The 57,671-nt window shown below is 46.3% G+C and carries 52 protein-coding genes and 2 tRNA genes (1 of these 54 running past the window's edge); 23 read left to right on the forward strand and 31 right to left on the reverse strand.

The annotated features are described in order from the left end of the window. Positions 1-517: 517 nt before the first annotated feature. The 3 genes from truA to V7S65_RS25545 all read right to left on the reverse strand — a co-directional run bounded on the left by truA (position 518) and on the right by V7S65_RS25545 (position 3,442). Positions 518-1,282, reverse strand: coding sequence for a tRNA pseudouridine(38-40) synthase TruA (truA, locus tag V7S65_RS25535; protein WP_079473640.1), 765 nt, complete (start codon positions 1,280-1,282; stop codon positions 518-520). A 108-nt stretch (positions 1,283-1,390) separates the two neighbouring features. Beyond that, positions 1,391-2,908, reverse strand: coding sequence for a DUF4476 domain-containing protein (locus tag V7S65_RS25540; protein ID WP_336389072.1), 1,518 nt, complete (start codon positions 2,906-2,908; stop codon positions 1,391-1,393). Positions 2,909-2,944: 36 nt separating this feature from the next. Continuing rightward, positions 2,945-3,442, reverse strand: coding sequence for a biotin/lipoyl-containing protein (locus V7S65_RS25545; RefSeq protein ID WP_111579976.1), 498 nt, complete (start codon positions 3,440-3,442; stop codon positions 2,945-2,947). Positions 3,443-3,577: 135 nt separating this feature from the next. Between V7S65_RS25545 and V7S65_RS25550 the strand changes: the two genes are divergently transcribed. Next, positions 3,578-6,124, forward strand: a complete 2,547-nt coding sequence (locus V7S65_RS25550) for a M1 family aminopeptidase (protein ID WP_111579975.1) — start codon at positions 3,578-3,580, stop codon at positions 6,122-6,124. Between the two features lie 198 nt (positions 6,125-6,322). Here V7S65_RS25550 and V7S65_RS25555 read toward each other — a convergent pair whose 3' ends face one another. From V7S65_RS25555 to V7S65_RS25570, 4 genes are all read right to left on the reverse strand, one after another. After that, on the reverse strand, positions 6,323-7,243 hold the full coding sequence (locus V7S65_RS25555; protein WP_336389071.1) for a hypothetical protein: 921 nt from the start codon (positions 7,241-7,243) through the stop codon (positions 6,323-6,325). A gap of 18 nt (positions 7,244-7,261) precedes the next feature. Then, on the reverse strand, positions 7,262-8,041 hold the full coding sequence (locus tag V7S65_RS25560; protein WP_079473635.1) for a TPM domain-containing protein: 780 nt from the start codon (positions 8,039-8,041) through the stop codon (positions 7,262-7,264). A gap of 36 nt (positions 8,042-8,077) precedes the next feature. Continuing rightward, on the reverse strand, positions 8,078-8,536 hold the full coding sequence (locus V7S65_RS25565; RefSeq protein WP_079473634.1) for a TPM domain-containing protein: 459 nt from the start codon (positions 8,534-8,536) through the stop codon (positions 8,078-8,080). A gap of 86 nt (positions 8,537-8,622) precedes the next feature. Next, positions 8,623-9,201: a LemA family protein gene (locus tag V7S65_RS25570; protein ID WP_079473633.1), complete on the reverse strand. Its 579-nt coding sequence runs from the start codon at positions 9,199-9,201 to the stop codon at positions 8,623-8,625. Positions 9,202-9,589: 388 nt separating this feature from the next. Between V7S65_RS25570 and V7S65_RS25575 the strand changes: the two genes are divergently transcribed. Then, entirely contained in the window at positions 9,590-10,054 is a 465-nt protein-coding gene (locus V7S65_RS25575) for a response regulator (RefSeq protein WP_111579972.1), read from the forward strand. A gap of 113 nt (positions 10,055-10,167) precedes the next feature. Here the strand turns inward: V7S65_RS25575 and V7S65_RS25580 are convergent, their stop codons facing one another. After that, on the reverse strand, positions 10,168-10,941 hold the full coding sequence (locus V7S65_RS25580) for a hypothetical protein (protein ID WP_336389070.1): 774 nt from the start codon (positions 10,939-10,941) through the stop codon (positions 10,168-10,170). A gap of 231 nt (positions 10,942-11,172) precedes the next feature. On the opposite strand from V7S65_RS25580, the gene V7S65_RS25585 reads away from it, so the two are divergent. Both V7S65_RS25585 and V7S65_RS25590 read left to right on the forward strand, forming a co-directional pair. Continuing rightward, positions 11,173-12,543 (forward strand): dipeptidase, encoded by a 1,371-nt coding sequence (locus V7S65_RS25585; protein WP_079473631.1) that lies wholly within the window; start codon positions 11,173-11,175, stop codon positions 12,541-12,543. Positions 12,544-12,589: 46 nt separating this feature from the next. After that, entirely contained in the window at positions 12,590-12,988 is a 399-nt protein-coding gene (locus V7S65_RS25590; RefSeq protein ID WP_079473630.1) for an RNA-binding S4 domain-containing protein, read from the forward strand. Positions 12,989-13,052: 64 nt separating this feature from the next. Here the strand turns inward: V7S65_RS25590 and V7S65_RS25595 are convergent, their stop codons facing one another. Beyond that, positions 13,053-13,289, reverse strand: a complete 237-nt coding sequence (locus V7S65_RS25595) for a hypothetical protein (protein WP_336389069.1) — start codon at positions 13,287-13,289, stop codon at positions 13,053-13,055. Between the two features lie 155 nt (positions 13,290-13,444). Between V7S65_RS25595 and V7S65_RS25600 the strand changes: the two genes are divergently transcribed. Then, on the forward strand, positions 13,445-13,666 hold the full coding sequence (locus tag V7S65_RS25600) for a helix-turn-helix domain-containing protein (RefSeq protein WP_336389068.1): 222 nt from the start codon (positions 13,445-13,447) through the stop codon (positions 13,664-13,666). Between the two features lie 87 nt (positions 13,667-13,753). Here the strand turns inward: V7S65_RS25600 and V7S65_RS25605 are convergent, their stop codons facing one another. Both V7S65_RS25605 and V7S65_RS25610 read right to left on the reverse strand, forming a co-directional pair. Beyond that, a complete protein-coding gene (locus tag V7S65_RS25605; RefSeq protein WP_336389067.1) occupies positions 13,754-14,215 on the reverse strand; it encodes a hypothetical protein in 462 nt (153 codons plus the stop codon). 2 nt (positions 14,216-14,217) lie between these two features. Further along, complete coding sequence (locus V7S65_RS25610; protein WP_336389066.1) at positions 14,218-14,418, reverse strand: hypothetical protein; 201 nt, start codon at positions 14,416-14,418, stop codon at positions 14,218-14,220. A gap of 125 nt (positions 14,419-14,543) precedes the next feature. Here V7S65_RS25610 and lysA point away from each other — a divergent pair, with 125 nt between their 5' ends. After that, the gene (gene lysA, locus V7S65_RS25615) at positions 14,544-15,767 is read left to right on the forward strand and encodes a diaminopimelate decarboxylase (protein ID WP_079473623.1); all 1,224 of its coding nucleotides are present in this window, start codon (positions 14,544-14,546) and stop codon (positions 15,765-15,767) included. Between the two features lie 222 nt (positions 15,768-15,989). Further along, entirely contained in the window at positions 15,990-18,323 is a 2,334-nt protein-coding gene (locus V7S65_RS25620; protein WP_336389065.1) for a GAF domain-containing protein, read from the forward strand. A 36-nt stretch (positions 18,324-18,359) separates the two neighbouring features. Here the strand turns inward: V7S65_RS25620 and V7S65_RS25625 are convergent, their stop codons facing one another. Beyond that, a complete protein-coding gene (locus V7S65_RS25625) occupies positions 18,360-22,013 on the reverse strand; it encodes a BamA/TamA family outer membrane protein (RefSeq protein WP_336389064.1) in 3,654 nt (1,217 codons plus the stop codon). Then, positions 22,010-22,858, reverse strand: a complete 849-nt coding sequence (locus V7S65_RS25630; protein ID WP_336389063.1) for a hypothetical protein — start codon at positions 22,856-22,858, stop codon at positions 22,010-22,012. Before V7S65_RS25630 ends, V7S65_RS25625 begins: the two co-directional genes overlap by 4 nt. Before the next feature lie 162 nt (positions 22,859-23,020). Between V7S65_RS25630 and V7S65_RS25635 the strand changes: the two genes are divergently transcribed. Genes V7S65_RS25635 through V7S65_RS25655 form a run of 5 tightly spaced genes read left to right on the forward strand, consistent with a single transcriptional unit; the run spans position 23,021 to position 28,767 of the window. Beyond that, positions 23,021-24,283 (forward strand): Pycsar system effector family protein, encoded by a 1,263-nt coding sequence (locus V7S65_RS25635; protein ID WP_079473619.1) that lies wholly within the window; start codon positions 23,021-23,023, stop codon positions 24,281-24,283. Between the two features lie 6 nt (positions 24,284-24,289). After that, positions 24,290-26,281 (forward strand): polyphosphate kinase 1, encoded by a 1,992-nt coding sequence (gene ppk1 / locus V7S65_RS25640; RefSeq protein ID WP_336389062.1) that lies wholly within the window; start codon positions 24,290-24,292, stop codon positions 26,279-26,281. A 28-nt stretch (positions 26,282-26,309) separates the two neighbouring features. Beyond that, positions 26,310-26,813, forward strand: a complete 504-nt coding sequence (locus V7S65_RS25645) for a thioredoxin family protein (RefSeq protein WP_336389061.1) — start codon at positions 26,310-26,312, stop codon at positions 26,811-26,813. Positions 26,814-26,820: 7 nt separating this feature from the next. Beyond that, on the forward strand, positions 26,821-27,330 hold the full coding sequence (locus V7S65_RS25650; RefSeq protein WP_079473616.1) for a DUF4442 domain-containing protein: 510 nt from the start codon (positions 26,821-26,823) through the stop codon (positions 27,328-27,330). A gap of 33 nt (positions 27,331-27,363) precedes the next feature. After that, complete coding sequence (locus V7S65_RS25655; RefSeq protein ID WP_336389060.1) at positions 27,364-28,767, forward strand: MBL fold metallo-hydrolase; 1,404 nt, start codon at positions 27,364-27,366, stop codon at positions 28,765-28,767. A 41-nt stretch (positions 28,768-28,808) separates the two neighbouring features. Here V7S65_RS25655 and V7S65_RS25660 read toward each other — a convergent pair whose 3' ends face one another. The 7 genes from V7S65_RS25660 to V7S65_RS25690 form a co-directional block, all read right to left on the reverse strand. Beyond that, a complete protein-coding gene (locus V7S65_RS25660; protein WP_336389059.1) occupies positions 28,809-32,006 on the reverse strand; it encodes a ligand-binding sensor domain-containing protein in 3,198 nt (1,065 codons plus the stop codon). Between the two features lie 157 nt (positions 32,007-32,163). Beyond that, positions 32,164-32,235 (reverse strand) — tRNA-Glu (locus tag V7S65_RS25665). A gap of 101 nt (positions 32,236-32,336) precedes the next feature. Then, a complete protein-coding gene (locus V7S65_RS25670) occupies positions 32,337-33,023 on the reverse strand; it encodes a DUF1345 domain-containing protein (protein WP_079473649.1) in 687 nt (228 codons plus the stop codon). A gap of 54 nt (positions 33,024-33,077) precedes the next feature. Further along, on the reverse strand, positions 33,078-34,070 hold the full coding sequence (locus V7S65_RS25675; RefSeq protein ID WP_336389058.1) for a PorP/SprF family type IX secretion system membrane protein: 993 nt from the start codon (positions 34,068-34,070) through the stop codon (positions 33,078-33,080). Positions 34,071-34,085: 15 nt separating this feature from the next. Further along, the gene (locus V7S65_RS25680) at positions 34,086-35,021 is read right to left on the reverse strand and encodes a T9SS type B sorting domain-containing protein (RefSeq protein WP_336389057.1); all 936 of its coding nucleotides are present in this window, start codon (positions 35,019-35,021) and stop codon (positions 34,086-34,088) included. A 5-nt stretch (positions 35,022-35,026) separates the two neighbouring features. After that, positions 35,027-35,944 (reverse strand): hypothetical protein, encoded by a 918-nt coding sequence (locus V7S65_RS25685; protein ID WP_336389056.1) that lies wholly within the window; start codon positions 35,942-35,944, stop codon positions 35,027-35,029. Between the two features lie 3 nt (positions 35,945-35,947). Further along, positions 35,948-37,375, reverse strand: a complete 1,428-nt coding sequence (locus tag V7S65_RS25690; RefSeq protein ID WP_336389055.1) for an immunoglobulin domain-containing protein — start codon at positions 37,373-37,375, stop codon at positions 35,948-35,950. Between the two features lie 341 nt (positions 37,376-37,716). Here V7S65_RS25690 and V7S65_RS25695 point away from each other — a divergent pair, with 341 nt between their 5' ends. The 4 genes from V7S65_RS25695 (at position 37,717) to V7S65_RS25710 (ending at position 40,392) form a co-directional block, all read left to right on the forward strand. After that, positions 37,717-38,280, forward strand: coding sequence for an RNA polymerase sigma factor (locus tag V7S65_RS25695; RefSeq protein WP_339546620.1), 564 nt, complete (start codon positions 37,717-37,719; stop codon positions 38,278-38,280). After that, a complete protein-coding gene (locus V7S65_RS25700) occupies positions 38,277-38,723 on the forward strand; it encodes a hypothetical protein (protein ID WP_336389053.1) in 447 nt (148 codons plus the stop codon). Before V7S65_RS25695 ends, V7S65_RS25700 begins: the two co-directional genes overlap by 4 nt. A gap of 77 nt (positions 38,724-38,800) precedes the next feature. Beyond that, positions 38,801-39,244 carry a hypothetical protein gene (locus tag V7S65_RS25705; RefSeq protein WP_336389052.1) on the forward strand — a complete coding sequence of 148 codons (444 nt, stop codon included), beginning with the start codon at positions 38,801-38,803 and terminating at the stop codon, positions 39,242-39,244. Further along, positions 39,241-40,392 carry a C1 family peptidase gene (locus V7S65_RS25710; protein WP_336389051.1) on the forward strand — a complete coding sequence of 384 codons (1,152 nt, stop codon included), beginning with the start codon at positions 39,241-39,243 and terminating at the stop codon, positions 40,390-40,392. Before V7S65_RS25705 ends, V7S65_RS25710 begins: the two co-directional genes overlap by 4 nt. Before the next feature lie 51 nt (positions 40,393-40,443). Here the strand turns inward: V7S65_RS25710 and V7S65_RS25715 are convergent. Continuing rightward, a tRNA-Glu gene (locus tag V7S65_RS25715) sits at positions 40,444-40,515 on the reverse strand. 140 nt (positions 40,516-40,655) lie between these two features. Between V7S65_RS25715 and gap the strand changes: the two genes are divergently transcribed. From gap to V7S65_RS25730, 3 genes are all read left to right on the forward strand, one after another. Then, positions 40,656-41,672: a type I glyceraldehyde-3-phosphate dehydrogenase gene (gene gap, locus V7S65_RS25720; RefSeq protein ID WP_079473609.1), complete on the forward strand. Its 1,017-nt coding sequence runs from the start codon at positions 40,656-40,658 to the stop codon at positions 41,670-41,672. A gap of 164 nt (positions 41,673-41,836) precedes the next feature. Then, positions 41,837-43,030, forward strand: coding sequence for a phosphoglycerate kinase (locus V7S65_RS25725; RefSeq protein WP_111579954.1), 1,194 nt, complete (start codon positions 41,837-41,839; stop codon positions 43,028-43,030). Between the two features lie 138 nt (positions 43,031-43,168). After that, positions 43,169-44,581, forward strand: coding sequence for a cation:proton antiporter domain-containing protein (locus V7S65_RS25730; protein ID WP_111579953.1), 1,413 nt, complete (start codon positions 43,169-43,171; stop codon positions 44,579-44,581). Between the two features lie 79 nt (positions 44,582-44,660). Here the strand turns inward: V7S65_RS25730 and V7S65_RS25735 are convergent, their stop codons facing one another. From V7S65_RS25735 to V7S65_RS25775, 9 genes are all read right to left on the reverse strand, one after another. Continuing rightward, entirely contained in the window at positions 44,661-45,941 is a 1,281-nt protein-coding gene (locus V7S65_RS25735; protein WP_079473606.1) for a lytic transglycosylase domain-containing protein, read from the reverse strand. Positions 45,942-45,955: 14 nt separating this feature from the next. Next, positions 45,956-47,401, reverse strand: coding sequence for an Asp-tRNA(Asn)/Glu-tRNA(Gln) amidotransferase subunit GatA (gatA, locus tag V7S65_RS25740; RefSeq protein WP_336389050.1), 1,446 nt, complete (start codon positions 47,399-47,401; stop codon positions 45,956-45,958). Positions 47,402-47,465: 64 nt separating this feature from the next. Beyond that, a complete protein-coding gene (locus V7S65_RS25745; protein WP_079473604.1) occupies positions 47,466-47,750 on the reverse strand; it encodes a Sec-independent protein translocase subunit TatA/TatB in 285 nt (94 codons plus the stop codon). 160 nt (positions 47,751-47,910) lie between these two features. Further along, on the reverse strand, positions 47,911-48,258 hold the full coding sequence (gene rplS, locus V7S65_RS25750; protein ID WP_079473603.1) for a 50S ribosomal protein L19: 348 nt from the start codon (positions 48,256-48,258) through the stop codon (positions 47,911-47,913). Between the two features lie 119 nt (positions 48,259-48,377). Continuing rightward, a complete protein-coding gene (gene trmD, locus V7S65_RS25755; protein ID WP_079473602.1) occupies positions 48,378-49,049 on the reverse strand; it encodes a tRNA (guanosine(37)-N1)-methyltransferase TrmD in 672 nt (223 codons plus the stop codon). Positions 49,050-49,085: 36 nt separating this feature from the next. Then, a complete protein-coding gene (gene rimM, locus V7S65_RS25760; RefSeq protein ID WP_079473601.1) occupies positions 49,086-49,607 on the reverse strand; it encodes a ribosome maturation factor RimM in 522 nt (173 codons plus the stop codon). Between the two features lie 129 nt (positions 49,608-49,736). Beyond that, positions 49,737-50,201, reverse strand: coding sequence for a 30S ribosomal protein S16 (gene rpsP, locus V7S65_RS25765; RefSeq protein ID WP_079473600.1), 465 nt, complete (start codon positions 50,199-50,201; stop codon positions 49,737-49,739). Between the two features lie 109 nt (positions 50,202-50,310). Then, complete coding sequence (ffh, locus tag V7S65_RS25770) at positions 50,311-51,636, reverse strand: signal recognition particle protein (RefSeq protein WP_079473599.1); 1,326 nt, start codon at positions 51,634-51,636, stop codon at positions 50,311-50,313. Between the two features lie 222 nt (positions 51,637-51,858). Beyond that, positions 51,859-52,725, reverse strand: coding sequence for a sigma-70 family RNA polymerase sigma factor (locus tag V7S65_RS25775; RefSeq protein ID WP_079473598.1), 867 nt, complete (start codon positions 52,723-52,725; stop codon positions 51,859-51,861). A gap of 363 nt (positions 52,726-53,088) precedes the next feature. On the opposite strand from V7S65_RS25775, the gene V7S65_RS25780 reads away from it, so the two are divergent. Continuing rightward, entirely contained in the window at positions 53,089-53,469 is a 381-nt protein-coding gene (locus V7S65_RS25780; RefSeq protein WP_079473597.1) for an START-like domain-containing protein, read from the forward strand. Here the strand turns inward: V7S65_RS25780 and V7S65_RS25785 are convergent. Then, positions 53,466-54,080, reverse strand: a complete 615-nt coding sequence (locus V7S65_RS25785) for a hypothetical protein (RefSeq protein ID WP_079473596.1) — start codon at positions 54,078-54,080, stop codon at positions 53,466-53,468. The genes V7S65_RS25780 and V7S65_RS25785 overlap by 4 nt on opposite strands. Positions 54,081-54,212: 132 nt before the next feature. On the opposite strand from V7S65_RS25785, the gene V7S65_RS25790 reads away from it, so the two are divergent. From V7S65_RS25790 to V7S65_RS25800, 3 genes are all read left to right on the forward strand, one after another. Next, entirely contained in the window at positions 54,213-55,658 is a 1,446-nt protein-coding gene (locus V7S65_RS25790; RefSeq protein WP_079473595.1) for an LptF/LptG family permease, read from the forward strand. 28 nt (positions 55,659-55,686) lie between these two features. Continuing rightward, positions 55,687-56,361: a phosphatase PAP2 family protein gene (locus V7S65_RS25795; protein WP_079473594.1), complete on the forward strand. Its 675-nt coding sequence runs from the start codon at positions 55,687-55,689 to the stop codon at positions 56,359-56,361. 63 nt (positions 56,362-56,424) lie between these two features. Further along, positions 56,425-57,671: the 5' portion of an ArnT family glycosyltransferase gene (locus tag V7S65_RS25800; RefSeq protein WP_079473593.1), read on the forward strand. It continues 376 nt past the right edge of the window; only the first 1,247 of its 1,623 coding nucleotides appear in the window; the start codon lies at positions 56,425-56,427; the stop codon falls past the right edge of the window.

Consider the following 57,671-nt stretch of genomic DNA (forward strand, 5'->3'; position numbering starts at 1 on the left):
TCAATCGGATCTTTATTAATTATGTTTAGCTGTACATTACCTGTTTGAACCTAAGCATCACTACTTAGATTCGTGCTATTGTTTCCAATCTTTCAAAGAACTTTTGATCATTTACATGATCGTTGATGATGTGTGAGATCCGATCTCCGTGGCACTCCTGCCAAACATCTTTTTCAATTTATCCTGCAACTTTCGCTTTCCGTTTGTTGCCCCGTTGTTGTTGGGGTTGCAAAGGTAATCAACTTTTATTTTCTACCAAATCTTTTTAAAGATTTTTTTAAATTTTATTTTTTCATGGTAGCTGATCGCAGAAGCACTGATACCAGCTATTAGCAGCTGTACCGCCATGATAAAATAAGTGTAGAAATGTAGTGTCGGAAAGAGCTTTTGTATACGTGCTTTCTATCAAAGCGGAGCGCAAAGGTAGGCGGAATTTTTACACTTCCAACTTTTTCACCCGACTATTTTTTAGATTTCTCTGTAATCCTTTGTGGCAAAGGATTACAGAGATCAAGAATTATTGACGATCAAAGCGTATTGGCTGCAGCAACCCATCAGGATATCTTACTTTCATTAAAAACAAACCCTGCGGAGGAACTGCAAAATCAGCATTTGTACAATCAAGGCTTTCTATCGCTGCCTTAAACTGATCCATAGAAAGCTTACCACGCCCCACTCTCAGCATGGTTCCTACCAGTCCACGCACCATACCACGCAGGAAACGGTTGGCTGTAACGTTATAGACTATACGCTCTCCGTCTACCGTCCAGTAGGACTCGGTAATGTTGCAGATATAAGTCTTCACCTGCGTATTGCGCTTGGAAAACGTGGTAAAATCGCTGTAACCCTTAATCACTTCCGCGGCTTCCTGCAGTGCAGTGATATCCATCTTATAAGGGAAAAAGTATCCGCGGTCTTTCAGAAAAGGATCTTTGCGGGTATATAAAGTATACTCATAGGATCGGGCCAGCGCTGCAAACCGGCTGTTGGCATCCGGTGGCACCTGGTAAATAGCCCGCAGCACGATATCATCAGGGAGAATGGCATTGATCTTATACAGGAACTGCGGATGCAGGGGCAATTCCGTATCAAAGTGCAGGAAATTCTGTTGTGCGTTTACACCGGCGTCGGTTCTGCTGGAGCCGGTGCTTTCCGTCTTTTCCCGGAATAATATGCTCAGCGCCCGGTCTATTTCCGCCTGCACGGTATGTGCATTTTCCTGTACCTGGAAACCGCTGTACTGCGCCCCCTTATATCCTACTTCAATAAAGTACCTGTTCATATGAGGGCGAAAATAAAGAATTACGGACTATCCGGAATGAATTACGGAGTTATAGTCAGATGATCCCGTGATCTATCTTCCCATAACTCCGTAATAATGAAGGTTATATTACTTATGCAACATGGCTTTGAACCGGCCCCTGTAATAGTCATCTATTAACAGGGTTTCCAGCGAACCGTATTTTTCGGTATCCACTGTTTTGGAATAGGCTGCATCCAGCAGGCGATAGCGTGTATCATCCGCAGTGAGCAACTGTACCAGGGTTTTCACCTGCACTGTTTCCAGGCAATAGTTGCGGGTTTGTTTCTTAAATACTTCAATCATACTGTTATCCGTTCTGGCAGCTACAAATTTGCGTAACACCTTGCGGAAAGTATCATCGTCCATTACATTGGTGCAATCCGTATTGATCAGGCGCGCATCGGCTTTCTTCTTTTCTGCAGTCGTCATTTCAGGCACCACTTCTGCTCCTACCGGCGCTCCTGCTGCATCTGCATTCACCACTTCTTCCTCACTGCGTTTCTTTTTCTTTTTGCTCTTTACCGGTTCTTCGTCCGTAACCGCAATACCATAGCCACTGGAATCCGTAATGATGTTAGCCGGATGCTCTGTATCGTCAAAGATTTTTTTCCTTTTCTTTTTGGCGCGTACCGGCGCTTCTTCTGTGGCAGTTACCGGCACTTCCACCACTACGGGCGCAGCAGCTTCTGTAGTGGCTGCAACAGCCGCAGGCGCTTTATCATCCTGGAATTCTATAAAGTCAGGATCCCCTTCTTTTGCTTTATGTTTCTTTGATTTCTTTTTCACCGGCTCTTCTGCAGGAGCAGCGGCCTTCTCAGCGTCTTCAGCAGCAGCTTCGCTGGCGGCGGTTTTACCTTCTTCAGCCAGTACGCCACTCAAAATAGCCTGTTCTTCTTCTGTTAAAGGTTCTCTTTCTCCTTTATTACGTTTCTTCCGGGGCTTCTTTACTTCTCCTTCGGCAGCCACTGGCGCCACTTCCGCGGGAGCAGCTTCTTTTTTCACTTCCGGTGCAGGTTCCGGCTCATTCCTGTCGTCGCCGCCTACCACTACTTTATCGAGTGCAGAAGCAAAAGGATTTCCTGATTTGGCGGGAGCCGCGGATTTAGCAGGACCGGTTACAATTGCTTTATCGGCAAAAGTAGTTTCCAGGTCCTTCTGCAGGTTGTTCATCATTTCCTTTTTGGCGGTATCCAGTTCCGGCACAATGGAATCTGCCGCCGGAGGCGCTGCTGCCAGGGCAGTTTCGCCTGCATCTGACCTGAGTTCCCGGAAGGTTTGCAGGTTATATAAAGAATAACCGGCTTCGCCGGATTGCTTCAGCAGAAAGCCCTGATCACCTTTTGTTATTCTAAGGTTAAACTGCGCTTCCTTAGCTTCTTTGTTTGGAAAACCCACTGTAATGGGCGCCGTACCTGTTTCCAGCCGGGGGATAATAATGTAGCCCCTTTCGGTGGAACTCAGCACTTTGCCGTTATGTTTTACATAAAACGGCTGTCCCTTCTCGCTCTGAATATACACGTAGTGGAGTTGTTCCTGCGCCCACAGCCGGCCGCATAGTAACAGACATGCCCATACGAATATTACTGTCCTGTATTTGAGATGCATACTATAAATTGGTATAAAACTGTCCTTGTGCAAATATTATTCCAGCACGATCAGCACTTCGCCTTTTTCCACTGCGGTGCGCTCTGTTACCTTGATTTCTTTTACGATAGCATCTGATCCGGCCTTGAATACGTTTTCCATTTTCATGGCTTCCAGTATCAGTACCGGGTCACCCTTTTTGATGGCTTGTCCGGGGGTTACCAGCACTTTCAGCACCAGTCCGGGCATCGGCGCCTTGATGTCATTCACCTTTTTGGTCATTGCATCCTTGATCCCCATTGATGCCAGCAGCTGGTCGATCGGCTCTTCTATCACCACTTCAAACTGCTGCTGATCTATCTGTAACACCACGGTTTTAGTATCTTTCTCTATCCTCAATACCTGCGCCTGGTAGCTGCGGCCATCCATTATAACGCTGTAATCGCCGGTAGGCAGCTTCACTGCCGACCAATCCACTTCCTGGTTATCGCAGGTAAGCTTTGTATCGTTATTAACGGCAAATGTAGATTTACCATTCACTATTGCTTTGATCATAATGCTGTTTTATTGGCCTGTAAGCTCAACAAAAATAGCATTTTTAACCACTTACCTCATATTTGGTCCATTTGTTTAAATTTGACTCTTTTTAATTGGCGCAAGCCGATACATTTGTTTAAAACAGTCTTTTACATGAATCTACATCTGAAGCAATCCCTGATGGGGATGCTGATCGGAGGAATAGCCGGACTGGGGATGAGCACTTCCCTGATGGCACAATCTGACAAAGCTGCCCAGGAAGACCCCGCACTAAAGATCTACCGCGCATCCGCCACTAAAGTGAACGATCTGGTACACACTAAGCTGGACGTACGTTTCGACTACGCCAAACGGTACCTCTATGGCAAAGCCTGGATAACCCTCAGGCCACATTTTTATGCCACCGACTCCCTCACCCTGGACGCCAAAGGCATGGACATCAAAGAAGTGGCAGTAGTAAAAGCAGGTAAAAGTACTCCGCTGAAATACAGCTACGACGATCTGCAACTGCATATTGCTTTGGATAAAAGCTACAAAGCCACTGAATCATATATCATCTATATCAGTTATACCGCAAAACCCGATGAACTCAAAGTAAAGGGAAGTGCTGCTATTTCTGACGCCAAAGGACTTTATTTCATCAATCCCGATGGTAAAGATCCCAAAAAGCCCACCCAGATATGGACACAGGGCGAAACGGAAAGCTCCTCTGCCTGGTTTCCTACTATCGATAAAACCAACCAGAAATGCACCGAGGAAATCAGCATGACCGTGGAAAAGAAATATGTAACCCTTTCCAATGGTAAGCTGGTAAGCCAGAAAAACAATGCCGACGGTACCCGTACAGATACCTGGAAGATGGATCTCCCCCACTCCCCTTACCTGTTTATGATGGCTGTAGGCGAGTATGCCATTGTAAAAGATACCTGGCGCGGCAAAGAAGTAAATTACTATGTAGAAAAGCCTTTTGAGAAATATGCCAAGAACATTTTTGGCAACACACCCGAAATGCTCACCTTCTATTCCAAAATACTGGGATACGATTATCCCTGGGTGAAATACTCCCAGATCACCGGCCGCGACTACGTTTCCGGCGCCATGGAAAATACCACCGCCACCCTTCACGGGGAGTTTATACAGAAAACAGACCGCGAACTGCTGGACAACAACAATTACAATGAAAGCGTAATTGCGCATGAACTGTTCCACCACTGGTTTGGTGACCTGGCCACTGCAGAGTCCTGGAGCAATCTTACCGTAAATGAATCCTTTGCAGACTACAGCGAATACCTGTGGCTGGAGCATAAATATGGTAAGGACGCAGCAGATGAACACAGCCTGGAAGCGGCACAATCGTACATGTCGATGGTGCAATACGCCGGCGATAAAGACCTGGTGCGCTTTCATTATCACGACAAAGAAGATATGTTTGACCAGATCACCTATCAGAAAGGCGGCCGGATCCTGCATATGCTCCGCAATGCCGTTGGTGATTCTGCCTTCTTCAAATCCCTGAACCTTTACCTGAAAACAAATGCCTTTAAAGCTACAGAAGCGCACCAGCTGCGTTTGGCGGTAGAAGAGGTAACCGGCAGGGATATGAACTGGTTCTTCAACGAGTGGTATTTTGGTAAAGGCTTCCCGCAGCTGGACATCAGCTATAAGTATAATGATGCCGCCAACACGGTGACTGTTATTTTACAGCAGATCCAGAAAGATAGTAAAGTATGGCACATCCCGATGGCCGTTGATATATATGCAGGCGGTAAAGCAAACAGGCATAACATCTTCATGGAAAACAGGGTGGACTCTTTCACTTTCTCTTATACAACTAAACCAGACCTGGTAAATGTAGATGCAGATAAGGTAGTTTTAGCCAAGATAGATGACCACCGGGCGTTTAGCACTTATGCTTATCAATACGCCCATGCGCCTAATTACATGGACCGCCATATTGCAATAGATGAAGCAGCAGATGCACAGGCTACCAATCCGGAAGCAGTGAAACTGTTGGTGCTGGCTTTGAAAGATAAATACCACGGCCTGAGAACTTATACCATCGGAAAGCTGAACCTTAGCAATGAAGCCGTGAAAACCGCTGCCCTGCCTATTTTGACGGATCTTGCCAAACAAGACCCCAGCTCCCTGGTACGTGCAGCTGCGTTACAGCAACTGGGTGAATTAAAAGATCCACAGTATGCCGCTTTATTTGAAGCAGCCACAAAAGATAAATCCTATGCTGTAGAAGCCGCCGGCCTGGAAGGCTTAGCCACCCTGGATTTAGACAAAGCGTACAACATTGCCAAACAACTGGAAGGTGATACCAAAGGTAAACTGGTGAATGCTATTGCCGGTGTATATGCCCGGAAAGGGAATGCTTCCGATGTTACTTTTGTGGCAACAAAGTTTGATGAAACCTCTGGTCAGGACAAGCTGAATGCGGCTTTCGACTACCTGGGTTTCTTATCAAAGATCAACAACACCCCGGCTGTGATAAAAGGTGTGGACCAGGTGAAAGCCATGACCGCACAATTTAACAACTCACAGGTAAGCACTTACATCAGCAACTGGATGCAGGAAATCAGCAAAAGCAAATCGCAGGAAGCTACAGCCACTACCGGCGCTAACCGCGATGAACTGTTGAAGCAGGCAGACTATATGGCTAAGGCATCAGAGGAGATCAGGAAGAGTATTAAATGATTGTGGCGTAGGTTGTCTTTCTCAGGATTAAACTGATTAAACTGATTACCTTGATTTTACTTTTTGGATTTTACAAATGATTTTAACTGATTAGGGGAGATATAAGCGGTATTCGCTTATATCTCCCCTAATCAGTTAAAATCAAAAGTGATCAAATCCCTAAATCAGTTTAATCAGTTTAATCCTGAGAAAGACAACCTACGCGACAATCTCCACGAGGGCATTGAGCTTAGGATCCCAACGCCAGGGAGTATTGGCGAGTCTTACACCTCCGAGCCAGCGATGCTCGAGTGATACATAGTCGAGATAATTTTCTTCTTCTTCCAGTATTTCCCTTCCCAGGCTGGTAATTTTCAGCATCTGGTCGTGTTCTTCAATTACGCCGGCATTAGCCATGCGATGGATGAGGATATCGAGCTGGAAGTTGGTGAAGCCGTATATTTCCAGTTCGTTCCAGAAAAGCATGTAGAGGTCGTACCAGCGGTAACTGCCCAGTACGAGGCGAAGCAGGAAATAGTTTTCGATGGTGCTCAGGCCGGTATTAACATCGGGGAAACGTTTCAGGTGTGCGTTGATGGCTGCGGGCAGGTATTTCAGATTCCCGGCAGAGAGTTTACTGATTGTTTCCAGCACTTGTGGAGTACTGAGGCACCAGGCATCCCATACATCGGCGGCCCAGGTGATATCCTCTGGTTGAAGCCGTGTGCGTTGTTCAAAGATTTGCGGGAAGTCTTCCGCATTGGGGTGATGGTGCAGATCCACCAGGCTGATGGGAGGAAGGGTGGTGAGCCGGCTGCTGAGGTAATAAAGGATGAACAGCATATTGATCTGGCAGAACAGGTCATATTCAAACCAGAGTACAATTTCATCTGTACCGGAGCCGGAGAGATCTAGTTTCTCCAGCTCCTGTACTACATTGGTATAATAAGTTTGTTTATCAATTCCGTAGTGGAATTCGAGGTGTTTGGCGCGGCTTTCAAAGAATTCTGTGAGGTCTTTTGTATATTTTACTTTGCCTTCGCACATCATTTCCCGGCAAACCACTATTTCCCCCGGCACCTTGCTTTCCCGGAACAAGGCAAGGGTAGCATCTCCATTTAACACATGCAAGTATGACATAAAATAGTTTTCCTGCTATTACCAGCTGCCACTGGCGCCGCCGCCGCCGCCGGAACCTCCTCCAAAGCCGCCGAAGCCACCACCTCCTCCACCACCGGACCATCCGCCTCCGCCGCTGCCACTGCCAAAGCCTCCCATGCCGCCTATTACCGGCCATATCCATCCGCCGCGCCTGTTATAGGTGGTGCCGCCACCTCTGCCGCCGCCACCGCCGCGGCCAATGATGGAAACGATAATCACGATGACCATGATGATCAGGAATATAGCGCCCGGGCTGATGCCGGGTTTGCTTTGCCGTGGATCTGCGCGGTATTCGCCGGCAGCTGCTTTCTGAATGGCTTCTACGGCGCCATCGAGGCCCTGATAGTAGTGCCCTTCACGGAAAGCTGGCTTTATGATCTGTGCAATGATCTGGTTGGCAACGGCATCGGGTACTACGCCTTCCATGCCATAGCCCGTTTCAATCCTGATCTTCCTGTCTTCCACTGAAACAAGAATAAGGATACCATTGTTCTTGCCTTTGGTACCTATTCCCCAATCGCGCAATATTTTTAATGATACCTGACTGATATCGTAGTCGCCGATGGACTTGAGTGTAACAATTGCTATCTGCGTGGAGGTGCTGTCGAAGTAGGCCACTACTTTTTGTTCGAGGGCATCATCTTCAGTTTTCAGCAATACGCCTGCAAAGTCATTAACTAAAGTGGGAGGATTAGGCCGGGGCGGTATATTCTGTGCATTCGCCAGCAAACCCGCCATCATTAATAATCCCGGTAAAAACCAGCGTAGTATCCTCATTGTATCAAAGCTAAAATCGTTTAAAAAGAGTGGCTTTTATTTGCCGAAGACGATATCGTCAGGCAATTCATTAGCATCGTTACCGGCTTCATGCGGGAAAAAAGTGCGGAGTGAGGCGCCTATTTCCGCTATACATGCTTCAATACCGTCGATAATACGATTGTTCTGAAAGTGGTCGATTAATAATCCTGCTTCTTTCACCCAGAATTCGTCACCTACTTTCTCATGTATGCCCTGGTCGCCCAGGATGGCAAACTGCCGGTCTTTAATGGCCACGTATACCAATACGCCGTTGCGCAATTTTGTTTTTCCCATATCGAGTGACACGAAAGCTTCTTTCGCTCTGTCCATAGGATCCACGTAGCTGCAATGGCTTTCTACAAACAACCTGATTTCTCCGGAAGTAAGCCGTTCTGCTACCCGGATAGCCTGCACGAGTCTTTCTTTCTCCGTTTCTGAAAAAATCTCTTTTCGTTTAAAAGGGAAAATGCGCATGCTGTATATAATTTTTTTGATTTCCGTTCCGGGGATGCCGGTATTGCACCAGCATCCCGGAGGCGGCTTATCTTTTAAAGGTTGTTTTAGAATTTAACCTGTGGAGCATTTTCGGAACCCGCGGCTGCTTCGAAATAACCTTTTTGTTTAAAGCCAGTGATACCGGCTACAATGTTGTTTGGGAAAGTACGAACGGAGCTGTTGTAAGCATTTACCGCTTCGTTGAAATCGTTACGGGCAACATTAATCCTGTTTTCCGTTCCTTCCAGTTGTGCCTGGAGGTTCTGGAAGTTAGCATTTGCTTTCAGGTCGGGGTAGGCTTCTGATACGGCGAGTAAGCGGCCCAGTGCCTGGCTTAACTGTCCTTGTGCAGCCTGGTATTGCTGAATTTTTTCAGGGCTGAGATCATTCACATCTACTTTGATCTGGGTAGCGCTGGCGCGTGCCTGGATCACTTTTTCGAGGGTTTCAGTTTCGAAATTGGCGGCGCCTTTCACTGTGGCCACCAGGTTAGGGATCAGATCAGCACGGCGTTGATAGCTACTTTGTACCACTCCCCATTTATTTTTCACGTTTTCGTCTTTAGTCACGAGGCCGTTGTATTTACCACAACCTAACATGACCAGCAATGCGAGTACTACGATAACAATAATTCCTGTTTTCATCTGAATTTAAATTTAAGTTTTAAGTGCCGGCAAATGTGCAAAAGGTATTCCCGATTTTACGCTTGCCGGTGTAAGTAGTTTTTTCACCGGTGAACGCTATAAAAAAAGCGGTTAACGCGCGCTTTTCATAACTACACGAAAATATGGAAACTCCCCCACTAAATCGCTATTGGATAAGGAAACGGCTATTTTTTAAAAAAGTTCATTCATCCTTGAAATATTCGTCATAAAACAGTATGTTTATATGTACCTTTGTTGGGTGTAAAATGCTGAACGTTTTACTATATGATTTAAGGTGAATGGGGCAGAATGGATACAAAATCGATATCGAAAGTTTCATTGTTTCTAACTCATTTATTATCAATAACTTGGAACTAAGTCTGCTTAAATGAGTGCACAACACATCCATATACTCTATATTGATGATGAAATACACAATCTGAATGCTTTCAAAGCTTCATTCAGGAGGTTGTACAACATAGTTACAGCCACTTCTGCAGAAGAAGCAGAAAAGCTGCTGGCAGAACAGGAATTTCACATCATTATCTCGGACCAGCGGATGCCCAAAACAACCGGGATAGAGTTTTTTGAATCAATACTGGAAAAGTACCCCGAGCCTATACGTATGCTGCTGACCGGCTATGCCGATATCAACGCAGTAGTAGATGCCATTAACAAAGGACAGGTATATAAATATTTCTCCAAACCCTGGAATGAAGAGGAGTTGAAACACAATATCGAGAAGGCATATGAAGTGTACGCCCTCCGCAAAGAGAACAAAGAGTTAACCGCCAAATTGCTTGATGTAAACCAGAAACTGGAGTTCCTGGTAAGACAGAAACTAATTTCCTGATCATTATTGGAGGCAGTGAAAATAAGGAGGAGTTCCTGTGAAGTGGGGACGGGCCTACTTATGCCTTACTGTTGCGTTGCACGCAAGGTGGACTTGATCAGGATAACAGATGCTCATTCCCGTTGGTGTAACAGCACTGTGTGAGGTGTACACAAAGTAGTATTATACTTCTTCCCGCGCGCTTCTTTGTAACGCGGCACCTTCTTTACATCCGGTATTACAGTTACCCGTTGTTTTTTCACTGCCGGCGGCACCACTGCGAGTATATCTGCCGCCACAAACCGGCGGTTTGCCGTTGCCAGCGGGCCATTAAAGCTTCTTACCTGTACTATTACCAGCAACGTTCCTTTTCCCGGCAACGCCACATCCAGCTCAATATCACTGAAGCGTGTATCCATACCGATCATAACACTGGCCGTACGACTACCTGTTATACGCCGTTCCAGGAAACTGACGCGAACAGCAATGACCTTCACCTCCAGGTGGGTGGCTGTGCCCTCCGGCCGCAATGTTTGCGCGGGTATGGTTACCACTCCGGCAGGTGACATCACCGGCTGCTGACAGAAGAAATTCTCCACGCCGGCGTGCCTGTTGAACCGGAAGCCGTTTAACATCTGCAGCTGACCTTTCCCTGCGGAGATCAACGTTTTGTTCAGGCGATTGACCAATGAGCCATCGCGGGAGATATCCAGGTGCGGCGTAACGGCCTGCCGGACCAGTTTTCCTTTCCTGCTGGCGATACCAAAATCGCGCGATGCGTGCCGGGTAGCGGCGGTTTGCCGCACCGTTTCGGGCATGGTACGGAGGTAATATTCTCCGTTCCTGCGGTAACCGATCAGGTTACCCAGCTTGCCCGTAAAACTGATTATTCCTGTTTGTTTTGCCATAAGCGTTAACTTTTTTACTGAAAATAAGATAAAACCACGGGAGGGTTTCCGGGCCGGATTTAGAGATTGACAAAAGGGAGTGTATCGTGTATTGGATGTTATTCAAACGGGAATGGACTACCCCTCCGCTTTCTCTAAAGCGTCATGAACTACCATTCGAAACTATCTAAATCTGTAAATGTTGATTTTCCTTTAACTTGCACCACATTGTGAACTTAATTTCCTAGAATCATGCAAGTTTGGAAAGATTACCAGGCAGAGAACAAAGATCGTTTCCTGGATGAATTACTGGCGCTGTTACGCATTCCTTCTGTGAGTGCGGATTCCCGTCACAATAAAGATACCCAGCAATGTGCAGAAGCGGTAAAAGTACGTTTGGAAGAAGCCGGCGCAGATAAAGTAGAAGTGTGTCAGACTGCTGGTCACCCGATCGTTTATGGCGAAAAGATCATAGATCCATCCTTACCCACCGTGCTGGTATACGGTCACTATGATGTACAGCCTGCAGATCCGCTGGAACTGTGGCATAGCGGTCCGTTTGAACCGGTGATCAAAGATGGTAATATATATGCCCGTGGCAGTGCAGACGACAAAGGCCAGTTTTACATGCATGTAAAGGCTTTTGAAACCATGAACAAAACCAACACCATTCCCTGCAACATCAAATTTATGATTGAAGGGGAAGAAGAAGTAGGTTCTGCTAACCTCGGCATCTTCCTGAAAGATAACAAAGAGCGCCTGAAAGCAGATGTAGTACTGATTTCAGATACCTCCATGATCAGCCTGGAAAACCCTTCCATTGATACCGGTCTTCGCGGACTGGCTTATATGGAAGTAGAAGTGACCGGTCCTAACCGCGACCTGCACAGTGGCGTATACGGCGGTGCAGTGGCTAACCCGGCAACCATCCTGGCAAAAATGATTGCTTCCCTGCACGATGAAAATAACCACATCACCATTCCCGGCTTCTACGATAAAGTACAGGAACTGAGCGCAGAAGAAAGAGCCGCACTCAATGCCGCTCCTTTTGATGAAGAAGAATACAAAAAAGACCTGGGTGTAGCTGATGTTTGGGGAGAGAAAGGTTTTACCACTATCGAAAGAACCGGTATCCGGCCAACACTGGAAGTAAACGGTATCTGGGGTGGTTATACCGGCGAAGGTTCCAAAACCGTATTGCCATCCAAAGCATTTGCCAAGATCTCTATGCGCCTTGTTCCCAACCAGGACTGGCACGAAATATCGGACTTGTTCACCAAACATTTTGAAGCCATTGCGCCAAAGAGTGTGAAAGTGAAAGTAACCAAGCATCATGGCGGCAGCCCGTATGTTACCCCGATCGACTCGGTAGCATTTAAGGCAGCCCACAAAGCCATCAACGCCACTTTTGGCAAAGATCCTATCCCGGTGCGCGGAGGAGGTAGTATTCCTATCGTGGCGCTGTTTGAAAAGGAACTGGGGCTGAAAACAGTACTGATGGGCTTTGGACTGGATAGCGACAACCTCCACTCTCCCAACGAGAAGTATGGTTTAGCCAATTATTACAAAGGCATTGAAACCATTCCTTATTTCCACAAATTTTTTGCGGAAATGAGTAAATAGCCAAACCGGCGGCAGCCACGGTTGCCGCCGGCTTAAAGTTTTGAATATGAGTAATACCGAAAAAGTACGCGTAGATAAATATCTCTGGTCCATCAGGGTGTTTAAAACCCGCAGCCAGGCTGCAGATGCCTGCGACGGCGGTAAAGTAAAGATGAACGGCTCTTCTGTAAAAGCCGCTAAACCCGTGAACATAGGCGATAAGTTTGAGATCAGGAGCGAAGCCCGTAAGTGGGTGATTGAAGTAACCGGCCTCATTTCCAACAGGGTGGCCTATCCTGAAGCTATTAAGTATTATATAGACAATACCCCGGATGAGGACAAACTGGCGCCAGCCTTTGTTCCATCTGTATTCCAGACCGGTAAGCGCCAGAGTAAGATTGGCCGTCCAACGAAGAAAGACCGGCGGAGTATTGAAGGGTTTATGGAGGGGGATGAGGAGGAGTGATGTATTTAATGCAGCATATCTTTAAAAGGTTCCTCTTTGTACTTCAGAGGAGCCTTTTGTTTTTTCATAGCCGGTCTTTCAGCTCCTGCTGTACTTCCCAGGCAAGGTCTTTTATTTTTCCCATTTCGGCGATGCTGAAAACCGCTGCATGATGGCGTGTTTCGCGCGCCTTTTTGTAAAAGGTGCTTTCACTCCATCCGCATTCTTCACAAACTTTTTCGCGGAATTTAACGGCGCTACCGGCAAAGCCTTCGAGGAGAGAACGGAGGGGATTGGTTTGTACAGTTTTTGTTGGTTGCATGATATGTATGGTTTTGGTTAACAAAGTTTGGAATTACAACAAGTAATTAAGACTTTTTAGCTTGTCAAGCTAATTCAAAGATAATGCTTTTTATATTATTGTGTGCTTATTCGCACACATATTTTCTATTCCTTTTGTTCATATTCGACTTGAATATGGATATCAATAAGCAAGAGGAACTAAAACAGTTTGGCAATAAATTACGCCAATTGCGGGAGCAAAAGGGATGGAGTTTGCGCCAGATGGCAACAAATTGCAGTATTGATTTTTCCAATCTTGGGCAAATGGAAAAGGGTAGAGTGGATGTGAGATTTTCTACTATTATTGAATTAGCTAAGGTATTAGAAGTTACCCCGTGTGATTTATTTGATTGTTAGATCAACATCTTTGCCCTCTGTATAAGTTTCATGTATATCGTAAACTTTATTTAAAGATGGTTAAATTTCATGTATATCGTAAACAGATCAATTTCTAGCTTCTAACTTATCAATATCATCCAAATCTTTATGGCGACCTGCGGCTTTCTTTGCCTGTATAAGATTATTTAAATGTAGGTACTTTATCTCCAAATCACCGTCAATAAATATTTGAACTAAAGCAGCAGCTTCCTTAAAATCCACTCCTTTCAACTTCGTCAGGATATCTATTCCTACAGGAGAGCGTCCAAATGAGAATACATCTGCCTTCTCTACATCTAAAAATTTGCTTTCAGTCATATCAAAGATTGGTAGCCCGAATTCAGCAAACGCCCTGGTCAATTTTAAATAATTTTCTTTGGTCCGGTTTACCCAAATATCCATATCACCTGTTACTCTTCTATAACCATGAAGAATAACTGCATAGCCCCCTACCAGAATATATTCAACCTGATTATTATTTAAAGCCCTGATGAAATCCCTAAAATCGTCATTGAATATAGATCCCATTATTATTTTTGTTTTCTACATGAAAAAACAGTCTTATCCATCCGCGGTGGGTTGCTCAGATCAAACCCATAGGCTTTTGAAATGAGATACCACGATTGGCGAACCCGTTCTGCCAATGAAAGGCTTAAATCAACATTATCAGCATCTGCCTCTGCAAATGTCTTGATTTTGAAGGCTGTTCTGTCAAATCTGTATGGCTCCATAAATATGTGAATTTACTAATAACAAAGATACTTATCCCACCACAACTGACATTCTCCCTTTTTTCTACAATTTCTCACTTTTGCGTAGTAATTTTGCATCCTCATTCTTAAACTAAGGATTTTCAATGCCTAAACAAAGCGACGTACTTACTGCCGATTTCCTGGTGAAAGTAGCAGAAGAATTTGGTACCCCGGTATATATATACCATGCAGAAAAGATTAAAACCCAGTATGAAAAGCTCCAAAAGGCATTTCAGAAGTCTGACACCCGCTTTTTCTACGCCTGTAAGGCATTGACCAACATCAATATCCTTAAGTACATCAATTCTATTGGTTGCGGACTGGACACGGTGTCGATCCAGGAAGTGCAGCTGGGCCTGAAGGCTGGCTTTGATCCTAAGAATATCATCTTTACCCCCAACTGTGTGGACCTGCAGGAAATTATTGCAGCGAAAGACCTGGGCGTAATCATTAATATAGACAACCTCTCCATCCTGGAGCAGTTTGGTAATAAGTTCGGTGGCAGCTATCCGATCTGTATCCGTTTGAACCCACATATCATGGCGGGTGGAAACTTCAAGATCTCTACCGGGCATATCGATAGCAAGTTTGGTATCTCCATTCACCAGATGCGCCATATCGAACGCATTATCAATTCTACTAAACTGAAAGTAACCGGCCTGCACATGCACACCGGCTCTGAAATCAAGGATGTAGATGTGTTCCTGCGCGGCGTGGAAGTAATGTTTGAAATGGTACAGCACTTCCCTGACCTGGAATCTATTGACCTGGGCAGCGGCTTTAAGGTAGCTTACCAGCAGGGAGATCCTGAAACAGATATTGACCTCCTCGGCAAAAAACTGAGCGAAGCGTTCAATAACTTTGCTAAATCATACGTACGTCCGCTGCAGCTGTGGTTTGAACCAGGAAAGTTCCTGGTAAGCCAGAGTGGTTACTTTGTAGTAAAGGCTAATGTGATCAAGCAAACTACTGCCAATGTATTTGTAGGGGTAAATTCCGGCTTCAATCACCTGATCCGCCCCATGTTTTATGAGGCGTTTCACCTGATCCGCAATATTTCCAACCCGAAAGGCACCGAGCGGATCTATACCGTGGTAGGTAATATCTGCGAAACAGACACCTTTGGATGGGACCGTAAGATTAACGAGGTAAGGGAAGGCGATTACCTGGTGTTTTATAACGCCGGCGCCTATGGCTTTGAAATGTCATCCAACTTTAACTCCCGCCTGAAACCGGCGGAAGTGCTGGTAAAAGATGGCAAGCCGCACCTGATCCGTAAACGTGATACATTGGAAGATCTGCTGAAAAACCAGATCGAATTGCAATAAATCTTCCGGATTTCCGCGGATTCAGGTATTTGATTATCAGGTGTATAGCACATTTGACAAATACCTGAATCCCGGAATTCAATATTGATACAATATTTCCCCTACCTTTGCGTCTACAATAGTACTCCCTCTCTGTTATTCCTGCAATGTTTTACTGTAAATTGTAATAAGAATTGTTACTGGCACTAAAAGGACAGCCTTTGGTTATAATTGTACCATAATATGAAAGTTTTAACTGCACACCCCGGTATATTTAACGATGATAAAGTAATTGAGTCTAATATATCATTCGTACCGTTCCTGAATTATCTGAAGGAAAAGGTAACTCATGAAGGAGAAGCCCGTTCGTCTTTCTATAAACTGATCATTGATAAATTTGAAAGTAACCCGGAGATACTCAAACCCATTCCTGCCACTGCTGATCTCGGTGCATACAAGGAATACCTGGATCTGCTGATAGCCGCTATTTTCCCGGTTACTACAGATTCCAGCAAAGACATCTATGGCATAGGCGTTCCGTTTAAGTTCGCCATCTTCCATTATTCTGATCTCTTTAAACAGCTATTTGCTGAAAACGGCTCCGAGTTATCGGCTGTTCCGGACGGCATTTCCATTGCACAGGTAAAAAAAGACAAGATCACCTGGTTGTACAAACTGATCCTGGAAAAGGTATTCCACTTTCCCATGAACTATAAAAACGATATCATCCATACGCTGGAAACGCCCGATGGTGGTAAACGTTATGTGAAAGTAAATATAGATCCCAGGTTTGTGGATGTAAAGGTAAACGGTGAACTGCCGCACCTGAACTATGATATGTTCTGCTCCAAGCAGATTACACCGGATGCCCTGCAACAGCTGTTGCCTACCAGTATGTTTTCACTGGAAGGCTTTGTTATCTGGACAGTGAAAGATGTGACCCAATCGGAAACGCTCAATAATATCAAGAGCCTGGTGATGAACATGCGCACCAGCAACGAAATCGAGAGCTACCGGACCCTGGAAAAAATGATCCCGGTTATTTTAGGCATCCCCGATGTAACCGCCCACATGGTGCCCTTTCCAAAAGTAAACGGCAAAAATGTATTGGAAGAACAATTCTCCAACACCGATCCGATCCTGGGAGTGGGCAACAAAAAACAACAGCAGCACTTTTTCCAGCTGCTGCTGGAACACGCGCAGCAAAACCCGGCGCCGCTGATAGTTCCTGATGTAAATGAAACGTCGATTGCACCACATGCGTTCCTGAAATATCTGCCTATCAAGAATATCCGGAGCTTCGTGATATTCCCGATCACGCATAAAAAGGAAATACTGGGCGTGCTGGAACTGGCCTCTTCCACACCCAACCGGTTATCGTCTAACCCGCTGTGGAAACTGCAAAACACTTATCCCCTGCTGGTGCTGATGCTGAACCGCAGCATGAACATCCTCGAAAGCCGGCTGAATGAAGTGATCAAAGACCAGTTTACCGCCTTACAGCCTTCCGTGGAATGGAAGTTTGTGGATGCCGCCTGGAATTACCTGCTGACACCAGAAGAAGAAAGAAAAGATATTGAAAGCATCAGCTTTGATGAAGTGTACCCGCTTTATGGCGCGGTGGATATCCGCAACTCATCTGTACAGCAGGGCACTGCTATCCGCGAGGATTTGCAGGAACAGCTGGAACTGATCCGCGATACACTCGAAACCATCGGTAAAACCATTCACCTGCCTTTACTGGAAGAACTGCAGTTTAAAACAAATGATCTGCTGGACAATCTCAGTAACAGCCTGCAGGCGGGCGAAGACCTGAAGGTGAACGAGTTCATGGACCAGGAAATACAGCCTGTACTGGAACATCTCTGTGAAGACAATGAAGAGCTGAAACCATTACTGGCCAGCTATTTTGCGAAGATGGACAAAACAGAAGGACACGTTTATCATCACCGGAGAGAGTACGAAGAAAGTTTATCCAACATCAACATGGCCATCAGCCAGTACCTGGAGAAGGAACGCCAGTATATACAGCATTCTTTCCCCTGCTACTTTGAAAAGTACCGTACCGATGGCGTGGAGTATACTATTTATATTGGCCAGTCGATTGCCCAGGAAAAGAAATTTGACCAGTTGTACCTGCGCAACCTGCGCCTGTGGCAGCTTTCTTCTATGGCGCATATCGCAAGGCTTACGCATAAACTGGGACCTAAATTAAAGGTGCCGCTGCAAACCACGCAGATGATCCTGATGCACAGCGCTCCTATCACCATCAGCTTCCGCAGCGACGAACGCCGGTTTGATGTGGAAGGCGCTTACAATGTGCGTTATGAAATCATCAAAAAACGTATTGATAAAGTACATATAAAAGATACCGGCGAACGGTTAACACAACCCGGCACCATTGCAATGGTATATTCTTATGTGAGAGAAATGGAGGAACTGAAAAAGTATATTACTTTCCTGCAAAGCAAAAAAATACTGCTGCCGGAAATTGAAATGCTGGATCTGGAAGAGCTACAGGGCGTGAGCGGATTGAAAGCGCTCCGCGTAAAAGTAAATATGGAAGCTATCGTATAATAAAAAAGGGAAGGCTATCTGCCTTCCCTTTTTTATTTAGAATTTAAACCCGAAGGTGATATAAGGTATTGTTTCTTCTTTGGAATGCCCCACCACTGCGGTAATGATCAGGGCATTGATCGGCGCAATATAAACGCCTCCGCCGTATCCATCGTGCCATACGTGCGAGGTTTCATTTTCCCTCCATATGCGGCCCACATCATTAAAGGCGATGAGCCCTACGCCTGCGGGCAGGATATAAGTTTTGAGATCAAATAACTTCACGCGTATTTCTGTATTGTTATATACGCTGGCGTCGCCGGCAAAGCGGTAGTTGCGGTAACCGCGCAGGTTTTGAACGCCGCCAACCGTGAGTGCCTGGAAGTACTCATAGTTCCCCCATAGTTTACCGCCGCCAAAACGACTTACAATTACAAAATTAGCCGGGATGCGGAAGCTCATGTATAAACTCAGATCCGATTGCAGCGAAGTAGTGTTATAACTCTTATCATTTACGCCAAAGTTACCGGCGTAAGTGGTTGTCCACAGAATGCCGCGGGTAGGAATGATCTTACTGTTACGGGTGTCAATAGTAGCCACTATTTTACCACCCGCATATGCTTTATTAGTATAGATGCCGGCAGAATCCAGTCCATTGTTTTTGAAGTCGGTGATGAAACGGTCATGGTTTTCATCTTTATCAAAGGCGTAATTATTGAATGTAGGACCGTACGCAATGGTCATATGATTTCCTATGCTGGTGCGCAACAATGCTTCTGCAGTATAAAAATTATACCGTGCACGATAGTAAGAAATGGTTTTATTACCGGACTTATCGAATATAGTTTCATTTCCATATCCGAAGAAGTTGATGGTATTGTTGGGCGCTTTTGCTCTGGCAAACAGCAGCAGGTCTGTTTTCCCGATTACATCGGTGTATTCTCCTTCATAGCGGAAGTTCCAGGCACGGGTGGCCAGTGCATGCGTAGCGGTAAACAGGTGTTTGGTGGAGAACGGCTCCCGGCGCCATGCGTGGCGGGTAACGGACAAGCCTAAACCGAGCAGCAAACCATCGTCACGATTGTAGCCGCCGGCCAGTAGCGGCATTGTTTTTTCATACTGGAAGGCGCTGCGGTTATATTTGATATTCGCCGGATCGTTGGACAGACGGCGTTGTTCATTGCCGGTGAGGGCGAAAGTATCTTTGCCGGTTCTCTGATCGTATATGCGTACCCGTTTGCCAGCCCTTGCAGTGGTGCTGTCGATATAGGAATCGGCGTCCTTGCCGCCAACGAGGCGTATGCGTATGGGAGTTGCGTTATCGCCTTTTATTACAAAGCGATCATTACCACCCATGCCATATACATTTACTTCTTTGGTTACGGAAGGATCAAAAGTGCGGGAGTAGATGTTTTGCTGAACGACTCCTTTCTTGCTGATCTTAAATATATCGAGGGCTACTTTACCACCAGGTTGTTTTTCTACCGAGATGAGTTCATTCTTTTCAGTGGCCGGCACATCAACGCCTTTGGCGAGGAAGCGGTAGTATTTGAGTGTGTTCTTCTCCAGGATGTTGCGGCGGGCAGATAATTTATCGATCATCATAGGGCCTACCAGCGACCGGATAGTATCGGGAAAAGCGTTTACAGCAGCAGTGATCACGCTGTCGGTCATCTTCTTTAAAAGCTTATCTGTTTGTTTCTTCCAATCCTCTTCATTCATTTCATTGAGGAAAGAGCGATCGAAGTAACGGGTGCTGAAGTTAAAGCCGTTGATATCGGGGATATCTTTCCGGAAGCCCTGTATGGCCGGCATAAACCAGGGGCGGGCAGCCAGGCGGGGAATAAATCCTCCGTTCAGGAAAAACGCCTGGTCGCGGTCGCGGGGAACCGGGTAATAGTATTCTTCTCCTTTATGTTTTTCCTTATACCAGCGCCACTGGTCGTCATGACGATCAAAGTCCATGATGTACATATCAAAAATACGGGCGCGGAGTACGGATTTCTGATCGATATGTTCATCATTATCTCCCCAGATCTTTGCCAGTACTTTTGGCGTATTGTAAGTTTTATTGTTGCTGCCGGTAGCGGGTTCTCTTTCTTCAAAGAGGAATACTTCGTTCCCATAGTCGTTTGCATAGATGCCGAGCGAGCTATCGGCTGGCAGGTATACAAAAGTGGGATTGGTGTGCGGCACGCCGGCGGCTTCGGCCAATACGCTTACTGCCAGCGGGGCATAAGGGTTGGCGGCGGAGATCTGGTCTTGTACTACTTCGCGGGCAATGGTTTCGCGGAGCAGTTCAGGAATAGCTGCCAGCGGGAACTTTTTCAGGGAGCGCATGGCCCATTCGGTACCGGTGCTGTCTTCCAGGCGGAGTGAGTGTGTTTGTTTTCCACCGCCGCGTTGCAGGATCTTCAGGCCGCCTTTGGCAGTTTTGAGGTCCAGTACCGGGAAGTTGAGCGGGGTGGCCCATACCTGCCGGTAATTTTCTCCCAGCAACTTTTTATGAAAATTGGAGACATGTACATACTGTGTATCCGCAGCTACCTTGATAAATGGCGGCAGTGATGCCGGCGGCGTGTAGGCGAGCGACTGTTGCGGAATGTCCTGCAGGCGGAACAGGTTATTGCTGAAAACGGGTTGTGTGCCGTTGTCTGCAACATAATACTGTACGCGTACGGTGCTGTCGGACATTAATTCGATGGCGCTAAAACCGTTATCTGTACTGGCGAACAGGGATTTCGACCCTTTCTTTACGCGGTTATTTTTTGCGCCGCTGCCACTTACCACGTAGGCATTCTGCTGATCTTTTATGAGCTGGAGGGTGTGATCGTGACCAGACACAAACACCACCGGGCCATGAGGTTTCAGGGCTGCTTCCACTCCTTTGATCATCTGCTGATACTTCGGATTGGGAATATCTTCCAGGGTACCAAAAACGCCACGGGCAATGGGATAGATAGAGCCTATCACCGGCAAAGGCACATACAGCGCCGGGCGCAGGTCTGTTAACGGGAAAATATGTTGCTTGATGGTATAATATCCTCCGTGAATACCGTAGCTACGGAAGGGGTGATGGGTAGCAAATATGATCAGCTTGTTGCGGTTGGTGGCTACTATTTCCGACAGCCTGGTAAGGATCTCGTCATTGTCTTTACAATCGCAGGAAGATTCTATTCCCGGCTTCTGATAAGGGAACACCCACCATTCGCTATCCATAATGATGAGGGTGATATTATCGGAGATCTTTACTTCTATGGGTCCGGGGCAACCTTCTTTTGGTTCAAACTGAACGTTATCGAGGTGTTGGGAATCCACATACCGTTGCTGATTGCGGATGATATCCCATCCATCGGGTTTACTTTTGTCCCAGTCGTGGTTACCGGGAATGATATATCCCTGGGCTTTGGTACCACGTACCAGGTTGATCTGGTAGTCGATGATTTCTTTGGCCACCTGGAATTTGTTACTGGAGGAATCGGGTAACCCGTGCGGATATACGTTATCGCCCAGGAAGAGGATAGTATTCCGGCTATCCTGGAGATCGAAGGTATTACGTACGGCATCCACTACGGGATTTTTGCCGTTGTCGTGCAGTTCCCCGGCATCGCCGATAAGGATCACACGTTTCACGACCTGCGGCGACTGAGCATAGGCGGCAGTACATGTAACAATTAGTAGGGCAATATAGATGATGGCTGATCTGATCATTTGGACTTGTAGGTAAATTTAAGAATATTGGCAGTACCGTCGTATCCGCCTTCATTAGAAATATACATATCGCCGTTGGGTGCAAATGCCAGTCCTTCCGGCTGAAGGAACAGGCGGTGTTTCAGGTTGTAGGCTTCCTGTACGTGGCCCTGCAGGTCGGAGATCACGAGCAATCCATTCACAGAGGCGATGATGTACAATCGCTTTTCGATGGGATGAATGGCTGCTGCGGAAGGTTTGAAGAACCGCATATCTGAACCGGCCAGGCGCGCAATTTCCTGGTTATTGAACTTATAAATGGCCGTGGTATCAAATGTCCTGGAGGCCAGATCAAAGCGGTAGGCGCTGGTAACACCGAGGCGTTTATCATCTTCACAATTCTTACAGATCATCACAATGCTGTTACGGGCAGAATCGTAGTAAGTGGTTTCAAATTCCTTCTTTCCCGTTTTTGGCATTTTGTGATGATCGCTGTAAACGCTGTCGGTGAACAGGCCGTGGACTTCAAACAGGGAGCCATTGCTTTTCAATACAAACCAGCCGCTATCTGTGTGGCAGATATCTTCATAATCTCCGTTTTTTGCAAATTTAAAGTGCGGGTAAGGTTCCTTTGCCAATACATCCAGCTGGTAGATGTGGCCTTCCTCATCATTAATGGCCATAATTTTGTGTTCATCAGGAAACAATTCCATGCCTGAAATTTCCTGCATAGACTCCCTGACCCGGTAGCGTACCGGCTCTTTTAAATCGTAACCACGTGGGGAGGCGTATACTTTTTGTTCCCTGTCGCTCATATTACATGACAAGAGGAAAAGGAGAAATATTAACCCGATCCGGACATCCATAGTGTAACTTTATAGCATAAATTTAACTCAAAAATGCAGTAACTTAGGTTCAATTTGCGATTTGTAATACGCGAAGTAACGAACATACCGTTATTAGTACAATAAAATGTATAAAGTATACAACGTATTTCGCAGTTCCTTATCTTAATTTTCGTCTTCCTTATGCAAAAGAATGCTATTATAGATGCAGCCCGGGACTATGTTATAGCCCAGTATCAGCAACACCCGCGCCCTAACCTGGTTTATCATAATCTCGTACATACGCAACAGGTAGTACAGGCTGCCGGACAAATTGCGGCCCATTACCGCCTTCAGGACGACGAATTAGCGGCAGTATACGTAGCTGCCTGGTTTCATGATGCCGGGTACCTGCTGGGCGAAGGCAGTGCCCACGAAGAAAACGGCGCCAAAGAGGCCCTGCAATTCTTACAGCAACAACAGGCGCCGGAAAATGTTCAGTCGATGGTGCAAGGCGCCATCCTGGCTACCAAAATGCCCCAGTCACCCCACAACCTGGTGGAACAGATTGTTTGTGACGCCGATCTTTCACACCTGGGATCCAAAGAGTACTCCGACCGGAACAAGCTGCTCCGGCACGAAATGGAACTTACCTACCAGAAGGATATTCCTGCCGTGAAATGGCTGAATACCAATATCACCTTTTTAACGGAGCATCACTACTGGACCGACTACGCGCAGACCCTGTTTAAACAACAGAAAGAAGAGAACCTGGAAAAGCTGAAAAAGAAGCTGGAGAAAAAAACAAAGGAAGCTGCGGAAGATAATCTTACCGCTATCACCGCCACTCCCGGCGCCGGTACTTCCGATACCCCGCCGGCTACCTTCACTGAAAAAAAGAAAAAAGACAAGGATAAAGAGAAGTCAGGCAAATCCGAACGTGGCGTGGAAACCATGTTCAGAACCACTTCCACCAATCATATCAGGCTAAGCTCTATGGCCGACAGTAAAGCGCATATCATGATTTCGGTGAATTCCATTATCATCTCCGTGATATTGAGCGTACTGGTAAGGCGACTGGAAGATTATCCCAACATGGTAATTCCTTCCATCATTTTCCTTTTCACGGCCGTACTCACCGTGATCTTCTCCGTGCTGGCCACCCGCCCGAATGTAACCAGCGGTACCTTCACCAAAGCAGATATTGAAAAGAAAGACGCCAATCTCCTGTTTTTTGGTAACTTTTATAAGATGCACCTGGAAGAATACCAGTGGGGAATCAAGCAGATGATGGATGATTCTGAATTCCTGTACAGCAGCATGACGAGAGACATTTATTACCTGGGCGTAGTACTGGGTCATAAATACAAACTGCTGCGTATTTCCTATAATATTTTCATGTTTGGTCTTATTATTTCTGTATTCGCTTTCCTGATTGCAGCAATTTTCTTCCCGGTAAAAGCATAATGATTCATGGGTGTTCCTTTATATAACCGCGATCTGAGCTGGTTATCCTTTAATTACCGGGTGTTGTTGATGGCGGCAGACCAACAGGTACCACTATACGAAAGGATTAAATTTCTTTCCATCTTCTCTTCCAACCTCGACGAGTTTTTCCGGGTGAGAATGCCGGCCATACTTACCATTAACCGGGTGCTGGAAAATGATCCGGCAGCCGGGGAAAATGAATCCATCAGCAGCGATACGTTACAACAGGTGTTGCAGGAAATAAACCGGCAGCAACAGGAATACGGACAGATTTTCACCGGCAGCGTATTGCCTGACCTGCGGACACAAGGCGTACAGTTGTATTATAACCAGCCGCTGCAGCCTGCCCATCTTGCCTTTACAAAATATTATTTCCTTACTACCGTACTGGCTTATTTACAGCCGGTATGGCTCAATGGAAAACATAAGAAATTATTTCTTGAAAACAACCAGCTGTACCTCGCAGTAACACTGGTGCCTGAAAATAATACCAGCATCCAGGAATTTGTGATTGTGAATATCCCCGCCGACCTGCCGCGTTTTCAGCAGCTGCCGTCGCTGGAGGGCGTTCATTACATTGCTTTCCTCGATGATATTATCCGCGCGCATCTCTCTTATCTTTTCCCTGGCTATACGGTGGAAAGCTGCCATAGCGTGAAGCTTACCCGTAATGCGGAAATGGATATGGATGAAGTGAAAGGCGATATCCTGGAAGAAGTAGAAACGCTGATCCGTAAACGTGAGTTGGGCGTGCCTACGCGCTTCCTGTATGATGCCGCTATTTCCCGGTCGCTGCTACATTTCCTTGCCATCCAGTTTGATGTGCAGGACGATGAGCAGGTAATGGGCGGACGTTATCATAACCTGAAAGACCTGGCTAGCCTGCCAGCACCAGCAGGGCTATTACACGTAGATTATCCCAAAGTAATACCCGCCGAAAATAAGGCCATTGTGGCTACCGACCGGTTACTGGACCTGGTGTTACAGCAGGATTTGCTGGTACATCTCCCCTATCAGCGCTATGATTATATCCTGCGCTTTTTTAATGAAGCCGCGGCAGATCCGGATGTAGCCGAAATATATGTAACGCTGTACCGCATTGCTTCCGGCTCACAGATTGCACAGGCGCTGATCAGCGCAGCAAAGAACGGGAAAAAGGTAACGGTGTTTGTGGAACTGAAAGCCCGCTTTGATGAAGCCAATAATATCCGCTGGGCAAAGAAAATGAAGGATGCCGGCGTAAAACTCATTTATAGTATTCCGGGGATGAAAGTGCATGCCAAAACTGCATTGGTAAAGCGTAACCGCGGCTACCAGTGGGATTATTGCGGCCTCATTGCTACCGGTAATTTTAATGAAAGCACTGCACGTTTTTACACCGATCATGTTTTGTTTACCGGGCATAAGGATATTACCCGGGAGATGGAACTGCTGTTCCTGTACCTTCAAAGCAGGGAACAACCAGCGGGTTACCAGTTTTTGCAGTTCCAGCATTTGCTGGTAGCACAGTTTAACATGACGGAACGTTTTACCGGGTTGATAGACCGGGAAATTGTTCACGTAAAAGAAGGAAAGCCCGGCAGAATCATCATCAAAATAAATAACCTGCAGGAAAGGGGGATGATCAGTAAACTGTATGAAGCCAGCCAGGCTGGCGTACAGATAGACCTGATTGTGCGCAGCATCAATTGCCTGGTGCCGGATATCGCGGAAAGTAAAAACATCCGCATCATACGGATTGTAGACCGGTACCTGGAACATGCGCGGGTATTCATCTTCCATAATAATAACCAGGAAGAAGTATATATGGGTTCGGCAGATTGGATGAACCGTAACCTCCATCGCAGGATAGAAGTATGTGTGCCGGTGTATGATCCTGCGTTGCAGCAACAGCTGAAAGATATTGTCCGGTTGCAGCTGCAGGACCCTGCCAAAGCCCAGCTGGCCATCCAGCAGTATGTGCAAAATATAGTGTAAATTAGATATCCTGATTAATAGTTTTTTTATGAAGAAGTTTGTTTGGACGTTGTTATTGAGTATAGCTTTTGCAATTCCTGCCACGCAGGCGCAAACACATGACCTGGAACATATTTATAACCCTGCTGCCGATGCAAAGGCGGACATTGCAGCAGCAGAACAAAAAGCAGCGAAGGAGCAGAAACATGTGTTGCTGCAAATTGGCGGCAACTGGTGTATCTGGTGTAAGCGGTTGTATAAATTTATAGAAGATGATGCCGAGCTGAAAGCAGCATTGAATGATAATTATGTAGTGTACCATCTTAATTACAGCAAGGAAAACAAGAACCTGCCTGTTCTGAAAGAGCTGGGCTATCCGCAGCGTTTTGGTTTCCCGGTGCTGGTAATACTGGATGCGAAAGGTAACCGGCTGCATACACAGAATTCCGGTTTGCTGGAATCGGCAGATTCCTATGATAAAAAGAAAGTGCAGGAGTTCCTGAAACAATGGTCACCCGCTGCGTTGCAGCCTTCCCATTATATCAACGAATAACATCGTCATGGATAACGGCATTACCACTTTCAACACGGATGCTGTGCAATCTTTTCAGAAGTTTGCACAGCATCCGTTTAAGTTTTCGGCCTACCTGTTCTGGAAGCTGCCGGCAGCGTGGCTTTCAGGAGTGCGGTTAAAATCGCTGGAAGCCGATACCTGTGTAACCACTGTTCCTTTCCGCTGGTTGTCGCAAAACCCTTTCCGGTCTACCTACTTTGCCTGTTTAGCGATGGCCGCTGAACTCAGCACCGGTTTACCGGCGATGATGTATGTACGCAGCGCTCCACGGCGTGTATCCATGCTCGTTACCGGCATGGAATCCACTTTTGTGAAAAAAGCCACCGGCGTTACCACGTTTACCTGTTCAGAACTCCCGCTGCTGAGAGCCGCTATAGAACGGGCGCTAAATGATAATTCCGCGGAAACCGTTACCCTCCGCAGTGAAGGCCGGGATAAAGACGGCATATTAATTGCCTCCTTCGCCATCACCTGGTCGTTTAAATGTAAATCGTAAAATGGTGAACGCCGTTCACTCTAAATATCTGATATGAAAATTGCATTTCATGGCGCTGCGCGCACTGTTACCGGATCAAAACACCTGATCACACTTAAGAATGGCAAAAAGATTTTATTGGATTGTGGCATGTTCCAGGGCATGGGTCATGAAACAGATTCCCTTAACAGGGACTTCGGATTTGATCCGCAGGAAATAACGTACATGGTGCTATCGCATGCACATATCGACCACTCCGGCCTTATACCGCGGCTCGTGAAGCTTGGATACCGGGGCGATATTTTCTGCACACCCGCTACCCGCGATCTGGCAGAAATACTGTTGCTCGACTCCGCCGAAATACAACGCGATGATGCGAAGTTCACCAATAAAAAAATGGCGAGAGAAGGGCTCCCTTTTGTAGAGCCGCTATATAGTGTAGATGATGCTAAACTATCCATCGACCGGTTAAAGCCGACTGGTTATAATACCTGGACGCATATTGACAAGGATATACAACTGATGTTCACCGACGCCGGACATATTGTGGGGGCGGCAGCTGTACACCTGCGTATTACAGAAAACGGTAAAACAGAGCAGATCTCTTTCAGCGGTGATATTGGCCGCTATAATGATGCTATACTGAAATCGCCGGAGGTGTTTCCACAGGCAGATTATATCCTGATAGAATCAACCTATGGCAGCACGCTGCATGCAGATGCCGCTCCTGCAGATGCTGAACTGCTACGGCATATCCGGGAAACCTGTATGGAAAAAAGAGGTAAGCTGATTATTCCTGCTTTCAGTGTAGGCCGCACGCAGGAGTTGTTGTACGCATTGAACAATGCGCAACTGGCAGGTAAGCTGCCGAGGGTTGACATTTTTGTAGACAGTCCGCTTTCCACAGAAGCTACTGCCGTTACCAAAGCGCATCCCGAAGTATTTAACAGGGAGGTAGCTAATATCCTGAAAAAGGACGATGATCCGTTTGACTTCCCCGGTCTTCATTATATCAAAACAGTAGACGAGTCCAAAGCGCTGAATTTCCGCAAGGAACCTTGCGTGATCATCTCAGCATCGGGCATGGCAGAAGCCGGGCGTGTGAAGCATCATATTGCCAATAACATCGACAATGCCCGTAATACCATTCTTATTGTTGGTTATTGCGAGCCGCAATCACTAGGTGGTAAGCTGATGCGTGGCGCTAAAGAGGTATCTATTTATGGTACCCGTTTCCATGTAAATGCGGCGGTGGGCGTGATCCGTTCTATGAGTGCGCATGGCGACTATGAAGATCTGAGCCAGTGGCTGGCCTGCCAGCATCCGAAAGATGTGAAAAAACTTTTCCTGGTACATGGGGAGTACGATGTGCAGCAAATCTTCAGGGAATGGTTGATTAAAAAAGGCTTCCTGGATATAGAGATCCCGGAGCGGCATTATGAAACCGGCCTCGCATAAAAATATTCAGCCAATGGGAAAACGGATTGTTTTCCCATTGGCTACTCTTCCACAAACGGGAACCACAGGTTTACCCTTGTTCCCAGCGCTTTCCCTTCTTCATCTGTCAGGTCTTCAATATCGAAGCTGGCATCTACATTAAAGCGGCTGTTATATAATGAAAGGCGGTCGCGCGTAATTTGCAGTCCGCGGGATTGATGGCGGGGTTTGCTGAGGCGCTTCATTGCTGCAGATTTTTCCCGCCCGATACCGTTATCTTCTATGGTACATAAAATGCGGTCATCTACCTTTTTAAAGGTGATGGTTACTTTTCCTTTTCCTTTTTCGTGCAGCAAACCGTGCCAGATGGCGTTTTCCACAAATGGCTGGATGATCATGGTAGGCACATCCACCATGTTGGCATCGAGTGCCGGATCCACAATAATCTCGTATTCAAATTCGTCGCTGAAGCGGAGTTTTTCCAGTTCCATGTAGTTTTCCAGTACGCTGATTTCCTGGGCTACCGTAGTATTGTTGAGTTGTGAATTATCGAGTACGTTACGGATTAGTTTTGCAAAGCGGCTCAGGTAGGCCAGGGCCTGTTCTGTTTCGCTTTTCATCATAAAGGTTTGGATAGAATTCAGCGCATTAAAAATAAAGTGTGGATTCATCTGGGCACGTAGCGCTTTCATTTCCAGCTGCGCAATTTGTTGTTGTATGGCTTCGCGTTGTTTTGCTTCTTTTTTGATACCTGCAATACGTAACCTGTAATAAAGATATACCAGTGAAACGGCCAGCAGCAGGCACAATAGCCGGAACCAGGAAGTTTGCCAGAAGGCAGGTTTAATAAAGATCTGCAGTGTAGTGATATGTTCAGAGAAGGTACCGGCGGTATTTACGGCCCGCACGCGGAACGTATAGTTGCCCGGAGGCAGATTGGTATATTTTGCTACCAGGATATTATCTGTAAGCACCCAGTTTTCGTCTACCCCTTCCAGCTGATAGTAATAGCGGATCTTTTCTTCGTGGTATAGCAGGCTTTTGAATTCTATGCTGATAAAGTTTTGTTTATAGCTGAGGGTAACCGGCACGCTGTCTTGCAGGGCGGCGTGGATCAGCACAATACTGTCGAGCGCTTTCAGGTTTACGATCGTTACATCCGGCGGCGGTGGCGCCACGCGCAGGCTGGCGGGATCAAAAGCCACAATATGATCTGATGCGCCTACAAGGAGATTGCCGTCGTCCAGCTTCACAATACGGCGTCTTACCTTGCGGGTGTTATCAATGATATCGTCGCCCTGGATGAATGTTTCCAGGCGGTCGGCCGCCACATGGTAGCGATAAAATCCGTATTGGGTGGTGAACCATATTTTGCCGGGGCCATCTTCTTCCATGCTCAGTACCCACTGATCAAACAGTTTAGTGTTGATGAGGAGCGGCTTATAGGTGTGCTTCCGCGTGTTATACACCCACAGGCCGTGATCAGTGCCAGCCAGTAATATAGTGTCGTTAAAACGGCGTAAGCTTGTAATGTTGCTATATCTTTTTGTTTCCAGTTCAAAGGTTTGGCGATGTACGATGCGGCGTGAGCGGGTGTTGAACTGTATGAGCCCTGCGCTGCTGGAGCCGAGCCACAGGAGGGAGTCTCCTTCCGGAACGATATCCATTACAGAAACGGGTCGTTTTAGAGAATCTACTATTTCATGATAATGTTGAAAAGTATTTTGCTGCGGGTTCCAGCTGGCGAGTCCGCGTTTATACAGGCCGATCCAAACGGTGGTGTCGTGTTGTGGTTTCAGGTTGAGTATTGTTTGTTCATAAAGTACCGGGGAAGTAAGATGTTTTGTAAATTTCCCGGTAGCGGGATTAAACAGGGAGAGGAATGCGTTTTCCTGTCCGACGATGATGGTGCCGTCTTTCAGTTCAGCGAAGGTCCATACCAGTCCGCGTTCTTCCGGCAGGGTGTATGCGGGTTCCCCGTCGTCGTGTACATAGTTGCGGATCAGTTCCAGGTTGGCGTTTAAGTGGCTAAAGCCTTTGCCCCAGTATCCTACGTATACATCTCCATTGGAAGCCTGGAAAATGCCTGTTACTTCTGTTGCCGGGAGGTGTTGGGTGGTATTTGGGAAAGTGGTTCTGTTATCGAGGATACGGAATGTTTTGTTGTGGAGGCTGAGGATATTTACGCCCAGATCGGTGCCTATCCACAGGTGGCCTTCGCGGTCGCTGAGAAAGCAATTGGCTTCGTAGGTGTAATGAAATCCTTTAGGATCTGCATTATTGGCGATGATGTTCAGATCAAAGTGTTTCAGTTCGCGGTTATAGCGGAGTATCCCGCCTTTTTCGGTGGCAATCCAGAGGTTATTATCGTTGTCGTTTACCAGGTCGAAGATGGCGTCATAATCTTCATTATCTTTTTTACCGCCGGGCGCTTCGAAGGTATAGTTCGTGAGTTGACGGGAGGCGGGATCGTAGTTGTATAAGAGTCCGTGCCGGCCGGCGAGCCATATTTGGTGATGTGGATCGGTGAATATTTTCTTGAAGGTATTATCGATATTGAGTACCGGCAGTTTCAGCGGGTTATTGGCGGAGCTGTATAAATTTTTCCGCTGGCGGTCCAGGATGTACAGGCCGTGTTTTCCGCTGATCCACAGGTTGCCGCTTTCATCTTCCATGATGGCGTCCATCATCTGGATGCGGTCTGCTTCGGGGATGATGGCTGCTTTCTGGAAGTTAAGTGCTTTTTCGTTGAAGCGTAGTAGTCCGTCGTGCGTGGTAGCCCATATTACGCCATCGTGATCTTCGAGGATCTGGCTGCATTGCAGCCCTTCCGGGCGAACGTCCCTATCGGCCACCAGCAGGGCTTTTACCTGGTCTGTAACGGGGTCGTATACACGAATATTATCGGGTGTTCCCATCCAGATGCGGCCTTTTTTATCTTCGCAGAGGCAGATATCATCGTAGTAGATGGAACCGGGCACCCGGTCGAAACTGGCTACTGTTACGAGGTTGGTACCATCGTAGCGTTGCAGTGCGGTGCTGGCAATCCATATAAAACCTTTCCGGTCCTGCATAATGGCGGATACGTGGTTGCTGGCCAGGCCGTTGCTGATATCGAGGTGGGTGAAGTTGTAGCTGGCGGTTTCCCGTTTCTGGGCATTAACGGCGGTGAAGGACAATAGCATCCATAGCAGGTAAAAGCTATACCTGACTACTTTTTGCCATTGTTGGGCGTGCGCCTTTATATGACCGTTAATCATTTCAGTTTCAGGGAAAGGAGTGCTGTTGGAATAAATGTACTAAATGTTGTTGTGAATTTGATGCAGGAGACGACCCTGCCGCAAAACTTTCACCGGGGAAAGAGAATAAAATGGCTGAAATAAAAAAAGGACCTCTTTGCAGAGGTCCTTTTTCTTGTACCACGTACGGGATTCGAACCCGTGATTCCTCCGTGAAAGGGAGGCGTCTTAACCCCTTGACCAACGCGGCATTTTTCGTTTGGGATTGCAAAGATAGGAAAATGTTTTACAAACCAAAATTTTTTTTCGATTCTTTATCAAAGGTAAGAAGATTGTGCTTTTGAAGGCAATTTATTGCTTCAATCCTGCGATTAAATTTATCGTTAATGCTACCACAAACGTGTTCAGCAAAAAGGATAACAAGCCATGTGCCAGCGCTGTACGGCGGATCAATCTGCCGGTGATATCCACATCTGATACCTGGAAGGTCATGCCTATCACGAAGGCGAAATAGGCAAAGTCGATATAGTCCGGCTTTTTCTCTTTGGGGAACTCCAGCCCTTCCGCCTGTTTCGTATTATCGTCTTCGGCATCGTCGTAATACAGATGCGCATAGTGAAAAGTGAGGGTGGTATGTACCATTGTCCAGGAAGCCAGCATACCGGAAACGGCTACCGGGAGGTACAGGATCTTTGAAAGACCCGTCAGCTCTTTTGACAACATCATTAACAACACCAGTACCAGGCTCGCTACAGATGCGAGCAACACCGTTAAAGTAACGTAAGTGCGGCTACCATCGTCGATCCTCGCCCATGTACGGATCTCCTGTATGGTCCGGTTGAAGAAAACGATCCAGCCGGTGGAGATATAGGAAATGGCAAAGATGTTCCATAAAAGTGCAGACAATACCAACGGATGTACCTCTATCTTCAGTAATAAAAAAATAATAAACACCGCGAAGGTGAACCCCAAACTCACCAGCACCCGTTGTAACGGATGCATACTCACCAGCAATGAAGCAACTTTCTTTTTTCTCATACCCGGAAACTTGTTACTTAAAGATACGAAGGTAATCCACTGCATCATCAAAGGTTAAAAATAAGAACATCTCACCTGTCGCAGAGAAGTCCGTTTGGCATTATCCATTCTCTTAAAATAATATCCAACAGATATTTCGTGTGTGCCGTTGTTGTAAGTGCGGTATTTGTTTAAAGCATAATCAAAGGCATATCCTATTCTTAATTCCGGCAGCACAAATACTTCCGCCATTGCTATTACAGCACCGGGTTTGGCAAGGCCCTGCTGCAAAGCCGGCTTGTTATACAGCTCCACCGCTGTACGGTATCCGCCTCCCAGCCAAACCAGTTCCTTCAGTAATACAAACATATTCAGATCAAGACTGGTAGGTCCTGCCCTGTCGTCTTTCAACAGGAAAGATGGTTTCAGGAATACATCGTCATTCATCCTGAGCAATGCACCGCCGGTGAAATAAAAGTGTGGTTTAGGCGCCGGGATAAAATGACCCAATGGTTTATTTTTTGCCTGGTACTGGGCCGTAAGATTATCTGCCGAAAAACCAACAAACCAGTTTTCGGTAGCATAATATGCGCCCGCCCGGATATCGAATAACAGCATGTGTTGGGTGGCTCCGCCAAGATTTGGTTCGTTGGGATTGGTAAACTCCAGCTCATTGGGATTGAGCCCCTGTTGTACGATACCTGCACCAATACCAAATGCCAGCCGGCCGGTTTCACCTCCCAGTGGAATGCGGTATGCATAATTGCCATATGCCGCTAACTGGCTCTGGGCGCCTATTTTGTCGTGCGACACCTGCAGCGCAAGCCCTACCCGGTCGTTATTCAGGCTGCCATCAATTGCCAGCGACATGGTTTCCGGCGCACCGGGAACACCCACCCACTGATTCCTGTAAAACGCATGCGCATTCAGTTCCTGCCGGTATCCCGCGTAAGCGGGATTTATATAGATGCCATTAAAGATATACTGGCTGAACTGCGCATCCTGCTGCGCCTGCAACTGATGCCAGCTGCAAAACATGCTTACCAGGAAAACAAAATATCTCTTCATACACATAGTAAATGTTTATGGCTTCAGTAAACTGATATATCCTTTAAACTCCTGCCAGTGGCCGTTTTCATCCTTCACCCGCAGCAAGTAGAAATAAGTGCCTGCATTTAATCCTTTTCCGTTCCAGTTTTGCGTATATCCTTTTTGTTCAAATACATGATTGCCCCAGCGGTTGAGAATAGTAAGTTCATTTTCCGGATAAAGTTCCAGGCCACTGATGATAAACACTTCGTTCACGCCGTCGCCGTTGGGAGTAATTGCATTGGGAATATGCAACGCCAATACTTTCAGCTGATGCGTACTGGTGTTATTCTGCAATACGTTATCATCTTCAGTGGCGGTAACAGTAGCGGTATTGCTGACCAGTCCGGGTTCCAGGACTTTTACCTTAATAGATAAAGAAGCGGTCATGCCTTTTTGCAGACTATTCATTTTCCACAGCACCGTATGATCGTTTGCTTCGTAGGTAGCGGAACCCATTGTGGGCACTGATAGCAGGTCCATTGCCAGGTAACGGGGTAGTTTATCTGTTACCACTATGCCGGTAGCATTTGCCGGACCGTTATTCACCACCGTTAAATAGTAGTTGAAAGTGCTGTTCACACGGATGTTTCCCTTATCGCCAGTTTTGGTGATCTGCAGATCTGCATCCGGTCCCCTGCCGGTTATTTCGGCGATAATAACTGCTTCAGACGGTTCCGACATACAGTCGTTACCGTTATATGCCTCTACGGTATACCTGCCCGGCGTTGCGGTAACATATTCCGCCAGCGTAGCGCCGGTGATGGACACGCCATCGCGGTACCACTGGTAGTATTGCGCATTGGTGGCAGTGGCTGTAAGCTTTACCTGCTGACCGGGCATGATATACCTGACCGGTGGTGACTGCGACCATGCGGAAGTCATCCACCAGCCGAGGATTAAAAAGATAACAGTTATTTTTTTACCCATACAGATTACTGGATAGTAATAACCGGTTGACCTGGTTTAGGCGTAACAGTGATCACGGCTGGTTGTCCGCCGGATTGCGCAGTAGCGGTATAATCGCCGCATGCTTTCACCGTGTAAACCACTTTCACGCTGTAGTTATATTTTTTCTCGGTACCGGGTGTAGACACGGCCGGTTCCACAATGGTGTAATCAGCACCTGTGCCTACATCTGTTTTAGAGGCGGGCACGCCTACTTCCTGTTTAGACCATACATATTTCAATTCGAAATCGCTTATTGTATAGTCTTTCAGGCCGGTAATTTTGCGGGGCGGAGTGGTAAACGTTACCGTGCTTTTGAGGTTGATTGCTTTCGGGCCGGTGGGCGCACCGTTGGCCGCACAATAGGTAAGGTTTGGATTATTCGCCGGATCTACTTCCGCAGCAATGGTTAGGTTTGGTAACACATACACCGTGAAAATCACCGGATCGGCCGGGCACTCAGACGCGCCCGTAGCGGCAGTTACCTGGTAGGTGTGCCAGCCGGGTGTAGCGGATGATACATTCAGTTTTTCATTGACAGGAACGGCTGTTGCAGGCAGCGCGCCGGGGTTCCCGTTTACATCAATCTCCTGCCATACCCAGCTGGTATAAGGCACAGGGGTTCCTGTAGCAGTGGGATCGGTTAAACTGGAGGTAAGTGTAAACGCAGATTGATCCGTACAAAACAAGGTAGTACCTGTGGAGGTAGAAGTACCTTTTGAAGCATCATTGTTATCCGACAGATCTGCCGGTGTTTTGATGAGTGTAGTGGTTTGTGCGCGGACTCCGATGGTACACAGCACTAAAAATACGCCCAGCAGGTACTTAATAGCAGGATGGCGTAAAACAGGGATCATTAAAACGGGATGGAAAAGCCGGTGCATTCCGGATGTAGCAATCTTCATATGTCAAGGGTTTAATTGAATGGTGAGTAACGGTTTTCCGGGACGGGGTTCCACTGTAACGTGAACGGGCACACGATTACTGACAACGCTGCTGCATCCGTTCCGTATGGCTTCCACATACCAGGTAAAATTTCCCGGGCTGGTAATTACCGGCGTATAGTCGTTACCGGTAGATAGCAATGTATTGTCTGTGCTGTACCATTTATACACTGCACAGGGGTCTGCATTGGTAATATTGAATTTCAGTTTGTCTGCGTCTTTAATACATATTGGGCCGGGGGTGAGATTACCATTGATGGTAAGCGAGTACACCGGTACCGGCGATACTACTTTTACATCATAGATGCGCAGGGAAGAGAGGGCGCCTACAACGCCGCCCATTTGTATGTCTACCCGGTCGAAGGCCGCAGGGATAGCGGCAGCCAGCACGTACTTTTGTCCCGGCCCGCTCAACAGGCGGAGACTCAGCAAACTGCTGCTATTGGTGATGGGGCTTCCTGCGGGTGTTGTTCCGAGGTAAGGTTGTATGGTGAAACCAGTGAGGAGACTAAGGTCGAGCAGCCCTCCGCCAGGGTCTTGTAATACAAGATATACCGAATCACCCGCTTTCGCGGGCGTATTAAATACAACAGTTTCAAACACCTGGCTCAGCACCTGTACGCCGGTGTTCAGTTGAGCGTAAGTGGAGAGAGAAGGATCATTGTCGATCGCGTTCCATTTATTTACTACGCCGCCGGTAGCGGAAAGCAGGTTTACGCCGCCTGCGCGGATGCCTGCCAGTACATCGATGGCCTGGTCGCAACTGATATCACCGGGCGGGTCCTGCATGATCCAGGCATCGTATACGCCCATATTCATTGCCAGTCCGGCTATGCCGGAAAGTTTTATCCATACGCCATCATAGGCCACCGGGTTACCGGCAGCGTCTTTCGGCGTGAAGGTAAGTTCCATATCACCGGCGCCGTTCAGGAGGGATAACAGGTTGCCCACCGATGAGGATACACCTGCTGCTTTTTCTGTACCATTGTCGTATACGAAAGGTTGTACAGTAGCGGACGACCCCGCACCCAGGAGGTTGGTAGGGTAAATAATTTTTACGCTGAGAGGTGTGCCGGCAGCCACCTGTGAATTGAAACGAAGGTATTGAGTGGCGAAGGTGAGTCCTAACAGCGGAATGGGTGCATTCAGTGTAGAGAAGGTAACGGGATTGGCATCGGCGGCCAGTGTTTCATTATCCACCCAACCTAAAAGGGAGGCCGTTCTTTGGCCGGAGACGTACTTTCTCACTTTAGGTACAGGGCAACCGGTTTGAGCGTGTATCTGAAGCGGGAAATAAATGAAGCATACCAGTGTAGCATACCATATCCATCCGGCAGATCCAGGTAACAGGGAATTGATAATTGCTTTCACGGCACGCAGAGGGATACGCATAAGGATACTTAGTCGCTTAATATATCGGGATATCGGTTCGGTATGGCTAAAGTATTGTAATAATCGATGTTGTAGCGGGTTGCGGGAATGAATGAATAAAATGAATAAATGAGTGAGAGGATTAAAAATGCACAAAATGAACAACGCGGGATAAATATTTTACATGAAATAATATATATATTATTATGAATTTATATTAAATATCACCGGGAGAGATGTGGGAAACTGGCATTAAAAGCCGGATGAACATATTTTGACATTTTCCTGCAACCTTTTTCTACTTCTCACGTCTGATACATACTATGTACCCGGGACGCCCTCCTATTCTTTCTGATAAGGACATGATAAAAAAGATCATGGAGGGTGACCGTCATGCTGCTACGTTATTGATCCGTAGCACCGAAAAACTGGTGGCGAATATTGTCTTTAGGATGATTAATAACTATGCAGACAGAAAGGATCTGATACAGGATATTTACCTGAAGATCTTCAGGTATCTTCCGAAATTCCGTTTTCAATCCAAACTGTCTACCTGGGTTGCGCATATCAGCTACACCACTTGCCTGGACCATTTGCAAAAATACAGACCAGAACTGATCGACATTCCTGATGATGATGAATGGCTTTTACCCGAAATTGCCTGGCAGAAGATCAACAGGGAGACGCTGGACGCCAGCCAGTTACTCTCTGTAAAAGAAAGATCGGAAATCCTGGAAAAGCTCAGTGCTACGTTGCCACCTCTCTATCGGACACTTATTACTTTATTCCATAAAGAAGAACTCAGTATCGATGAGATCATGAATATCACAGGGCTCCCTGCCGGAACAGTCAAAAATTATTTATTCCGGGCAAGAAAAATACTGAAGGAACGATTACTTGATTATTATTCAAAGGAATATTTATGAGCAAGATACACTTAAGCGAAGAACAGCTGCAGCGCTATGCGCTGGATGGGTTTGCGGACCCGGTGGCTGTGGAGCATGTGTCAGATTGTATCCATTGCCAAATGCAGATCAGTGCCTACCAAACGCTCTACAGCCATATCAGGGAAGCGGAAGCGTCTCTGCCGGATTTCAACACGGAGCTGCTCATTCCTGATTTACTATCTGAAGTGAATGCACCTGATAAAAAGGAAGCCTGGTATCTCTATAGTTTGCTGTCCGGAGCCATTGGGCTGCTCGTCGCCGGATTGATAGTATACTGGAATACGATCAGCTGGATTTTTTCGGGCATAGGTACTATTGGCCTGGTATTGAGTCTGGTGCTGCTATCCGGCATATTAGCGATGCAGTTTATAGAGCTATATGGCACTTACCGGAAAAAGATGAAGGCATTAAATCCTGAGTAAAGCTGCAACCTGATCACCGGTATTAAGGTCTAACTATTACAAGTGGATTCATCACCACTTAAAAACAATTTATGCAGATGAAAAAAATAATCTCAATCAGTTTCTTAAGTGCCTGCCCGGCTTCCGTTCGCGCTGATGACGGCGGTTTTATGCTCGCGGATGGCACCTATATTCCCGATGTGATTATCCGTACAGTCATCATCATCCTGTTATTTTATGTAGCGACGAGTTTTTTGTTAACGCTGATCCGCATGCTGCTTAATCATCGTCTTAAAAGTAAAATGATCAGCAGGGGGATTGATGCAGCTGAAGCAGAAAAGATGCTGCGGATTGGTGCAGAAAGCAAAGATTATGCAATGAAATGGTTTTTGCTCCTGCTCAGTGCGGGTATTGGCTTAACGGTGATCGGCAACTTCCCATTCGGATGGCTTTCAGTTGCCACAGTGGCCTTCAGCTTATCGCTGGGTTTCGCCGGATATTATTATTATCTGAAGAAAAGAAATACTGTAAGCCCGTTATGAAAAAAGATCTGCTATTTGCCCTGTCATTTATACTTTTGCTGGTCCCTATCCAGGCATGTAATCACAAGCCTCAAAAGGCTCCCGTATCGCAGCCACGGAAAAGCAGCTACATTTTCTCTCCGGTGACAGCAATTCCTGCATTACCGGTTATCAGCCAGAACAGCTCAGGTACCTGCTGGAGTTTTGCCACCACCTCTTTCCTGGAATCAGAGATCATCCGGTTGAAGGGAGAAAAGATTGATCTTTCGGAGATGTATTTTGTAAGATGCGCCTATTTACTGAAGGCCCGGAATTATATCCTGCGGCAAGGCACTGCGCGCTTTACTGAAGGCGGCCTTAATCATGATCCTCTCATCAGCTCAGCTGAATTCGGGTTATTGCCGCAAACAGAATATACCGGGCTGATAAACGGAAATAAGGAACACAATCATTTCAAAATGTTCAAAGAATTAGAAAGCACCGTAAAAAAATATGCAGATCCTGCCAATAAGCTGGGTGCCGGATGGAAAAAGGAGGTGCCTTCCAAACTGGATAGTTTTTTAGGGAAGGTACCGGATGAATTTATATATGAAGGAAAAACATATACTCCTGTGAGCTTCCTTGCCTACACGCAATTAAATCCCGATGATTACCTGACCATTACTTCTTTCACCCATGTTCCTTTTTATAAACCGTTCGTATTGAGTATACCGGCAAACTGGGCTAATGAACGGTTTTATAACCTTCCCCTTGATGAATTTATGGAAAACATAGACCATGCAATCGACGCCGGGTTCTCCCTGGCCCTTGACCTGGATGGCACCGAACCTACATTTACCGCCGGATTAGCTGTATTGCCCGAAAAACAGGAAGATAACGAGCTTATACTTACTGAAGCCAGGCCGGAGAAAAAAGTTTCCCAGGAAATGCGCCAATCTTCCTTTGAGGATTTCAGCACCACAGATGATCACCTCGTACATATTACCGGCAAGCTGAAAGACCAGTACGGCAACATCTATTATAAAGCAAAAAATTCATGGGGGCCCGAAGCGGGAAACCAGGGATTCATCTACCTGAGCGTTCCTTATATGAGAATGAAAGGGATCTCGGTGCTGCTGCATAAACACGGGTTGACGGATTCAACGGGGAGTAAGCTTTTCAGGGAGTGAGAAAGATTAAAATAAAAAAGGGTTCTTCAAAACAGAAGAACCCTTTTTTTGTACCACGTACGGGAATCGAACCCGTGACTCCTCCGTGAAAGGGAGGCGTCTTAACCCCTTGACCAACGCGGCGCATCATTTTCGGATTGCAAATGTAGGACGTTATTTTAAATTTCCAAAAAATATTTTCATAACCTAAAATTATATTGATTAATAAGGGTATTGATTGTAAATTCGCTCTCGATTTTTTCATACTCAAATCACGATGTAAAATGGGAACTACTCTCAAAATTGGTATTAATGGTTTCGGTCGTATCGGCCGTTTGGTATACCGCCAGATTTACAAAATGCCCGGCATTGATGTGGTAGCTATCAATGACCTCACCAGCCCCAACGTGCTGGCGCATTTGCTGAAATACGATTCAGCACAGGGTAGATTCGATGCAGACGTTAAGCATTCTGAAAGCGCAATCAATGTGAACGGTGAAGATGTGAAGATATATGCACAGAGAGATCCGTCTCAAATTCCCTGGAAAGAACATGACATCGATGTAGTGATCGAATGTACCGGTTTCTTTGCTGACAGGGATAAAGCTGCCGCTCACATTACTGCCGGCGCTAAACGTGTAGTTATTTCTGCTCCTGCTACAGGTGATCTGAAAACGATCGTTTTCAACGTAAACCACGAAATCCTGGACGGCAGCGAAACAGTTATTTCCTGCGCATCCTGCACCACCAACTGTCTCGCTCCTATGGCGAAAGTTCTGCAGGACACTTACGGTATTGCTACCGGTTTAATGACCACTGTTCACGCTTACACCAACGACCAGAACACCCTGGATGCTCCACATCCAAAAGGTGACCTGCGCCGTGCACGTGCTGCTGCTGCCAACATCGTACCTAACAGTACCGGTGCTGCAAAAGCTATCGGCCTGGTATTACCGGAACTGAAAGGCAAACTGGACGGTAGCGCACAGCGTGTTCCTACCATCACTGGTTCTTTAACTGAGCTGACTACCATCCTCAATAAAAAAGTAACTGTTGACGAAGTAAACGCCGCTATGAAAGCTGCTTCCAACGAATCTTTCGGTTATACTGAAGATGAAATTGTAAGCTCTGACATCATCGGTATTAACTTCGGTTCCCTGTTTGATGCCACACAAACTAAAGTACTCACTGTTGGCGAACACCAGATGGTTAAAACCGTTTCCTGGTACGATAACGAAATGAGCTATGTATCTCAGCTGGTTCGTACTGTAAAGTACTTCGCCGGTCTGATCAGCAAATAATAAATCATGACAGGTACTCCCGGTGCAAACCGGGAGTCTTTAAATTCCGCGGAACTACACCATAGCAGCAACTGGCCAGATTCATCTGGTTATATACCCGCTTTGCGCTGTTAGTACCGCGGTTTTTTAATTTACCCCTTCTCGTTATCTTAAATTGATACATTATGAGCAAATTTTCTGATTATAACTTCAATGGCCGCAAAGCCTTGATCCGCGTGGATTTCAACGTACCCTTGAATGATAAGTTCGAGATCACGGATGACACCCGTATGCGTGCAGCAGTTCCTACCATCCAGAAAATCCTGAAAGATGGCGGCGCCGTTATCCTGATGTCTCACCTGGGTCGCCCGAAAGATGGTCCTACCGATAAATACTCCTTAAAGCACCTGGTATACCACCTCATTTCTTTACTGGGCGGCGTAACCGTGAAATTCGCGGAAGACTGCACCGGTCCTGTGGCTGAAAAAGCTGCTGCAGATCTGCAGATGGGCGAAGTACTGCTGCTGGAAAACCTGCGTTTCCACAAGGCAGAAGAAAAAGGCGATGCCGCATTTGCTGAACAGCTGTCGAAACTGGGCGATGTTTATGTAAATGATGCATTTGGTACTGCTCACCGTGCCCACGCTTCCACCGCAGTGATCGCACAATACTTCGCACCTGAAAACCGCATGTTCGGCTTACTGATGGAAGCAGAAGTAAACAGTGCACAAAAAGTACTCAACGACGCAGCATCTCCCTTTACAGCAATACTGGGCGGCGCTAAAGTAAGCGATAAGATCCTGATCATCGAAACCCTGATGGACCGCGCCAACAACCTGATCATTGGTGGTGGTATGGCCTACACTTTCCTGAAAGCCCAGGGCAAAGAAATTGGCAGCTCCCTCTGCGAAAATGATAAACTGGACCTGGCAAATGAACTGGTGGCAAAAGCAAAGGCAAAAGGCGTACAACTGTTACTGCCGGTTGATTCCATTGCAGCAGATAAATTTGCTGCAGATGCAAATACACAGGAAGTTTCCAACGACAACATCCCTGCCGGATGGATGGGCCTTGACATAGGACCTAAGTCTGTAGCCCTTTTCAGCGAAACTATTGCTGCCTCCAACACCATTTTATGGAACGGACCAATGGGCGTATTTGAAATGGCGGCTTTCCAGGCTGGTACCAAAGGCGTGGCAGAAGCTATTGTAACCGCTACTGCCAAAGGAGCTTTCTCCCTTGTAGGCGGCGGCGACTCAGTGGCAGCCGTAAACCAGTTCGGTATTGCAGATAAAGTAAGCTATGTTTCTACCGGTGGTGGCGCATTGCTGGAGTTCTTTGAAGGAAAGGAACTGCCAGGTATTGCCGCTATCAGCTAAGCAACCGGCTAATATATTCCATAAAAAAGCTATTACAGCGATAACCGTATGCAAAGATTTAATCTACCGCAACGGGCCATCTCTGTAATAGCTTTTTGCTTTTTTATATCTTGCAGTTAACCATTAATATTTCCTGTCATGAATAAACGCTTTCTCTGGTACCCGGTGATTATTGGCATTTTTGCGGCGCTGATCTGGGTGATTCTTCAGAAGGGCCAATCTTTACCGGTGAATCCGCACACTGTTATTCCTCCTGCTCCGGCAGCGGCGGCTACAGCCTCCGGCAGCTGGTGGCGCTACCTGGAAAATCTGAAACATCCGCTGGGGTTGTTGCTGTTGCAGATCATCCTGATCATGCTGGCAGCGCGGGTATTCGGGATCATCGCCAATAAACTGAAGCAGCCTGCGGTGGTGGGCGAGATCATTGCCGGTGTATTGCTGGGTCCTTCCCTGCTGGGTTGGGTGGCTCCGTCGTTTTCCGGTTTTTTATTTCCTGCAGATTCCCTGAAAAACCTCCAGTTCCTCAGCCAGATAGGGCTTGCCTTCTTTATGTTTATTGTAGGGATGGAGCTGGACATCAGTAAAATCAGGAATAAAGCGCACGATGCGGTGATGATCAGTCATGCCAGTATTATTATTCCTTTCTTCCTCGGCGTTTGGCTGGCATATTTCCTCTTTACGCAGTTTGCTCCTGCCAATGTCAGTTTTTTGTCTTTCGCGCTGTTTATGGGCATCGCCATGAGCATTACCGCTTTCCCGGTACTGGCCCGTATCGTACAGGAACGGAAATTAACCAATACACCGTTGGGTATTATGGCGATTACCTGTGCCGCAGCAGATGATGTTACAGCCTGGTGTATCCTGGCGGTAGTAGTGGCGATTGTGAACGCCGGTGGAATTGTGAGTGCGCTGGTGACCATTCTGCTGGCGATTGTATTTGTAGCAGTGATGTTGCTGGTGGTGCGGCCCTGGCTGAACAGAACCATGCAGACGCAGATGGCGAAAGGCCATCAGAAAGCAGCGGTATCCCTGATATTTTTCATGCTGCTGATATCTGCATGGATAGCGGAAGTGATCGGGATTCATGCCTTGTTTGGCGCGTTCCTGGCGGGTGTGATCATGCCTCATGGAACCAATATCAAACAATTGCTGACAGATAAACTGGAAGATGTGAGCGTACTATTATTGCTTCCTATCTTCTTTGTATATACCGGGTTAAGAACGCATATCGGTTTATTGAACCAGGGCGATCTGTGGGTCGTATTCGGAATGATCATGCTGGTGGCCGTGACGGGAAAATTTGGCGGCAGCACTGTTACCGCGCGCTTAATGGGGCAAAGCTGGCGGCAGTCGGTTTCCATTGGCGCATTAATGAATACCCGCGGATTGATGGAGCTGGTGGTATTGAATATCGGGTTTGACCTGGGGATCCTGTCGCCGGAGATATTTGCCATGATGGTGCTGATGGCGCTGGCCACCACCTTTATGACCGGGCCGTTGCTGGACCTGGTAGCTTTCAGTGAAAAACGTAAAGGTCTGCTTACAACCTGATACCAGAGCCATTATAAATAAAAAGAGACCGCTGATGATCAGCGGTCTCTTTTTTTATTTCGTATACCCTTACGGGTGATTATTTCTTTGTGGTAGTTTTCTTTTTAGCAGTTGTCTTCTTTTTAGCGGTATAATGATGCTTTTTGGAAGAATAATGTTTTTTGCTGCTGGTAGTGGTGGTTGCTTTTTTAGCAGACGTATTCTTTTCTGCCATTCTCACCGGCGGCGGGAATTTGGATTTATCCACTCCTACTGCTTTATCGTCCAGTGTCATCTGAACAGATTCTTTCAGCATTTCATTTTTTTCTGCCATGAACAGCTTCATCTTTTCTTTCGGGATGCGCAGGTCATAGTTATTTTCGGCGCTGGCCATTGCTTTGGAGAAGCCTGGGTTGAAGCGGTCTAATTCGGCCAGGTTCATATCCAGTTTCTTTGCAATTGCTTCCAGGCGGTATTTGCCGGTTACATTGATTTCAACAGTGCTGAAAATTTCATCTTCTGTTAAAGGGCCTCTTGCAACGGGAGCAGACAGGTTATCTGCTACAGGTACATTCACGGTGATGGTGTTATCTTCACTTACACCAAAGAAGTTATTGAACTTATCGAGGATATAACCGGTAGCGATGAATTTATAAACATGGTTACGGGATTCTGCTGGCAGAAAATATTGCATGCCCCAGAAATCGGTACGGCCACTGGCTTTGATAGCGCGTTGAACGCCACCTGCGCCACAGTTATAAGCAGCAACTACCAGTAACCAGTCGTCGAACTGTGCATACAGCTGATTGAGGAACTGGGCGGCGGCCAGGGTAGATTTATAGAAATCTTTTCTTTCGTCTATTTTCTTACCTACACTTAAACCAAAAATGCGGGCAGTTCCGGCCATAAACTGCCAGGCGCCTACTGCACCCACTCTTGAGCGGGCATTGGTGTTAAAGCTGGATTCAATTACTGCGAGGTATTTCATTTCCTCGGGTATACCATTATCACGGAACACCTTTTCAATCATATTGAAATAGGGTTGTCCTTTATCGATCATGATTTGCAGATGCTGACTATACCGGGTGGCATAGTTACTCACGTAACCGGCAACCAGGTTATTGTTGATCTGTTCATACACTTTCGCGCTGCGGATGGTGTTAGGCAGGCTCTGAGCGGCTTTCTTCACTGCCACGGACGTTGGCGATGGCAATAAAGCGGTATCCTTTGGTAAACGTACCTTGTGATTCAGCTTTACTACAGAAGTATCAGGTGAAAATACCGGATACGCCATCTCTTTAGGATTGCTATTGCCCCCCATTGCACTCACACTCATTAAACTTGTTGCTGGCAACAGCAGTAGTAAAAAGATTTTTCTCATACAATTTATTTTATTTAAACAACAGTAACCTGTTCCTTAGCCATCAATTGATGCGCTATATGTAACAAGTTTGCTTCGCTAAACTTCTTTGTGATGATCTGTACACCGTATGGCATCCCGTTTGAATGCCGGTACAAAGGAACGGATATAGCCGGAACCCCTGCCAGATTTGCCAGTACCGTATAAATATCAGCCAGGTACATAGCTATAGGGTCATCAGTTTTCTCCCCTAATTTAAATGCTGTGGATGGCACAGTTGGCATTAAAATGGCGTCGTATTCTTCTAATATATCGTTGAGTTTTTCTGTTACAAGACGCCTAACCTGTTGTGCCTTAGTATAATATGCGTCATAATAGCCTGCACTCAGCACAAAAGTCCCCAGTAATATACGACGTTTTACCTCTTTCCCAAACCCTTCGGATCTACTTTTTTTGTAAAATTCTGTCAGGTCCAGGTTTTTTTCAGCGGTTCTGTGTCCATATTTTACCCCATCAAACCGGGATAAGTTGGAGGAAGCTTCTGCTGTAGTGAGTACATAATATGCCGGAACTACATGGTCGAGGTATTCAAAACTCTTTCCTGATACCGTATGACCTAAAGACTGCAAACTTTCAAAGAAATCAATATAGCCGTTCTTCATTTCTGCATCCAGTCCATCATGGTACTGTGCATCCCTTAAATACGCAAATTTGAATGTTTTATTGTTTTCCAGCTGTGCTTTATAATCCGGTACTTCTTTTTGAGAAGCAGTACTATCAAACTCATCCGGACCGGCAATCACCTGTAGAACAGCTGCCACATCGGCAATATCCTTGCCAAAAATGCCTATCTGGTCAAATGAGGAGGCGTAAGCGATGAGTCCGTAGCGGGAAATACGGCCATAAGTGGGTTTCAGGCCAATTATACCGCAAAAGTCCGCCGGCTGGCGAACAGAGCCACCGGTATCGCTACCGAGGCTCACCTGGCACAGATCTGCCTGTACTGCAACGGCAGAGCCCCCGGAGGAGCCACCTGGTACGCGGGTATTATCCAAAGCGTTCAGGGTGGGGCCATAAGCGGAGTTTTCATTGGTAGATCCCATTGCAAATTCGTCGCAGTTGAGGTTACCAATGATAATAGCATCTGCTGCCAGCAATCTTTCGATGGCGGTGGCAGAGAACAGGGAAGTAAACCCTTCCAGTATGTGGGAAGCGGCACTTACATTATGGCCTTTATAGCAGATCACATCTTTAATACCTACCACCACACCTGCGAGTGCGCCCAGCTTTTCCCCGTTTTTGAGGCGGGTATCGAGCTCGCGTGCTTTCTCCAGGGCTTCCTCTTCGTATACTTCCAGGAAGGCATTCAAGTGTTTTAACTGAGCTATACGGTCGAGGTAATAACGCACCCTCTCCGCACAGCTTGTGCTGCCGGCGTATAATGCTTTATGGAAAGTGATTATACTGCTGAATTCAGACAAGACTAAACCAGTTAAAATTAAATTAACAGAAAATACTCCTTTAGGGGGAGTTGGCTACAATTTATTATGCTTTTGGCAGAGGAGCATCTTCAGTGCTGGTATGTGGTGCATCTGTAGTGGCCGGTGCTGCAGCCTGAACGGGCTTTTCCCTCATTCCTTCCTCGATTTCCTGGCGCACATTGTTCTTTGCGTCATTAAACTCACGGATACCTTTACCCAGGCCACGCATTAATTCGGGAATTTTTTTACCTCCGAAGAGCAGCAATACTACCACAGCAATCAACAGCAGCTCGGACATACCAATATCCTGAAGGATCAAAAATGATGAATTTAAAAAAACAGCAGTCATCTTCTCAAATGTTTATAAGTTCAGTCAACAAAGATAGCAGATATAATCGGCTTTTTCACCGTTATGAGCTACCCTGCTCCAGTTTTAATACCATTTTAAGCACACGAAAAAAGCGGCACCGGTAATGGTCCCGCTTTTAACAAATTTCCCTGTATTTATACTAAACCCTTTTTTCTTTGATACGGGCTTTCTTACCAGCACGTTCGCGCAGATAGTAAAGCTTAGCTCTTCTTACTTTACCTACCTTGTTCAACACGATACCATCGATATGAGGAGAGTAAAGCGGAAACAGTCTTTCCACACCAATGCCATCAGAAATTTTTCTAACAGTGAAAGACATTGTTGATCCCGTACCCTGGATTTTCAACACATCACCTTTAAAGGACTGAATCCTTTCTTTATTACCTTCCACGATTTTATAGTTGACAGTGACGTTGTCGCCTGCTTTAAACTTCGGGTACTGTTTGTTAGCTGTCAGTTGTTCGTGAACAAACGAAATTGCGTTCATCTTTCAAATATTTATGGGAGTGCAAAAGTAAGTCAAGAAATAGCATTTACCAAATTAAAAATCAAGAAATTATCCCTTTCAAATGGCAAAGCGCTCTATATGACCTATGTATCATTAAGTTATAACAGGTCGGGCCTGCGTTGTTTTGTTCTTTCTACCGATTCCTGGTGTCTCCACTCATCGATTTTTTTGTGATCTCCGCTCAGGAGGATCTCCGGTACTTTCCAGCCACGGAACTCTTCCGGGCGGGTGTATACCGGCGGCGCCAGCAGATTGTCCTGGAAGGAGTCTGTAAGGGCGCTGGTTTCATTATTCAGCACACCAGGCAGGAGACGTCCGATGGCATCCACCAATACGGCGGCGCCCAGTTCTCCCCCGCTCAGCACGTAATCGCCGATGGAAATCTCTTTGGTGATAAAGTGATCCCGGATGCGCTGATCGATGCCTTTATAGTGCCCGCAAAGCATGAGCAGGTTGCCTTTGAGCGACAGCTGGTTAGCCATTTTCTGGTTCAGCGTTTCGCCATCAGGGGTGAGGTAAATCACCTCATCGTACTGCACTTTTGCCTGGAGCGACTCAATAGCGTTTACAATGGGCTCCAGCATCATCACCATTCCTGCGCCACCGCCAAACTGGTAGTCGTCTACCTGGCTGTGCTTCAGGTTGGAATACTGCCTGAGCGGATGTACATGTATTTCCAGCAACCCCTTGGCCTGTGCCCTCTTCATGATAGAGTGGGACAGCGGGCTTTCGAGCAATTCCGGTAATACGGTGATTATATCTATTCGCATGATTGTGTGCCCTTTATAACGATTGTATCCGGCAGATCAACCGGTGTATAATTCAATCAAACCATCCGGCAGGTTGAGGTGTACCGTCTGGTTCTTCTTGTCTACTTTCACCAGCGACTGCTCATTGACCGGCAGCAGGGCTTCCTTTCCCTTGATGAATACTTTTACGAGCACCTGCATAGGCATTTCAATGACTTCCTCAATGGTGCCCAGGGGGCCGTATTGCTGGTCTTCCACGGCAAATCCCAGCAAAGCGAGGGGTGCAGAGGAAGCGGTCTGTTGTTTGAAGTCTTCTTCCTGCAGATACACCTGTGCCGGCATCAGTTTGTGTGCGGCTTCTTTAGTATCTATTCCTTCCAGCTTGATGTATACGCTTTCGGTGTCCTTTACGGTTACCTGTTGTATAAAGTAGGGAATAAAGCTGTTTTTGCGCTCTTCCAGGAATATAACGGTTACCCCTTTCAGCGCGGATCTTTTGCCCAGGCTGTGCCTTAAAACCAGGTCGCCCTGCAAACCATGCGCTGAAGCAAGTTTACCTATACTGAAATAATTACTCATAATTTTTGCTGTCGGACTTTAGCGGATCAGGTAACTGATTGCTGGTGAGGCTATTAACAAAAATTAAAAAAGGAAACATTTGCGGTTGCAAATATTTCCTTTTTCAGGTATTGTTAAAACGTTGCCGTTTTATGCTTCGTTACCTTCTTCTGCTGCTGGTGTTTCAGTCGCAGGAGCGGCCGGAGTGTCTTCTACCTTTCTTACGATTGGAGCAGCAATCCTTGCTTTCTTGTGACCGTCACGGCGGGCAGAAACTTTTTGTTCGTGTTCAGCTTGCCATTGTGCGAACTTCTGGTAAGCAGTAGGCTCGTCGAACAGGTTCAAAGTAACACCCCTTAACAGGTGTTTCAAATACAATACACCTTTGAATGACAAGATTCTTCTAACAGTATCGGTAGGTTGTGCACCTTTCTGCAACCAACGCAATGCCTTTTCGGTATCGATGTTGATGGAAGCCGGAACTGTTAAAGGATTGTAAGTACCAATTTTCTGGATGAATTTACCATCTCTTGGTGCGCGGGCGTCGGCTACTACGATAAAATAGAAAGGCCTTTTTTTCGCGCCATGTCTCTGCAGTCTGATTTTTACTGGCATAAATAAGTCGAGTTATTTTTTGCGAGTTAGGAAATATTGTTTAATTAGGGATGCAAATGTAATCAGTAAGTTGGTATTTGCAAAAAATATTTATATCAATCTGATCCGTTTATCTCACCATTCCTTTCAAACCCTTACCACCACCGCCAAATTTATTCATCATTTTCATCATCTGGCGCATCTGTTCGAACTGTTTCATGAACTGGTTGACGTCCTGGATGTTTTTTCCGGCGCCTTTTGCGATGCGTTTGCGGCGGCTTCCGTCGATCATATCCGGGTCGGCACGTTCTGCCTTCGTCATGGAGTTGATCATGGCCTCAATGCCCTTGAAAGCGTCATCGCTGATATCCAGGTCCTTTACTGCCTTCCCAACGCCGGGGATCATGCCCATCAGATCTTTCAGGTTACCCATTTTTTTAATCTGCTGGAGTTGTTCCTTGAAGTCGTCGAAATCGAACTGGTTCTGGCGGATCTTTTTCTCAAGTTTCTTGGCCTGTTCTTCGTTAAACTGTTCCTGGGCGCGTTCCACGAGGGTGGTGATATCACCCATTCCGAGAATACGCTGTGCCATACGTTCGGGGTAGAAAACGTCGAGGGTATCGAGTTTTTCCCCCATGCTCACGAACTTGATGGGCTTTTCCACCGTGTATTTGATGGTAAGCGCCGCACCACCGCGGGTATCGCCATCCAGTTTGGTGAGCACCACGCCGGTAAAGTCGAGACGTTCGTTGAACGCTTTGGCGGTGTTCACCGCATCCTGGCCGGTCATGGAATCCACCACGAACAATATTTCCTGTGGTTTCACCGCAGCTTTTACGGCGGCTACTTCGTTCATCATCGCCTCGTCAACAGCCAAACGGCCGGCGGTATCAATGATAATAACGTTGAAATTATTGGCTTTTGCGTGTTTGATGGCGTTTTCAGCGATCTGAACGGCATTTTTATTTTCCGGTTCGCTGTAAACTTCCACGCCTATTTGTTCCCCCAGTACTTTCAGCTGGTCTATCGCCGCAGGGCGGTAGATATCGGCAGCTACCAGTAAGGGTTTCTTATTTTTCTTTGTTTTGAGGAAGTTACCCAGTTTACCGGAGAAGGTGGTTTTACCCGAACCCTGCAAACCTGCGATCAATACTACAGTAGGATTGGATTTGAGATCGAATTCGGCTTCGGTACCGCCCATGAGTTCGGCCAGTTCATCCTTTACGATCTTCACCATGAGCTGACCGGGGGAAATAGATGTTAACACCTTTTCTCCCAATGCTTTATCCTTTACTTTATCTGTAAATTCCTTGGCAATTTTATAGTTCACATCCGCATCCACCAATGCACGACGGATCTCTTTAACGGTAGAGGCGATATTTATTTCTGAAATCCGGCCTTCCCCTTTAAGCTGTTTAAACGCGGAATCGAGTCTCTCTGATAATGATTCAAACATTGTTGGTATTTTAAACGGACTGCAAAAGTATATTTTTTTGGGGATTTTGTCTTATTCAGGATTAAACTGATTATGCTGATTATGTTGATTTGATCTTTTTTGATTAAAAAAAGATTAGCGAAGACCATTGCGGATATTACCGCAGTAGTCTTCGCTAATCTTTAAAAATCTTTACAAATCAACTAAAAACATCAGGATAATCCTGAGTACGACAACATCCGCCTATCCCAGGTAATTGCGCAGCAACTTGCTCCTGGAAGTGGTTCTTAATTTGGTAATGGCTTTGTCTTTGATCTGGCGAACGCGTTCGCGGGTCAGGCCAAATTTTTCACCGATATCTTCGAGTGACATGGGGTGTTCAACGGCGATGCCGAAGTACAGCATGATCACATCTTTCTGACGATCTGTTAAAGTAGAGAGTGAGCGCTCGATTTCGCGGCGGAGGGAATCGTGATGATCCAGTTCCTCGTCTGCGCTAACGGCATTCGGGTTTTCGAGTACATCCAGCAGGGAGTTATCTTCCCCATCGATAAAAGGCGCGTCCATTGATACGTGACGGGCAGCAACACCGAGGGTTGCTTCCACTTCTTCCGTATTGATTTCCAGGATGGTAGCCAGTTCATCGGGAGATGGTTCTCTTTCATATTCCTGTTCCAGCTGGGAGTACGCCTTGCTGATCTTGTTGCTCAGGCCCACTTTGTTAAGCGGAAGGCGAACAATCCTGGATTGTTCTGCCAGTGCCTGCAGGATAGACTGACGGATCCACCAAACGGCGTAGGAAATGAATTTAAAACCGCGCGTTTCATCAAAACGTTGAGCAGCTTTAATTAACCCGAGGTTCCCCTCGTTGATCAGGTCACTGAGTGACAGGCCCTGGTTCTGGTACTGTTTCGCAACGGATACCACAAAGCGGAGGTTTGCTTTTGTAAGCTTCTCCAACGCTCTCTGATCGCCCTGCTTGATCCGGATAGCCAGGTTTACCTCTTCTTCCGGCGTAATTAAATCCACTTTCCCAATCTCCTGCAGATACTTCTCCAGGGATTGTGATTCCCTGTTGGTAATGGATTTAGTGATTTTAAGTTGGCGCATTGACATAGAGTCGGAACAGTTACAGGTTAATAAAAAGTTAAGATTTGATGAATGCCTGACAAAAATAACTTTTTTTAGATAGCCACCAAAAAAAATCTATTGTTTTTAAATCATTTCCAAATAAAATCGATTGATCATTAAGGGCTTGCAATTGTCGCGGAAATTCGCCACTATAGAGGCGAAGCAGTCAGCGCTATCACATGTCTGTATTTTATATTTATTATAAATGTAATATATATAGTTTTATTAAGGCGTGTAAAGTTTTTATGTATTCTATAAAAAAAAACCGTAAATTATTTTGACAGAGTAAAATATTTTCTATAATTGCAACTGGATGATATTGATTTACTAATTATTTGAGAGATGTCTAAGAAAGTGCTTTATGAGTTAGAATTTCCGGTAAGGTGCTCACCCGGTATCCTGTATGAATTCTTATCGACCCCTGCTGGTTTACAGGAGTGGTTTGCCGATAGGGTTGATTTCAGGGATAATGTTTTTTCCTTTTCATGGAACGGTACGGCTGAAGAAGCGGAAGTACTGGAACAGGAGGAAGATGAGTACATCCGGCTGCACTGGACGCATGCTCCCAAAGAAGAATATTTTGAGTTCCGCATACAAATTTCTGAAGTAACGAATGAAACTATCCTGGTAGTAAAAGATTTCGCAGAGAAGAAAGAAGTGAAGGACCAAAGTCAGCTATGGGAATACCAGGTGAAAGATCTCTTCCACCGCATCGGCAGTTAAGCCCCTTTATTTTCAAGTATATTGAGTAGCGCAGCATAGGCCTCCACTACATCAGTAATTATTTTGCCCCAATGACCGATCACGAAAGGTTTAGCCACTTTGATAAAATCGTTCCGGCTAATCAGCGTCTTCCACTCATCTAAACTTAAGGTGTTTATGAAACAATAATTTCCGTTTTCGAAATCATGCTCCCAGGGATCTTCCTGAACATACACCTGAAATCCGGCCTCCGCCAGTTTTGTGTAACTGCTTTCAAGAACAGCACTGTAATAGCGCTTTACGTTACCTGCCAGGTGCAGGGTAGCGCTAAAATAATGCCCCCACCAGAACATGGTCCGGAACGCAAATACTTCCGTTTTACTGAAATAACGCGGGTAGTCCAGCATTACCCAGGGTAACCCTTTGTACTGTTCCCCCTTTGAAATTTTACCTCCCTGCAGCAGCCACTCCGGCTTAAAGGGAAAATTACTGTTACGGTCGTACGCCGCCAGCGCTTCCTGCAGCTTTCCCATCAGCACCATTATCTTCTCTATTGCACTGTTTTTCAGGAGAATAAAATGAGTACTTTCTACAACAGCTGCTTCTTCCGGCGTTAGTTCAAAACTTTCCATATAAATTTTAACGGTATTTTCAGGTTCTCCCTAACACTCCTTTGTGAATTCGTGCTAACTTTACCGTTTAGGAGTATCCTGACCAGTAGAATACGAAGATCGGGATTCCATCTTTTTAATACCGCATTATCAGTGAAAAAACTCGACAAACTAATTATAAAAACCTTTCTGGGTCCCTTTGTAGCTACCTTCTTTGTTACCTTATTTGTACTGGTAATGCAGTTCCTCTGGAAGTATGTGGACGACCTGGTGGGTAAAGGTCTGGATACAGGTGTGATCATACAGCTCATTGCCTATACCAGCGCCACACTGGTAACCCTGGCCCTCCCCCTTGCGGTGTTGCTGTCTTCCATTATGACCTTTGGGAACCTGGGAGAAAGCTTTGAACTGGTGGCGTTAAAATCTTCAGGTATTTCCCTGTTGCGTTTTATCCGCCCGCTGCTGCTGGTGTGTTCCGTGATCGCGTTCCTCGCCTTTTTGTTTGCCAACTATGTGATCCCGGTGGCCAACCTCCAGGCCAAATCACTGCTCTATGATATTACCAACTCCAAACCGGCCTTTAATATCAAGGCAGGCGTATTCTATAAAGATATTCCCGGCTATACCATTAAAGTAGCCCAAAAGGATAAAGACAACCAGACCATTCACCAGGTAATGATCTTCGATCACCAGAGTGGTGGCGGCGACCGGATCATCCTGGCCGAAAAGGGACAGATGGTACTTACCGCCAACAAACGTTTCCTGTATTTTATCCTCGACAACGGGTGGCGTTATGAAGAGCGGAACAACCGTGGATACACTGTTCCCGGCGACATGATCAGGCTGGGTTTTAAAAAATACAGCAAGGCATTTGACCTGAGCTCATTTGCTTTTAACCGCCTGAACATGGATCTTTTTGCCTCCAACCAGCAAATGCTGAACGTAAGACAGCTGGATGTGGCAATAGATTCCCTGCAGAAAATAGAGAACCAGTACAGCAAAACAGTAAATTCGTATGTTACTGTACGTTATCCTTTCTTCAAATGGAAGGATTCTGCCTGGGCAGCCAGCGCCCCTCCGCTGAAAGCAAAGGAATTTGAAGATATTGTACCGGAGAAGAGCCTCCGTACTGTGCTGGAAAGGGCTGAGCAGAATGTTCGTGAAACACAGAGCGCCCTTGAACAGCCTACCCAGGAGTTTGAAGATAAGCATGGCGTAATCCTGATGCACAAAGTTGAATGGCAACGTAAATTCACGCTGGCTGCTGCCTGTATCGTGATGTTCCTGATAGGCGCCCCCCTGGGTTCTATTATCAGGAAGGGAGGGTTGGGTACACCGCTGGTGTTTGCCGTGATCTTTTTTGTGATTTTTAACGTATTTTTCATGATAGGCGAAAAGATGGCCAGGAATGGCGTGATGTTCACCTGGTCGGGCATGTGGTTATCAAATATGGTGTTACTGCCTATTGCAGGTTTCCTTATTGTTAAGGCTATGAATGATTCGCAGCTTTTTAACAAAGAGTATTATTTTCGCGTTATTCAACAAATAAAAAAGTTCTTACAGAGATTTAGAAAGAAAGAAGTTCTTAAAGAGATTTAAAACAACCTACAATTTAAAACCTACAGACTTGAAAACGCTGTTTACACTGTTCAGAAAGAACTCCTGGTTCTTCCTGCCCTTCTTGCTATGGCTAATAGTGGGAGGGGTAATGTTAGCCACTTACAGTCAACGGGACCTGTTTCTCAGTATTAACAGAGAACATTCCGACTGGGGCGATGTTATTGTTACCGGGCTTACCTACCTCGGTGATGGAATTATGTTTGGAATAGTGCTGTTCCTGATGCTGATAACACAGCGGTTCAGGTTATTCTTTATCGGGCTGGCAGTGCTGCTATTGGTCACCATTGTAGTACAGGTGGCTAAACACTATTATAATGCACCGCGCCCCATCTCCTATTTCGGAGATGAAACCGCCACACTGGTGCATACTGTAAGATGGGTAAATGTGCACAGCAGTTGCAGTTTCCCATCCGGTCATTCCGCGGCTGCCTTTGCCATGTTCAGCTTCCTGGCTGTGATTGTGCGCAATAAAAAGCTGGGATTGCTGTTATTAGTGATGGCGCTTTGCGCCGGTTATTCCCGCATTTACCTGGCACAACATTTCTTTGTGGATGTATATGTGGGTAGCATTGTGGGTACCTTAAGTACTGTTATCGTGTATGGACTTTTTAAATTCCGGGATACCACGTCGTCGCCGGAAGTATGTGCAGAGGCGCTTTTACAGGCCAATGCCACCACATAGGAATGCATAATTACGAACGGTCAGTCAGTGACCGTTCGTAATCCAATTTTTTAAATACTTTCAATGAAATACCTATTGATTGCCCTGGTGGCCGCTTTACTATTTATACCTTTTCTGGGGGCCGTACATTTATTTGACTGGGATGAAATCAACTTTGCAGAAGCAGCCCGGGAAATGATAGTAAGCCACAACTACAGCCAGGTGCAGATCGATTTCCGTCCTTTCTGGGAAAAACCACCCTTATTTATATGGATGCAGGCAGGCAGTATGCACCTTTTTGGCGTAAATGATTTTGCTGCCCGTTTCCCCAATGCCATCATCGGCATTGCTACACTGATCAGTTTATTTGCCATCGGTAAAAAAACAGTGGATGAAAGATTCGGTTTCTGGTGGGCATTGGTATATGCAGGCTCCTGGTTACCGCATTTCTATTTTAAATCAGGTATTATAGATCCTACGTTTAATTTCTTCATCTTCCTTTCTATCTACTTTGCCTATCGCATTGGCTATAACAGTAAGCCTTTCCGCATGGCCATTCTCAGCGGTTTATTCCTGGGGCTGGCAGTATTAACCAAAGGACCGGTAGCCATACTGGTGGCTTTGCTGTGCCTGTTGATATACTGGATCTGGAATAAAGGAAAGATCAGTATCCGTTTTTCCCATATCGGCTTAATTGCCCTGTTTGCCTGTGTTACCACGCTGCTGTGGTTTGGGTATGAAATTATTGCACATGGCTGGTGGTTTGTCAATGAATTTGTGGCTTACCAGATCCGCCTGCTTACTACGGAAGATGCCGGTCATGGTGGTCCTTTCTTTTACCACTGGATTGTGTTGCTGATAGGTTGTTTTCCGGCAAGCACCTTTCTTTTTACCTATTTGCAGAGCAGGAAAAAAACGATCTACTCCACTCCTGCCGCCATTGAGCTAAAGGATTTCAAGGTATGGATGTGGGTATTATTCTGGGTGGTGCTGATCCTCTTCTCTATTGTAAAAACAAAGATTGTACATTATTCTTCGCTGTGTTATTTCCCGCTGTCTTTTCTTGCAGCCTGGCAGGTGTACCTCCTCTCTGAAGGGAAGCAGCGGCTGCGGGGCTGGAATATTGCCCTCATACTTTTTATAGGTATTGTGCTGGGACTGGCGATTGCGGTATTACCGTTGGTAGGTGTTTATAAAGACATGCTGATTCCTTATATCGGTGATAAATTTGCCGTTGCCAACCTGCAGGCAGATGTGCCCTGGTCGATAGCGGAAGCCGGGTATGGTGCAGGCTATATAATCCTGGTAATTGTGAGCAGCGTGTTACTGAT

The sequence above is a fragment of the Chitinophaga sp. CCNWYY40 genome (genome assembly GCF_037483205.1).
Taxonomy (GTDB): Bacteria; Bacteroidota; Bacteroidia; order Chitinophagales; family Chitinophagaceae; genus Chitinophaga; species Chitinophaga ginsengisegetis.

What these genes read in the sequence shown, in the direction of transcription:
- V7S65_RS25590 (WP_079473630.1), top strand. Translation starts at nt 12,590, where the DNA reads ATGAGTAATACCGAAAAAGTACGCGTAGATAAATATCTCTGGTCCATC.
- V7S65_RS25675 (WP_336389058.1), bottom strand. Translation starts at nt 34,070, where the DNA reads ATGAAGAGATATTTTGTTTTCCTGGTAAGCATGTTTTGCAGCTGGCAT.
- V7S65_RS25570 (WP_079473633.1), bottom strand. Translation starts at nt 9,201, where the DNA reads ATGAAAACAGGAATTATTGTTATCGTAGTACTCGCATTGCTGGTCATG.
- V7S65_RS25680 (WP_336389057.1), bottom strand. Translation starts at nt 35,021, where the DNA reads ATGGGTAAAAAAATAACTGTTATCTTTTTAATCCTCGGCTGGTGGATG.
- V7S65_RS25775 (WP_079473598.1), bottom strand. Translation starts at nt 52,725, where the DNA reads ATGCGCCAACTTAAAATCACTAAATCCATTACCAACAGGGAATCACAA.
- V7S65_RS25650 (WP_079473616.1), top strand. Translation starts at nt 26,821, where the DNA reads ATGGATAACGGCATTACCACTTTCAACACGGATGCTGTGCAATCTTTT.
- V7S65_RS25585 (WP_079473631.1), top strand. Translation starts at nt 11,173, where the DNA reads ATGCAAGTTTGGAAAGATTACCAGGCAGAGAACAAAGATCGTTTCCTG.
- V7S65_RS25595 (WP_336389069.1), bottom strand. Translation starts at nt 13,289, where the DNA reads ATGCAACCAACAAAAACTGTACAAACCAATCCCCTCCGTTCTCTCCTC.
- V7S65_RS25580 (WP_336389070.1), bottom strand. Translation starts at nt 10,941, where the DNA reads ATGGCAAAACAAACAGGAATAATCAGTTTTACGGGCAAGCTGGGTAAC.
- V7S65_RS25695 (WP_339546620.1), top strand. Translation starts at nt 37,717, where the DNA reads ATGATAAAAAAGATCATGGAGGGTGACCGTCATGCTGCTACGTTATTG.
- rpsP (WP_079473600.1), bottom strand. Translation starts at nt 50,201, where the DNA reads ATGCCAGTAAAAATCAGACTGCAGAGACATGGCGCGAAAAAAAGGCCT.
- V7S65_RS25610 (WP_336389066.1), bottom strand. Translation starts at nt 14,418, where the DNA reads ATGGAGCCATACAGATTTGACAGAACAGCCTTCAAAATCAAGACATTT.
- V7S65_RS25660 (WP_336389059.1), bottom strand. Translation starts at nt 32,006, where the DNA reads ATGATTAACGGTCATATAAAGGCGCACGCCCAACAATGGCAAAAAGTA.
- V7S65_RS25670 (WP_079473649.1), bottom strand. Translation starts at nt 33,023, where the DNA reads ATGAGAAAAAAGAAAGTTGCTTCATTGCTGGTGAGTATGCATCCGTTA.
- V7S65_RS25560 (WP_079473635.1), bottom strand. Translation starts at nt 8,041, where the DNA reads ATGAGGATACTACGCTGGTTTTTACCGGGATTATTAATGATGGCGGGT.
- V7S65_RS25700 (WP_336389053.1), top strand. Translation starts at nt 38,277, where the DNA reads ATGAGCAAGATACACTTAAGCGAAGAACAGCTGCAGCGCTATGCGCTG.
- V7S65_RS25645 (WP_336389061.1), top strand. Translation starts at nt 26,310, where the DNA reads ATGAAGAAGTTTGTTTGGACGTTGTTATTGAGTATAGCTTTTGCAATT.
- V7S65_RS25550 (WP_111579975.1), top strand. Translation starts at nt 3,578, where the DNA reads ATGAATCTACATCTGAAGCAATCCCTGATGGGGATGCTGATCGGAGGA.
- V7S65_RS25730 (WP_111579953.1), top strand. Translation starts at nt 43,169, where the DNA reads ATGAATAAACGCTTTCTCTGGTACCCGGTGATTATTGGCATTTTTGCG.
- V7S65_RS25620 (WP_336389065.1), top strand. Translation starts at nt 15,990, where the DNA reads ATGAAAGTTTTAACTGCACACCCCGGTATATTTAACGATGATAAAGTA.
- gap (WP_079473609.1), top strand. Translation starts at nt 40,656, where the DNA reads ATGGGAACTACTCTCAAAATTGGTATTAATGGTTTCGGTCGTATCGGC.
- V7S65_RS25735 (WP_079473606.1), bottom strand. Translation starts at nt 45,941, where the DNA reads ATGAGAAAAATCTTTTTACTACTGCTGTTGCCAGCAACAAGTTTAATG.
- V7S65_RS25785 (WP_079473596.1), bottom strand. Translation starts at nt 54,080, where the DNA reads ATGGAAAGTTTTGAACTAACGCCGGAAGAAGCAGCTGTTGTAGAAAGT.
- V7S65_RS25725 (WP_111579954.1), top strand. Translation starts at nt 41,837, where the DNA reads ATGAGCAAATTTTCTGATTATAACTTCAATGGCCGCAAAGCCTTGATC.
- V7S65_RS25635 (WP_079473619.1), top strand. Translation starts at nt 23,021, where the DNA reads ATGCAAAAGAATGCTATTATAGATGCAGCCCGGGACTATGTTATAGCC.
- rplS (WP_079473603.1), bottom strand. Translation starts at nt 48,258, where the DNA reads ATGAACGCAATTTCGTTTGTTCACGAACAACTGACAGCTAACAAACAG.
- trmD (WP_079473602.1), bottom strand. Translation starts at nt 49,049, where the DNA reads ATGCGAATAGATATAATCACCGTATTACCGGAATTGCTCGAAAGCCCG.
- V7S65_RS25685 (WP_336389056.1), bottom strand. Translation starts at nt 35,944, where the DNA reads ATGAAGATTGCTACATCCGGAATGCACCGGCTTTTCCATCCCGTTTTA.
- lysA (WP_079473623.1), top strand. Translation starts at nt 14,544, where the DNA reads ATGCCTAAACAAAGCGACGTACTTACTGCCGATTTCCTGGTGAAAGTA.
- V7S65_RS25600 (WP_336389068.1), top strand. Translation starts at nt 13,445, where the DNA reads ATGGATATCAATAAGCAAGAGGAACTAAAACAGTTTGGCAATAAATTA.
- V7S65_RS25655 (WP_336389060.1), top strand. Translation starts at nt 27,364, where the DNA reads ATGAAAATTGCATTTCATGGCGCTGCGCGCACTGTTACCGGATCAAAA.
- truA (WP_079473640.1), bottom strand. Translation starts at nt 1,282, where the DNA reads ATGAACAGGTACTTTATTGAAGTAGGATATAAGGGGGCGCAGTACAGC.
- V7S65_RS25780 (WP_079473597.1), top strand. Translation starts at nt 53,089, where the DNA reads ATGTCTAAGAAAGTGCTTTATGAGTTAGAATTTCCGGTAAGGTGCTCA.
- V7S65_RS25555 (WP_336389071.1), bottom strand. Translation starts at nt 7,243, where the DNA reads ATGTCATACTTGCATGTGTTAAATGGAGATGCTACCCTTGCCTTGTTC.
- V7S65_RS25710 (WP_336389051.1), top strand. Translation starts at nt 39,241, where the DNA reads ATGAAAAAAGATCTGCTATTTGCCCTGTCATTTATACTTTTGCTGGTC.
- V7S65_RS25565 (WP_079473634.1), bottom strand. Translation starts at nt 8,536, where the DNA reads ATGCGCATTTTCCCTTTTAAACGAAAAGAGATTTTTTCAGAAACGGAG.
- V7S65_RS25545 (WP_111579976.1), bottom strand. Translation starts at nt 3,442, where the DNA reads ATGATCAAAGCAATAGTGAATGGTAAATCTACATTTGCCGTTAATAAC.
- V7S65_RS25705 (WP_336389052.1), top strand. Translation starts at nt 38,801, where the DNA reads ATGAAAAAAATAATCTCAATCAGTTTCTTAAGTGCCTGCCCGGCTTCC.
- V7S65_RS25575 (WP_111579972.1), top strand. Translation starts at nt 9,590, where the DNA reads ATGAGTGCACAACACATCCATATACTCTATATTGATGATGAAATACAC.
- V7S65_RS25540 (WP_336389072.1), bottom strand. Translation starts at nt 2,908, where the DNA reads ATGCATCTCAAATACAGGACAGTAATATTCGTATGGGCATGTCTGTTA.
- rimM (WP_079473601.1), bottom strand. Translation starts at nt 49,607, where the DNA reads ATGAGTAATTATTTCAGTATAGGTAAACTTGCTTCAGCGCATGGTTTG.
- V7S65_RS25630 (WP_336389063.1), bottom strand. Translation starts at nt 22,858, where the DNA reads ATGGATGTCCGGATCGGGTTAATATTTCTCCTTTTCCTCTTGTCATGT.
- V7S65_RS25690 (WP_336389055.1), bottom strand. Translation starts at nt 37,375, where the DNA reads ATGCGTATCCCTCTGCGTGCCGTGAAAGCAATTATCAATTCCCTGTTA.
- V7S65_RS25605 (WP_336389067.1), bottom strand. Translation starts at nt 14,215, where the DNA reads ATGGGATCTATATTCAATGACGATTTTAGGGATTTCATCAGGGCTTTA.
- V7S65_RS25745 (WP_079473604.1), bottom strand. Translation starts at nt 47,750, where the DNA reads ATGACTGCTGTTTTTTTAAATTCATCATTTTTGATCCTTCAGGATATT.
- ppk1 (WP_336389062.1), top strand. Translation starts at nt 24,290, where the DNA reads ATGGGTGTTCCTTTATATAACCGCGATCTGAGCTGGTTATCCTTTAAT.
- ffh (WP_079473599.1), bottom strand. Translation starts at nt 51,636, where the DNA reads ATGTTTGAATCATTATCAGAGAGACTCGATTCCGCGTTTAAACAGCTT.
- V7S65_RS25625 (WP_336389064.1), bottom strand. Translation starts at nt 22,013, where the DNA reads ATGATCAGATCAGCCATCATCTATATTGCCCTACTAATTGTTACATGT.